Genomic DNA, 56,270 nt, shown 5'->3' with positions numbered 1-56,270 from the left:
TTGTTGACCAGGCGATCATGATCCAGCCGCAGGCTGGAGCCGCCACAGTTGATGGCCATGACTTCCGCACCATCTTCCAGAATCAGCGGCATCGCCACCGCGCTGATATCCCGCTGCCAATCCTGTTCGGAGAGGCAGAAGCCGTACTCGGCATAGTCGCGCAGGCTCTGTTCGATGCCCGCCTGCAGGCGGGGCCAGTCGCTGCCATGAAACGCGGCCAGCTCTTGCATCACCTGATGGCGACGCTCGCCAGACAGCCCGCAAAGCCACGCGCGCCCGATGGCCGACGTGGCGATGGGCAGCCGGGAGCCCACGTCCAGGCGAATGATCAGCGGGCCGTGGCCATGGCAGGTTTCCAGATACACCATGTCGCTGCGGTCGGCGCTGCCCAGGCTGACGTTACAGTCGGTGGCATCGGCAAACTGCTGCAGATGGGGGCGGGCGACTTCGCGTATCCCCATGTTGGCTAGAAAGCGATAGCCCAGTGCCAGCACCCCTGGCCCCAGGCGGTACTTTTCCAGATGGCGGTTATGCTGCAAGTAGCCAAGCTGGGTCAGCGTGTAGGTCAGCCGTGACACCGTGGGGCGGGGAATGCGGGTGCGATTGGAGAGCTCCGCATTGCCCAGGTACTCCTCGCCCGTTCCAAAGGCGCGGAGCAGTTCCAGCCCACGCGCCAGCGCGGTGACGAAGTTGCGGTCTTTTTCGGAGGGTTGCGGCTCATCAGCAGCGGCGTCGGTGGGTTCCATCAAGCGTCTCGGCTAATCGTTCATTGAGTGGCAAGTATCGCATACCTGCGCTGGGGCGATGCATAGCGTGATGACAAATGCCATCAACGCTTGGCCTGCGTCAGCGCTCCAGGCGCTCGATGATGGTGGCAATGCCCTGACCTACGCCGATGCACATGGTCACCAGCGCATAGCGCCCGCCGGTGGCTTCCAGCTGGCGCAGGGCCGTGAGGGCCAGGCGCGCGCCCGAGGCACCCAGCGGATGGCCGATGGCAATGGCGCCGCCGTTGGCGTTCAGGCGTGGGTCGTCGGCGGAAAGCCCGAGCTGCTGAACGCAGCCCAGCACCTGCACCGCAAAGGCCTCATTGATTTCGATGACGTCCATCTGCGCCAGCTCAAGGCCAGCCCGGGCCAGCGCTTTTTGCGACGCGGGCACTGGCCCCAGGCCCATCACCCGAGGGGCAACGCCCGCCACGGCGCTGGCCACGATACGGGCGCGGGGGGCAATCCCGGCACGCTCGCCCGCGGCCAAGGTGCCGACGATCAGCGCCGCCGCGCCATCGTTCAAACCGGAAGCGTTGCCTGCGGTCACGACGCCGTTGTCGAACAGCGCACCCAGCCTGGCCAGTTTCTCTTCGGTGCTTTCCGGCCTGGGGTGCTCGTCCTTGTCCACTCGCAGTGGCGGCTGTTTGCGCCCCTGAGGCACTTCGACGCCGAACATCTCGCCGTCATAAAAACCGTTGGCCAGTGCCTGGGCGTAGCGGGCCTGGGAGCGGGCGGCAAAGGCGTCGCTGGCGTCGCGGCCAATGTTCAGGTCGTGGGCGATGTTATCTGCGGTTTCCGGCATGCTGTGGCTGCCGTACTCTTTGGCAATCCACGGGTTGGGGAAGCGCGAGCCAATCACGGTATCGAACATGGGCTGATTGCGCGCGTAGGGGGAGTCGGCCTTGCCCAGCACGTAGGGCGCACGCGACATGGACTCGACCCCGCCCGCCAGGAACAGCTCGCCTTCGCCCAGACGCGCCGCCCGGGCGGCGTCCATCATGGCGGCGAGGCCGCTGCCGCACAGCCGGTTGACCGTCTGCCCCGCGACGTCGATGGGCAGGCCCGCCAGCAGCGCCCCGTGGCGTGCCACGTTGCGAGAGTCTTCGCCCGCCTGGTTGGTGCAGCCCGCCAGCACTTCTTCGTAGCTTTCTGGGGCAAATGGGTTGCGCGCCACCAGCGCTTTTAATGTCAATCCCAGTAACTCATCCGGGCGAATGGCCGCCAGGCTGCCGCCATGGCGGCCAAAAGGGGTGCGTAATCCGTCGTAGATATAGGCGTCTTGCATGGTTGTTCTCCTTGTTTGGGTGAGCCGTATCGGCAACTGGGGGTGTCAGCCCGTTGGCCCGTTCGTCAGGGACATGCCCAGCGCAGCGCGGCGGCGCAGCCACGGGCTAGGGCGGTAGCGGGGGTCGCCGGTGGCGTCCAGCAGGTTGTGCAAAATGGTCAGGATGCGCGAGGCGCCGTAGTGGTCGCCCATGCGTAGCGGGCCGAACGGGTAGCCCAGGCCGAGCTCTACCGCCCGGTCGATGGTGGCAGGCGCTGCGACCCCTTGCTGAGCGATATCTGCCCCGACATTGACGATGCAGGCCACCACCCGCTGCAGCACGAAGCCATTGCTGTCCTGGAGTGTGCTGACCGGCGTGCCATCGGCATTGAGCAGGCTGGCTGCGGCCTCGATGAAGCTTTCGCGGGTCAAGGGCGACGCCATCAGGCTGCGGCGCTTTGCAAGCCCTGCCAGCATGTCCACCGCCACGCACTGCTCGGCGTTCAGGCCCTGGCGCAGGGCGCACTGGGTGGTGTCTTCACCCAGCGGCGTCAACAGGCACAGCGCCTCCGGGGAAGGCTGCTGCCCGCTCTCCAGCGGCCAGCCTGCAGCTTCGACCAGCTCGGCAAGCTGAGCGGCGCTGTCCGGGTCCTCTCGGCTGACCCACACCGGGCAACCAGGCGTCGCCTGGCGGGGGCGCTCTTCTGGCATCTGCTGCTGGCCCTCCACGTAGCGGTAGAAGCCTTCGCCGGTCTTGCGCCCCAGCAGCCCCGCCGAAAGCCGCTGGCGGGTCAGGGGTGAGGGCCGAAAGCGCGGCTCTTCATAATATTGGTGGTACACCGACTCCATCACCGCATGGGAAACGTCGAGACCGGTCAGGTCCAGCAGCGTGAACGGCCCCATGCGAAAGCCGCCCTGGTCGACCATGATGCGATCAATGGTGGCAGGGTCGGCCACGCTCTCGCTCAGAATACGCAGCGCTTCGGTGCCAAAGGCGCGCCCGGCGTGATTGACCAGAAAACCGGGGGTGTCGGTGGCCTGGGCGGTGAAGTGGCCCATGGCAGACCCCAGGGCATCGACCCGCTGGGTAACGCTGTGATCCGTTCTCAGCCCCGGAATCACCTCGACGATTTTCATCAGCGGCACTGGATTGAAGAAGTGAAAGCCAATCACCCGTTCCGGGTGCTGGCAGGCGGCCGCAATCGCGGTCACCGACAGCGAAGAAGTGTTGGTGGCCAGCACGGCATCCTGGCGAACGATGCTCTCCAAATCGCCAAACAATTCCTGTTTGGCGTCCAGCTTCTCGATAATGGCTTCGACGACGATGTCGCAAGGGGCCAGGGCGGTGAGGTCGCGGGCCTCGACCAGTCGCTCGCCATACTGCTCGGCTTGAACCTGGGTCATTCGCTGCTTGTCGGCGCTACGCTGCCATAATCCTTGAATAAAGGCTTTCGCTTCCGCCACCGCGCCTTCCTTGACATCAAATAGCATGACCTTCAGACCCGCCTGCGCGGCGAGCTGGGCAATGCCTCTCCCCATGGCCCCCGTGCCGACAATGCCGAGGGTGGTGAACGAATGGGCGATTGGGTCATTGTACATGGGTCAACATCCTCGCTGTGAGCGTTTTTGTTCTGCATTGCAAAATAGCGTTTCGTTTATTGACTGCCATCCTAGGCTATGCAAAAGTGCCTGACAAGAGAGTGAGCGCTGGTTTCGCCATGCAAAACAATTAGGCGAGGCAGTGTGCAGGGCAGAGGTGTCGACCACCTATCAAGCGCATTGGCAGGCATCACTGCCCCGAAAACGCCAACCATAAAAATATCGTTGCCCCAGGAGCCGTCATGATCCGTGATCCCGAACTGCTGAATCAGTTGGTTGATACCATTGCCCGTTTCGTCCGGGAGCGTTTGATTCCCAATGAGGCCCGGCTGGCCGAAGAGGATGCAGTGCCCGCCGAGATCCTAGCCGAGATGAAGGAGATGGGGCTGTTCGGACTGTCGATCCCCGAAGAGTACGGCGGCCTCGGGCTCACCATGGAAGAGGAAGCTCTGGTAGCCATGGAGATCGGCAAGACCTCCCCGGCGTTTCGTTCGGTGTTTGGTACCAACAACGGCATCGGCGCCCAGGGGATCTTGATCGATGGCACCGATGCCCAGAAAGCCAAGTACGTGCCGCGGCTGGCCACCGGCGAGATTCTCAGCTCGTTCTGCCTTACCGAGCCCGACTCTGGGTCGGATGCTGCCAGCCTGCGCACCACCGCCGTGCGCGATGGCGACCACTACCTCTTGAACGGCACCAAGCGCTATATCACCAACGGCCCGGAAGCCGACCTGTTCACCGTGATGGCGCGTACCGACCCGGACAACAAGGGCGCGGGCGGTATTTCAGCGTTTATCGTTGAGGGCGATACGCCAGGCCTGATTCGTGGCCCGGCAGATAACAAGATGGGCCAGAAGGGCGCGCATACCTGCGATATCATTTTCGACAACTGCCGGGTGCCCGCTGAGAACATCATTGGCGGTCAAGAGGGCCAGGGCTTCAAGACTGCCATGAAGGTGCTCGACCGTGGGCGGCTGCATATCTCTGCGGTGTGCGTGGGCGTGGCCGAACGGCTGGTGGAAGAGTCGCTGCGCTACACCATGGAGCGCAAGCAGTTTGGCGCGCCGCTGGCAGAGCACCAGCTGGTGCAGGCGATGCTGGCGGATAGCAAGACCGAGGCCTATGCGGGCAAAACCATGGTGATGGACGCCGCCAGACGCAAGGACGATGGCGAAAACGTCTCCACCCTGGCCTCCTGCTGCAAACTGTTCTGTGCCGAAATGGTCGGCCGCGTGGCCGACCGGGCCGTACAGGTTCATGGCGGAGCAGGTTACATGTCGGAATACGCCGTAGAGCGCTTTTATCGCGATGTGCGTCTGTTCCGCATTTACGAAGGTACGACGCAGATTCAGCAGCTGGTGATCGCGCGCAACATGGTGCGGGAGGCGTCCTGATGGCTCTGTCGGTCCCTTACCAAGCGCCAGACGAGACGATTTTTGGCCGCTTAGCGAGCGAGCTGTTGGCGGAGCTACCCGAGCGTTTGAGCACCCGCGTGCTGGAAAACGCTCAGCGCCTGGCGGATCACCCCGCGCTGGTGGATGGCAGCGTCCGCTGGAGCTACGCCGAGCTGGGCCAGGAGGTTCGGGCCGCCTGCGAGTGGCTGGGTGCCTTGGGCGTGCGCCCCGGCGACCGGATCATGACGGTCAGTGAAAACTGTCGGGCACTGGTGGTGTTGCTGTTGGCCGCCAGTGAACTGGACGTCTGGGTAGCCATCGTCAACTCGCGTTTGTCGGCGCAAGAGGTAGACGCGATTCGCGGGAATTGCCAGCCTCGACGTATCTTCTATACCTGCGAAGCCTCTGCCGAAGCGGTTCAGCACGCCCAGCGCCACGCAGCCGACCGTTACCAGCACCCTCAACTGGGTAGCCTGGCCATTTCGCCACTGTGCGATAGTGAGCCCGAGCCCGTAGAAGCCAGCGGTGCCGAACAGGTGGCGGCGATGATCTACACCTCGGGCACCACCGGCACGCCGAAAGGCGTGATGCTCACCCATCGTGGCATTCTGTATATCGCCTCGATTTCCGGCGGTATGCGCCATCTCAACGAAGGGCAGCGGGTGTATGGCGTGCTGCCCATGTCCCATGTGTTTGGCCTCTCGTCGGTGTGCATGGGCTCGCTGTACAACGGGGCTTGCCTGTATACCGTACCGCGCTTCGAGGCGCCGCACCTGCTGGCCACTTTGAAAGAGGAGCGCATTACCGTACTGCAGGGGGTGCCCGCCATGTACGCTCGGGCTCTGGAGTACCTGAAGCGCGAGCAGCGGGCGTTGGAAGCGCCGGCGCTCATTTATATCTCGGCAGGCGGTTCACCTCTGGACAGCGATACCAAGACCCGGGTCGAGGCCGCGTTTGGCCTGACCCTGCACAATGGTTATGGCCTCACCGAAGCCAGCCCGACCATCAGCCAGACGCGTATCGACGACCGCCACCAGAGCAGCACCGTGGGCCGGGTGCTGCCGCTGCTGGAGTATCGGCTGGAGCCCTTGGGCAGTCACGGCACCACCGAGAACGCAGGAGAAGAAGTGGGCGAGCTCTGGGTGCGTGGCCCCAACGTCATGAAAGGCTATTTCCGCCAGCCGGAGGCGACCCGCGCCACCCTGACGGAAGATGGCTGGCTCAATACCGGTGACATCGCCAGGCTGGATCACGACGATCGGCTCTATATCGTCGGCCGCAGCAAAGAGCTGATCATTCGTTCGGGCTTCAATATCTACCCGCCGGACGTGGAGGCGGTGATCAACGAGCATCCGGCAGTCACCTTGACCGCTGTGGTGGGGCGGCAGGTGGCGGGCAATGAGGAAGTGGTGGCGTTCGTGCAGTGCGAGCCGGGTATCGAGGTCGATATGGCCGAACTCAAAGCTTTCATTGCCGAACGGCTGGCGCCCTACAAGCGGCCGACTCAAATTGTCTTGATGGAGTCACTGCCTTCCACCGCCAGCGGGAAAATTTTGAAAGGGCGGCTGCGGGATCTGGCCCAGCAGGAGAGCGCCTCATGAGCGAAACAGACAGCCCAAGCACCTCGACCACGCCCCAGGCGCTGATGGGCTATCACGAATTGCTGGGGATGCACGTAGTCGAGTGGCAAGAGGGGCGCGCGGTGGTGGAGCTCACCATCGAGCCCAAGCACCTGAACCGCAGCGGCAACGTCCACGGCGGCGTGCTGGCCTCGATGCTGGATAGTGTGCTGAGCCTGGCGGGCCTGCACTGCGATGTGCCGGGCAACATTCGTCGTGGCATGACGCTGTCGCTGACCACCACCTTCGTGGGGCCCGCCCGGCAGGGCGTATTGCGCGCTACGGGCACTCTGCGCGGGGGCGGCCAAAAGATCTACATGACCAGCGGTGACATCGTCGATGACCAGGGCCGCCTCGTGGCCATGGGCGAGGGGTCGTTTCGCCGCCGCAGCGGCAGCGAGTCGGCTCACGGCATGCCGGACCCACAGGCGGAGGAGCCAAACGAGTGAGCCCAGCCCGTGTGCGGGTCTCCTGTCTGCTGCTGGTAACGCTGGCCACCCTGACCCATCTGTCAGGGGGCAGCGTGCTGTGGCAGGCCGTGGGCATTGTCGCGCTGCTGCTCTACCTGGCGACCCTGCGAGGCCAGTTGACGCGCATGGCCAAGGGGCTGCTGTGTGCAGCGGGCCTTCTGACTTTGCTGGCACTGTGGCGCTCGCCAACCCCTGGCCAACTGCTGTTCGAGGCAAGTGGGCGCTTTGCGTTCTTTGCCACTTTCGTGGTGGCGCTCAGTATGCTCAGGTTGCCCGCCTATCGCTCCCGTCTGGTGCGCCGCTGTGGCCAGAGCATGCTGCTGCAGCCCCCGGGCCGCCGCTACCCGATTCTCTCGCTGGGGTCGGCGCTGTTTGGGATCATTCTGAACATTGGCGTGCTCAACCTGTTTGCCGCCATGATCGAAAAGAGCAATACCCTGAGCGCAGCCCAAGGCCGTACCTGGGTGCAGCAGGCGCGCCAGCGTCGCATGATGCTGGCGCTATTGCGCGGCTTTTCGCTGGCCCCGCTGATTTCGCCCATGGGCATCGGGGTGGCCGTGGTGCTTTCCAGTCTTCCCCAGGTCACCTGGCTGCAGCTAGCCCCTTACATTCTGGGGGCGGCTGGGCTGATTTTCATGACGGGCTGGGCGGTGGATTACCTGACGGGTCCGCATCCGCCCGCCAACAAATCCTCCGTTTCCCCCTCGCTGCGCCCTCTGGCCCAGTTCAGTGTGCTGCTGATCGGCATCGTGGCACTGGTGTTTTCGCTGGCCTGGCTGCTCGACGTGCGCCTGCCGATTGCCGCACTGCTGGGAGCCCCCAGCGGGGCGCTGCTATGGCTTGCCTGGCAGCGGCGCCGGCTGGGTTACGCCGGGCTGCCTGCAGCGCTAACGGCGGTTCATCGCCAGCTCCCCTGGCTGCTGTCGCCCAGCGCCAACGAGATCGTGGTACTGGGGGCGGCGGGCTACCTGGGGCATCTGTGCGTGGGCCTGGTGGATACCCAACAGCTTGGGCCGCTGCTGGCGGTGCTCGGCCCGCTGGGCACCTTCAACGCAGTCTTGGCGATGCTGATGGTCGTGGGGCTGGCGCAAATAGGCGTCAATCCTATCGTCACCGTGACGCTGCTGGTGGGCCTGCTGCCCACTCTGGACATCCCTGGGCTGACACCAGCGCTGATCGGGGCGTCGTTGATGGTGGGTTGGGCACTGGCGCTGATGTCATCGCCCATGACGGCGTCGATGCTGATTCTGTCGCGCTTTACCGGCGTGCCCGCGACCCGTATTGGCTACCGCTGGAATGGGCGTTTTTTGGTGGCGTCGATTCCGCTGCTGGCGCTCTGGTTTGGCTGGCCGCCGTTTTAGCAGGCGGTCGTTGTCTGAAACGCTTGACCTTTGGCAGGCGTTTTTTTATTGTTTCTTTTATAAAGTGAAATATTATTTTACTATGCGGAATTAAGGCTAAAAAGCTGAAGAGCTTAAAAGCTGATGATTCAATCGTGGGAGCATGCCTTATGAAAATCCTCGTCGCGGTAAAACGCGTCATCGACTACAACGTCAAGATCCGCGTCAAGGCGGATCACTCCGATGTGGATCTGACCAACGTCAAGATGGCCATGAACCCCTTCTGCGAAATCGCCGTGGAAGAGGCCGTGCGTTTGAAAGAGAAGGGAGCAGCCAGCGAAGTGGTCGCCGTGACGGTAGGCCCCAAGGCTGCTCAGGAGCAGCTGCGCACCGCGCTGGCGCTGGGCGCCGATCGCGCCATCCACATCGAGACCGACGAGCGCGTCGAATCGCTGGCGGTGGCCAAACTGCTGGCCAAGGTGGTGGATGAAGAGCAGCCTGGTCTGGTGATTCTTGGCAAGCAGGCCATCGACACCGACAACAACCAGACCGGTCAGATGCTGGCGGCGCTGACCAATCTGCCCCAGGGCACTTTCGCCTCGGAAGTCGCCATCGATGGCGACAAGGTGAACGTGACCCGTGAAATCGACGGCGGCCTGCAAACCGTCGCCCTCACGCTGCCCGCTATCGTCACCACCGACCTGCGCCTCAACGAGCCGCGCTATGCCAAGCTGCCGGACATCATGAAGGCCAAGAAAAAGCCGCTGGACGTCAAGACCCCCGCCGACTATGGGGTCGAGGTCGCGTCGAACGTCACGCTGCTCAAGGTCGAGTCACCCGCCGAGCGCAAGGGCGGTATCAAGGTCGCCTCGGTGGACGAGCTGATCGACAAACTGAAAAACGAAGCCAAGGTACTTTGATAACGTGCTTTGATAACGCGCTTTGAAAGGAACTGATCTCATGAGCATTCTGGTACTTGCCGACTTGCATGACGGCCAACTGGCCAGCGCCACCGCCCACGTCGTGGCAGCCGCCCAGGCGATCGGTGGCGATATCGACGTACTGGTCGCCGGTGAAGGCGTCCAGGCCGCCGCCGAAGCCGCCGCGACACTCGACGGCGTGAGCAAGGTGCGCGTGGCAGACAACGCCGTCTACGCCCATCAGCTTGCCGAGCCCATGGGCGCGCTGCTGGTTGCCCTGGCCGACGACTACACCCACGTGCTGACCAGCGCCTCCACCACCGGCAAGAACGTGCTGCCCCGGCTGGCCGCGCTGAAAGACGTCAGCCAACTGTCGGAAGTGATTGGCGTCGAGAGCGCCGACACCTTCCTGCGCCCGATCTACGCCGGTAACGCCATCGCCACGGTGAAAAGCGACGACCCGCTGAAAGTCATCACCGTGCGCACCACCGCCTTCGATGCGGTAGGCAGCGGCGGTAGCGCCAGCGTGGACGCCGTGGACGTGGTCGTCGACAACGCCCAGTCCCGCTTCGTGAAGCAGGAGCTGGCCCAGAGCGACCGCCCGGAACTCGGCGGTGCCAAGGTCGTCATCTCCGGCGGCCGCGGCATGGGCAACGGCGAAAACTTCAAACTGCTGGACGGCATTGCCGACAAGCTGGGCGCCGCCATTGGCGCGTCTCGTGCGGCGGTGGATGCAGGCTTCGTGCCCAACGACATGCAGGTAGGCCAGACCGGCAAGATCGTCGCCCCCGAGCTGTACATTGCCGTGGGCATCAGCGGCGCGATTCAGCACCTGGCGGGGATGAAAGACTCCAAGGTGATCGTGGCGATCAACAAAGACGAAGAGGCCCCGATCTTCCAGGTAGCCGACTACGGCCTGGTGGGGGATCTGTTCGAGATCCTGCCGGAGCTGGAGAGCAAGCTGTAAGCGCTTCTGACATCCTGTCATTGGTCGGAACAACCCTACGCGGGGGCGCTGTGAACCCTTCCATGGGCGCTACTTTTGCCATCCATGGCAAAAGACCCCCGCTACGGGTTGTTCCGACCATTTCATTGCAGTGCGTTATCTTCCTGAAAGGCTCTGTGGGGCCTTTTGCAGTATTGGTTCACAATAATAACTGGCGAGTTTTCCATGCTAACCCAACTGACTGCCTCAATGACGCTGCCGGTTATCGGCTCTCCCATGTTCATCGTTTCCGGCCCTGAGCTGGTGATTGCCCAGTGTCAGGCGGGGATTATTGGCGCGTTTCCGGCGCTGAACGCCAGGCCTGCGGAAGTGCTTCGGGAGTGGCTGCAGCAGATTACCTCGACGCTGGACGCCTATGACGCTCAGCACCCGCAAGAGCCCGCCGCACCGTTTGCGGTGAATCAGATCGTACACCCCACCAATGACCGCCTGGACCACGATGTAGCGCTGTGCGCGGAGTTCAAGGTGCCGCTGATCATCACCAGCCTGCATGCGCCCAACCGGGTAGTCGAGCAGGTACACGCCTACGGCGGCCTGGTGTTTCACGATGTGACGACGATCAGGCACGCCCAAAAAGCCATCGATGCCGGAGTGGATGGGCTGATTCTGGTGTGCCATGGCGCAGGCGGCCATGCGGGGCGGCTCAACCCCTTTGCCTTCGTGGCCGAGGTTCGGCAGTTCTACGATGGGCCTCTGGTGCTGGCGGGGACGATTACCAAAGGCGAGCAGATCGCCGCCGCGCAGGCGCTGGGCGTGGACATGGTGTACATGGGCACGCGCTTCATTGCTACCCAGGAAGCCAATGCCCAGCCTGCTTATAAGCAGATGGTGCTGGAGGCTGCTGCCGGGGATATCGTCTACACCAACCTGTTTACCGGCGTGCACGGCAACTATCTTCGCCAGAGCATCGAGCTGGCCGGGCTGGACCCGAATGCGCTGCCCGAGGGCGACAAGAGCGCCATGCGCTATGGGTCAGGTGGCAGCAGCAAAGCCAAGGCATGGCGGGATATTTGGGGCGCAGGGCAGGGGGTGGGCGGTATCACGACGCTCAACAGCGTGGCCGATGAAGTGGCCACCCTGCGTGTGGATTACCAACAAGCACGGGATCAGTTGCGACGGCGCTGACGAAAGGCGGCCACGCGCGCTTGAAAATCCTCCGTGGTTTTACAGGCATCCTGCAGCGAGCCTTCCAGCGTCAAGGTGTCGTCGAGCGACAGGTTGGCTGCCTGTCGCAAGGCGCGTTTCGTGGCTCCCAGTGCCTGGGGAGATTGCGCCACCAGCGCCTGCGCCAGCCCTCGGGCCTCCGCTAGCACCTGATCATCCTCCACCACTCGATTGGCCAGACCAAGCGCCACGCAGCGCTCGGCGTCGATGGGGGTGGCCAGCGCCGCCATTTCAAAGGCCTGGGCATGACCCAGCTTGCGCACCAAATGCCAGCATGCGCCGCCATCAGGAATCAGGCCAATAGTGATAAAAGCCAGCTTCAGGTACGCCGAGCGGCCCATGACCACCATGTCGCTGGCCAGCACATAGGAGACGCCAATCCCTGCAGCGGCACCGCTGACCGCTGCGATCACCGGTTTCTCCATGGTCATCATGGTGCGCAGGGCAGGAAGAAAGAGCGTCGCCAGCCGCTCGCTGGCGGGCTGTGTGGTGGCTTTCTCGAACTCTGCCAGGTCGGCACCGGCGCAGAAGGCGCTGCCTTCGCCGCTGAGAATCACGCAGCGCACCTGTAAGTCCGCCGCCGCCCTGGCAAGGGCTTCGTTGAGTGCCAGGGCCGTGGGCTCGTTGAGGGCATTGCGCACCGCTGGGCGCGCAATGGCGATGTGGGCAATACCGTCTGCCGTTGGGTGGACCCGCACGAGCGGCGTGGCTTGCTGACTCATATTCGGCTCCTCAGGCAGCGTCCAGCTGTTCGCTCAGCGTTTCAAGGTGGAAGTCGCTATCGCCCAGGTAGTGATCGAACATGACCAGGTGCTTGGCGTAGTGGGCCACGTAGCACTCTTCGGTCATGCCCATGCCGCCGTGCAGCTGAATGGCCTGTTCGGCGATGAAACGCGCTGATTCACCGCAGTACGCCTTGGCCGCGGCCAGCTTGGCATCCCGTTCCTGGGCGGGCAGCGAGAGGCTGGTGGCGGCAAGAATCGCCATGGAGCGCGACTGCTCCAGGTGCAGGTGCATGTCCACCATGCGGTGCTGCAGCGCCTGAAACGTGGCCAGCGGCAGGCCAAACTGCTTGCGCTCTTTCAGGTACGCCAGCGTCTGGTCGCAGGCGGTTTCCATGGCACCGATGGCGCCGGCGCACAGCGCTGCCCGGCCCAAGGCCAATACCTCTGCCAGTGCCTCACCGGCGTCTTCGCTCAGGCAGTGCTCCAGCGGCAGGGCCACGTCGTCCAGCATCAGGTCACCGGCGGGCTGGTCATCCATGGTGCGATAGGTGCGCTGCGAAACGCCCTGGGCATCGGCAGGCACGATGAACACGCCTAACTGGCCATTGGGCAGTTGGGCGGTGACCAGCGTGGCGGCGGCATTGGCCAGGTTCATGACCACGTCCTTGTGGCCGTTGAGCAGCCACTGGCCGTTGTGCTGGCGCGCGTGGGTCGATATATCGAACGCGTCATAGCGGGCGGCGTGCTCTTGCCAGGCCAGGGCAAGCTGGTGCTCGCCTTCCAGCAGCGGTGCCAGCCAGCGTGCCTGCTGTGCCGGACTGCCACATAGCGCCAGCAGTTGCCCGGGCATGATCAGCCCAAACAGGTAGGCTTCCGGGACCAGGCCGCGCCCCAGTGCCTGCATGATGATCATCAGGTCGGTGCCGTCGCCGCCCAGCCCTCCCACGTCTTCGCTGAACGGCATATGCAGCAGCCCCAGTTCGGCAAAGGTGCGCCACAGGGGGCTGGCGGCGTGTGACGGCGCTTCCAGCAGGGCGCGGCGTTGTTCAGGGGATACCTGGTCGGCCACCAGGCGTGTCAGTGTCTCTTCGAGCATGCGCTGCTCGTCGGTGAGTGCGAAATCCATGGTGACCCCTTACATGCCTAGAATGGTTTTAGCGACGATGCTCTTTTGAATCTCGTTGGCCCCGCCATAAATCGACAGCTTTCGCCGATTGAAATACTGAGCGCTGGCAGCAGCGCTCTGGGCGGCGGCGTCTTCCAACGTGTCGTCACCGTGGAGAAACTCGGGAAAGAACGGCAGCGCGGCAGGCCCCAGCGCACGGCGGGTCAGTTCGCTGAGCTCCTGACGCAGCTCCGAGCCGCGTACTTTCAGCAGGGAGCTTTCTGCCCCGGGAACACCGCCCTCCCGGGAGGCGGCAATCACCCGCAGGTTGGTGACTTCCAGCGCCATTAGCTCCAGCTCGGCTTTGATCACCCGTTGGCGAAAGCTGGGCAGCGCCAGCAGCGGCTTGCCGCGATGCTGCATACGTGAGGCCAGCGACTTCAAATGGCGCAGCGCCTGCTTGGCGTGGCCCAGCCCGGCAATGCCGGTGCGCTCATGGGTGAGCAGGAACTTGGCGCAGGTCCACCCCTGGCCCTCGTCGCCCACGCGGTTCTCCACCGGTACGCGCACGTTATCGAGGAACACCTCGTTGACTTCATGGGCACCGTCTAGGGTGATGATCGGGCGCACGGTAATGCCGGGGGTCTGCATATCGATCAATAAAAAGCTGATGCCTGCCTGCTTTTTGGCCTGGGGGTCGGTGCGTACCAGGCAGAACATCATGTTGGCGTGCTGACCCAGGGTGGTCCAGGTTTTCTGGCCGTTGACCACATAGTGGTCACCGTCACGCACCGCACGGGTCGACAATCCGGCCAGGTCCGAGCCAGCGCCCGGCTCGGAGTAGCCCTGGCACCACCAATCCTGATTGTCGAGAATGCGCGGCAGGTAGTGTTGCTGCTGCGCGACACTGCCGAACTTCATGATCACCGGCGCCACCATGTTGACGCCAAAGGGGACGACCGTGGGAGCGTGGGCGGCGGCGCACTCTTCATCGAAGATATGCCGCTGCACCGGCCCCCAGCCCGGGCCACCGTGTTCGACTGGCCAGTTGGCGGCGAGCCACCCCCGTTCACTGAGAATGTTCTGCCAGCGCAGGTGGTCGTCGGCGCGCAAATGGCGCCCCAGGCGTACCCGCTCACGGATGTCCTCGGGCAGTGAGTCGCTGAGAAATTGGCGGACTTCCTCGCGGAACGCCTGCTCTTCGGGGCTAAACGTCAGGTTCATGAGTGTGCATTCCTGGCAGTGGTCGATGAGGTGTCGGAGGCGGGCTGGGCCAGCGTGGCCTGGCGGTGAGCCCCGCCTGAATGCCGGGGGTAGCCCAGGGCTTCCACCGAAAGCAGATCGATATCGCTTTCCCGGTAGCAGGCTCCCTGCTGGGACAGGTCCAGGCTGGCATGCTCCAGCGCCGTTTGGATGCCTTGGGCAGGCGCTTGTGCGGCGGCGTCATGCAGGGTACTCAGCACGCCAGGGGAGCGCGTCACGACCACATTGGCCCGCAATGCCTTGAGGGTTAACGCTGCCCGCTGCTGGTCCAGCGCGCTGGCGTGGTGATTGACCAGTTCATGGAAGGCGCCATGCTCAGCCAGCACCAGGCTCAAGGAGGTCGAGGGCAGGTCTGTGTCAATGTGTTCGTCGATGGCTGCGCTGATGGGGGCAGGAAGTGGCCGCAGCGCTAGCGTGACGGCCTGGCCGGGGCAGGTGCTGGTATCCGCGCCGGGCGCCAGCAGGCACAGTTCGGTGTTGGCCTCTGCTGTGGGTGTCAGCGTTATCCCCGCCCGCTGGGCGGCCTGCTGCAGCGTGTCGAACAGCGGGTGTTCACCGATCAGGGCTAGCTGGGTGAAGGGGGCCGCGTTCTCTACGCCGGGTACCAGGTGAGGGCTTCGGGCGGCAAAAAATAGGTGGATCAGCCCTGCCCGTTGATGGGAGTCCATACAGGCCAGAAACAGTGCCCGCTCCTGGCGCAGGCCCTCTTCCAGCGATGCCGCCTGGGTGCAGGCATCGATGGCTTCGACGATGCGAAACGGCGAAAACAGCTCCGGGACGCTGCTTTCAAGCTGCGCCCGCATGGTAGCCATGGCTTGAGGGTCGGCGTCGGGTGCGGGGAGCTGCCCGGTAATACGCGTTGCCTGTTCTCCCGCCAGCACTGCTCGTGCAGCGGCAAGCCCGGCTTCCAGCGGCGTTGCGGCGTCGCTGATGGCATCGAGGATTCCGATGGCATGGGCTTCCGTGGCCTCCACGAAGCGCCCGCTGGTGATGATGTCCAGCGCATTTGCCACGCCAGCCAGCCGAGGTAGGCGTTGGGTGCCGCCTGCGCCGGGCAGCAGGCCGAGCTTCACTTCTGGCAGGCCAACACGAGTGCTTGCCAGCGCCACACGATAGTGACAGCCCAGCGCGACTTCCAGGCCACCCCCCAGCGCCGTGCCGTGCAGCGATGCCACCAACGGTTTGGGACATGCTTCCAGTTGGCTAATCACGTCTGGCAGAAGCGGCGCCTGGGGCGGTTTGCCAAATTCGCGGATATCTGCCCCGGCGATGAACGTGCGGCCCTCGGCCATGACCACCAGCGCCTGGGCCTGCTGGTCGGCGATGCCTTCTTGCAGCGCGTCGAGCAAACCGCGCCGCACAGCCTGGCTCAAAGCGTTGACCGGTGGGTTGGCGATACTGATGACGCCCACCTCGCCATGCCGCTGGTAGTGAACACTCATGATGGCTCCCGTGTTTCGCTATATGAAACTAAGCATTGTTATTTGGAATATACATCGATCATGGCGAAAGACGCCGCTGGAGTCAATAATTCAAAACGTAGTTTTGCATTGCGGAATTTATGGCTTTGAATAAAAGGCCGCACAGTGGCGGCCTGAGGTAAAAGATGCGGCGAAATATGAAGCGCGGCGTGAGTCAGGCTTGTTGAGGTAGGCCTGGCGATGAGGTGCGCATGGGACACCCGCCACGTCAGCGTAAAGTGGCCCACCGCAGCTCGCCGTCTTTTCAGACAGAGCCTAGAACACTGGATTCAACCCAGCCTCTTCCAGCGCGGTGCGACGCACCTGCATCCAGCCGTCGATGAACGCCGTTTCGTCTTCGGGGGCATCGGCTTGATACGCTTCCCAGGTCTCCATCAGCAGCTGTTGCCGCGCTACCAGGGCGTTCTGATGGGCCTCCATGGCATCGTTCCACACGCCGGTCTGTTGGTAGTAAGCCACCACGGCATCGTGGAAGGGCACCACCCAGGTCAGGTTCTGGTTTTCCAGCGCATAGCCGCTGGCGCCGGGGGCGTTGTCCTTGTAGTCGTCAAAGGACTCCACCAGCGTGGTGATCAGCCCGGTAACGGTTTCCGGTGCCAGGTCGGCGTTACTCACCATGATCGGGTAGGGGTAGCTGGCGCTGGCCAGCGGCTGCTCGGCATCGATACCCGCGCCAGAGGTCACGTCGTGGGGCTGAAAGTAAGGGGCTACCTCCAGCATGCGTGCCCAGCCTGCGTCATCGTCCGTGGGTAGCGCTGGCCACTGCAAGCCGCGTGGGCTGGCCGCCAAGCGCTGGGCCGCCGGAGTGACTGTGGTGGTAATCGCCGCATCGGCACGGCCGCTAATGATGCCGTCGAAGGCGGCGTTGTAACCGGGGAAATCGACACGCTGCACGTCATCCCAGGTCAGCCCGGCAAACGCCAGATAGGCTTCGGCGGCCTTGTTCAGGGCATCGTCGCCACGCAGGTAGGCTAGCCGCTTGCCCTTGAGGTCGGCGATGGAGTCGATCTCCACATCGCCAGCTACCGCCATGCCCAGCCCGAAGCTGGCCATGGCGGTGGAAATGACGCGAATGGGCTGGGGCCCCCAGTCCGGTCCGGCAAACATCATGACGCCTTCCGAGCCGTAGTAGCTGGCAATGCCGCAGGCACACAGATCCACGCGGCCGGTTTTGAGCGGCGTCATGCGCATGGTGTCGTTTTCACCGGGAATGACCCGGGACTGAGTGCCATGCTCCTCCTGAAGCAGCTGGCTGATCGCCATGATCTGGGCGTGGCCGCTGGTGCCCGTGCCATACGCCGTCCAGTTCAAGGTGCTGGGCATGGCGCTGGCGCTGCCCGCTGCCAGCAGGCCAGCGGTGACGCTACTGAGGGCGAGGGTAAGCGTTGTTCTTGTGTTCATGATGTCTCCTCGTGGTGGGTATCAAGCGTTGGCCGTCAGCGAACGCTGGTGGTGGCGCTGGCTAAGTCGCGCAAGGGCAACCCCTGGCAATAGTGCTGCCGCGGCCAGGCCAATCAACTCCCACTGGCTCAGCGGAACCATACCGCCCCCGGGGAGCGCCAGCAGCAGGCCCGCTACCAGTACCAGACCACGAATGACCGCCTCTTGCAGCATGCCGTACCCCAGCCGCCCGACGCCCATCAGATAGCCCTGCATGGCCGATGCGAACAGGACGATGCCGATGATGGCCTGAATGAACACGGCGACGATCACCAGTGGCTCGCCCTGCATGATCAGCGCCGGATTGAGGACGAACAGGAAGGGAATGAAGTAGATCACGCTGCCCAGGCGCATGGCCTGCAGGCCGGTCTCCATGGGGCGGGCGCCCGCCACCGTGGCAGCGGCAAAAGCTCCCAGCGCCACGGGAGGCGTGATGAAGCTCAGCATGCCCCAGTAGAGAATGAACATGTGCACTGCCATGGGGTCCAGGCCGCCGCCTTGAATCAGCGCCGGGGCCAGCGCCACGGCCAGGAAGATGTAGGCTGCGGTCACGGTCATGCCAATGCCCAGCACGAAGCTGGTGACCGCCCCCATGATCAGCAGCAGCGGTACGCTGCCCCCGGCGATGTTGATGAAGTCGTTGGCAATGGTGCCTGAAAGGCCGGTCATGGAGAGCGCGCCCACCAGCATGCCGACCCCTGCCAGAATGGCGATGAGTTCGGCAAACAGCTTGGCGGCCGAAGAGAGCGTGTCGGCAACATCTTTCCATCCCCAGCGGTTCTGGCGGGAAAGCTGGTTGAGTACCAGCAGCAGGGCGGTTGCGTAGAACGGTGCCACCGCTTCGCGCTGCATGACCAGCAGCATCCACACCAGCAGGCCAAAGACGAAGATGAAGTACCAGCCCTCCTTGAGGGTTTGCCAGACCGATGGCAGCTCTACCGCAGGCAGCCCCTTGACATCATGGCGGGCAGCGTAAGCGTCGATCTGGATGAACAGCCCCAGAAAATAGAGAATCGAGGGAATGACGGCGGCCAGCGCAATGGTGGAGTAGGGCACGTCCAGGAACATGGCCATGACGAAGGCGGTGGCGCCCATGACCGGTGGCATCAGCACGCCTCCGGTGGATGCACAGGCTTCGACGCCGCCAGCGAACGAACGGCTCATGCCGATGCGGCGCATGGCGGGGATCGACAGCACCCCGGTAGTCAGCACGTTGCTGATCACGCTGCCGCTCATGGAGCCCATCAGGCCGCTGGAGAAAATCGATACCTTGGCAGGGCCGCCGCGCACATGGCCCAGCAGTGCAAAGGCCAGGTTGATGAAAAACTTGCCGCCGCCGCTTTTTTGCAGCACGACGCCAAACACCAGAAAACCGATGACCAGCCCGGCAAAGGCCTGCAGTGGCACCCCCATGATGCTCTCGGTGCTCATGGTATGGTACATGGCCGTTTCAGACAGGCTGGAAGGAAACGCTTGAATCGGGCCCGGTACGATATCCGCCACCAAGGGGTAAAGAGAGAATAGCCCGGCAATGATGGCAATCGGCAGGCCGCCCGCCCGGCGGGCAGCTTCGATGATGAGAACCCAGTAGGCGTAGCTGGCGTAAATGGCAGTGTCCGGGGCTGAAAATGCCCAGCCGCGCTCGAGAATGGACACCGCGTTATAGACGAAGTAGCCGCCAATCACCAAGGTGATGGCGCTGAGCAGGTAGTCGTACCAGGGGATGGTCTGGTCCTGCTGTCGGCTGAGCATGGGCCATAGCAGAAAGACCAGCGGCAGCAGCAGTGCCACTACTGCGTAATAGAACTGGGTTTCGAGCCCGGTCACGAAGGTGAGCCAGCCCCAGTTGAACAGGTAATCCAGCGTCATCATCATCAGCAGCACGGTGACGGCTGCGGGAACCCAGCGAAGCGCAGGTGGCAGCTCGCGGATTTGGCTGATCTTTTCTTTGACCTGCGGGGCATTAACAGGCGCGGTATCGGTGGTCATAGGGCGTTCCATCAATCAGCTGGGGCGGCGAGCGCCGCCCCGAGGCGAGTTACTCGAAAATCGGCTCGAATCCGGCGTCGGTCAATGCCGAGGCGCGGGCCGCCATCCACTCGGTAGTGAACGCGTCCGAGTCGCTGGGTGCGTCTGCCATGAACGCCTCCCAGGCTTGCAGCAGGACATTTTGCCGCTCGACCAGCTGATCCTGGTGAGCCTGCATGTCATCGGTCCATACGTCGATTTCCTTGTAGTACTCCACCACCGCATCGTGGAACGGCACTACCCACTGTAGATCCTGGTACTCCAGCGCGTAGCCCACGGCTCCCGGCGCGTTGTCCTTGTAATCGTCGTAATGGTCATTCATGGCTCGAATCAGACCATAGGCGACCTTGTCATCCAGGTCCTGATTGGCCACGACGATGGGATAAGGGTAGCTGGCGCTGGGGACCGGGTTGTCCGCGCTGATGCCGCCCGCGCCTGCGGTGACTTCATGGGGCTGAAAATAGGGGGCAACTGCCGCCATGCGCTCCCAGCCTGCTTCATCGTTTGGATCGAGCACCGGCCAGCTGATGCCTCTGGGGCTACTGGCCAGCTGCTGCGCAGGGGGCGTCACGGTCGTCGTGAAGGAGGCATCCACATCACCGGCGATGATGCCGTCGAAGGAGCGGGCGTAACCCGGATAGTCGACGCGCTCCACGTCGTCCCAGGTAAGCCCACCGAAGGCCAGATACGCCTCGGTGCCTTTGTTCAGCGCATCGTCACCACGAATGTAGGCAATGCGCTTGCCAGCCAGGTCCGCCGGGGTTTCAACGCCCAGGTCGCCTGCCACGGCCAATGACAGGCCGAATGACGCCGTGGATGTGGTGATCACGCGCAGCGGCTGTGGGCCCCAGTCGCGATCAGCGAACATCATGACCCCTTCGGCGCCGTAGTAGCTGGCGATACCGCAGGCGCACAGGTCGACACGTCCTTGTTTCAGGGGCGTCATGCGGGAAACGTCGTTGTCGCCGGGCAGTATGCGCACCGAAGAGCCGTAATGGTTCTGCAGCATGTTGCCGATGGCAACGGCCTGGGCGTAGCCGCTGGAGTTGGTGCCGTAGGCCGTCCACGCCATGGTGCGCGGCAGTTCTACTTCGCTGGCGTGGCTGACGGCCGCACCCAGTAGAGAAAGCGGCAGGGCGGCGATGAGCAGGCGGTGAGCAAATGGATGCATTTTCATGCTCCTTTATTGTGGTTGTGATGGTCGCTATCGGGTTGTTACGCTTTGCTACAATGTGTTTTGCTATGCGGTATTTGATTCTGCTAAGTGGTCAGGTGATAGTAGGTAAGCCAGCAGAGGCTGTCAACGCCGTTTGATGAAGTACCCAAAAATGCCGATTGCTAAATGCAAAAAGCCGAGCAATGGCTCGGCTTTTCGATTTATTTTCAATGGCTTGAATGACTGGGCTATGGGGAGAACTCACGCCAGGCAGCATAGGTGCTCAAAAACACGCGGCCAGACAGTTCTTCGAGGAAGTCGCTCTTCTTCAGTTGATCCATGACCGGCCCCTTGACCTCGGCAAGGTGCAGCTTCACTTCGGAATCCTTCAGCCGTGCGTTGATGGCATCCAGGCTTTCCAAGGCCGAGGCGTCGATCAAATTGACGGCCGAACAGATCAGTACCACGTGTTCCAGCTCGGGTCGGCTGGCCACCAGGTTGTAGACGGTATCTTCGAGGTAGCGGGCGTTGGCGAAGTAGAGGCTCTCATCGATGCGCAGCAGCGCTGCATGCGGGGCGGTTTCGACATCATGGCGCTCGGTATTGCGAAAATGTTCGGTGTCGGGCACCCGACCTACCAACGCGCTGTGGGGGCGGCTGGTGCGATAGAGAAAAAGTGCGATGGAGAGCGTGACGCCGCCAATGATGCCGGCCTCGATGCCTTCGACCAGAGTCAGCAGAATCGTGACCGCCATGGCGGCAAAGTCACTGCGGGAGTAGCGCCAGGTCTGGCGCAGCATGGGAATGTCCACCAGCGTCAGGATGGAGACCGTGATGGTGGCCGCCAGGGTGGCGATGGGCAGGTAGTAGAGCCAGCCAGTGAACGCCAGCGTCACCAACCCAATGCCCAGGGCGGCAAAGGCCCCTGCGGCCGGGGTCTGTGCCCCGGCATCGTAGTTGATCACGGTGCGCGAGAGCCCGCCGGTGACCGGCATGCCACTGGTGAAACCTGCCGCCAGATTGGCGGCGCCCAGGCCGATCAACTCCTGATTGGGTGAGATACGCTGGCGGCGTTTGGCGGCCAGCATCTGGCCCATGGAGACCGACTCCACAAACCCCACCAGACTGATCAATAGAGCAGGAATCAATAGCGCCCGCCAGAGCGAGGCGTCGCCCCAGGGCAGGCTGAACGCGGGCAAACCGCTGGGAATCGTACCCACCACCGCCACACCCTGATAGGCCAGCTGCCAGTGCCAGGTGACCAGCGTCGTGATCAGCACGGCAAATACCGGGCCTGCCTTGGTCAGCAGGTCTGCCAGGGATACAGGCACGCCTACCCAGATCAACGAGCGTTTGCCGTAGCGGCGCAGCGCCACCAGAAACAGCAGCGTCCCCACGCCAATGGTCGCTGTGTAGGGGTTGATGTCAGGCAGGTTGGGTAGCAGCGTCATGAGCCGTTCGACGAGCGTAAAGCCGCTGCTGGCAATTCCCAGCAGGCCGCCCAGCTGGCTGACCGCAATCAGAATGCCGGAAGCCGTCAGGAAACCAGAGATGACCGGATGGCTCAGGAAGTTGCTGAAAAAACCCATTTTCAGGCTGCCCATGATCAGCAGGATCATGCCCGAGAGCAGCGACAGCACCAGTGCGGCTTGCAGGTATTCGGCGCTACCGGGGGCGGCCACCGACGAAAGTGCCGCTCCCGTCATCAGCGCAATGATGGCCACGGGCCCCACCGCCAGGGTTCGGCTGGTGCCCAGCAGGGTGTAGAGCAGTTGGGGAAGAAGACTGGCGTAAAGTCCTACCACGGCAGGCAGCCCGGCCAGCAGAGCGTATGCCAGCGACTGGGGAATGACCATGACCGTCACGATCAGGCCCGCCATGAGGTCGGCCCCCAGCAGGCGCCGATGATAGTGGGGTAGCCAGGCAAGAATGGGCAAATAGCGCTTCAACATGGTTTCTCGCAGCGTTGGCCATATCAGGAAAAACGGGACCTGCAAAACGGAACATAGTTTAGCCTGTTTAGTTATAAAAATGTCATGCCCACTTGCCTCAAGGCCAAATATTACCTTTTGCTATCCCCCCAAAGTGCTACTTATTTCAAATGCGTAACTGGTTAAGCTGACTGAGTGGTAAACGCGGTCTGTATTGCGCCATGACTCGACGATCTCAACAATAAAAGAGTACTCACTATGCGACTGCTTCGCTGGCTGTTACCGCTGCTATTGATCAGTGCTGCCGTCGGGATGACCTGGCGAGGAGGCTTCTGGGCGTATGCTGGGCTCGCCAGTGCCCTTGTCGCGGGGGGCGCGCTGGTGGCCGCCGCCCTGTACGACGTGTACCGTGCCGATCACCAACGTTTGGTATCGGTGCCCCGCAGTATCAGGCCGATTCAGGACTATGGTGCGCTACGCGGCATGGCGTATCGCCTGATGCATCGCGCCAGCAGTACTGCCATTGCCTCGGCGGAGGTGTCCCACTACGCAGACCTGATGGCCCAACGTCTCGCCAAACAAGAAAACATGGCCAGTGAGGCCTCTTCCAGCATGAGCGCCATCAACGCTGCCATCATGCAAGTCAGCGCTAGCGCGACACAGGTAGCGACCCTGGCCGAAAGCGCCCAGCGGGCGAGTCATGACAATCATGATGCGCTGGCCGATATCATTCAGGACATGACCGATGTGGCCGAGCGCTCCGGCCTGGCGTTGGATATGCTCACCGAACTGAACGACAAGATCGAAAGGGTGCGCAGCGTGACTTCCATGATCGAGGGGGTGGCCGAACAGACCCACTTGTTGTCGCTGAACGCATCCATCGAAGCTGCCAGGGCCGGCGAGCATGGCCGAGGCTTTGCGGTGGTGGCGGGAGAGGTGCGCGACCTGGCGTTGAAAACGTCCACGGCCACCCAAAGTATCGATGGGCTGGTCAAGGATATGCACCAAAGCGGCCAGAGTGTCGTGAGCACCATGGGCGGGTTGATGACCCGGGTGCGAGACCGGGCTGAGGAGATGCAGCAGGTAGGGAGCAGCCTGGCCACCATTACCCAGGAGTTCGACCAGGTGCAGCAGGAAATCACCAGCGTGGCGGGTGCCATGGACAGTACGCGGGCCCACAGCCAGACCGTGGCGGACAGCCTCGACCAGCTGGAGCACGATGTAGATGAAGGGAACCGCCATATGCACGCCCTTGCCCAGCAAGCTCACGCCTTGATGGAGGCTGCCGAAAGCGTGGATGCAGAGCTGGCCCAGCAACATCTTGAAGGGCGCCATCAGCAGGTATTCAAGGTGGCTCGACAAACCGCCGACAAGATTGGCAAGCTGTTCGAAAAGGCCTTGAGCCGAGGCGAGCTATCGGAGGCCGCGCTGTTCCATCCAAATTATGCGGTGATCCCCGGGACCCAGCCGCCGCTTTATCATACCGGCTTCGATGCCTTCACCGACCAGCAACTGCCCGCCCTGCAGGAGCCGCTGTTGGCAGGTCACGGCCTGAGCTACGCCATTGCCTGTGACCGCAATGGCTATGTGCCCACCCATAACGCGGCGGTGAGCCGTGAACCCACTGGCGACCCGCAACACGACCTGAAATATTGCCGCAGCAAGCGCATTTTCGATGACCCCACCGGTCGCCGCTGTGGTGCCCATGAGCAGCCGCTGCTGCTGCAAACCTACAAACGCGACACGGGCGAGATCATGCACGACCTGTCGGTTCCCATTCATGTGCACGGTAAACACTGGGGTGGCTTCCGCGTGGGGTATCAGCCCGAACAAGCCGCACAGGCTCAAGCCCCAGAGCAGGTGCCTACCACGCTGGCCTCAAGCGGCCGCCTGGCGCGGACGTGATTGCCAGGACGACCATGAATAGAGCGCCAGGCCTGTCCAGATCATCAGAAACGTGACGAGCTGAATCAGGCCCAGCGGCTCTCCAAACACGGTCAGTGCAATCAAAAACTGAATGCTGGGGTTGATGTACATCAAGAACCCCAGGGTGGCTAGCCGCAAGCGGCGTGCGGCCCCGGCAAACGCCATCAGCGGCAGGGCCGTGAGGATACCGCTGACTACCAGTAACGCCGACATGGGCGCGTCGTGCAGGAAGTGTGACGTGCCTTGCCAGCTTATCCAGCTCAGCGCCAACAGGGCCAGCGGGAAGAGCAGCAGTGTTTCCACGAACAGGCCAGACAGCCCATCCAATGGCACCTGCTTGCGAAAGAGCCCATAGCTGCCGAAACTCAGCGCCAGCAGCAGGCTGATCCACGGCAACTCCCCCAGCATGACGAATTGCACGGCAATCGCCAGGCTGGCGAGACCAAGCGCCACCAGCTGTAGTCGGGCCATGACTTCTCTGAGCACCAGCATGCCCAACGCAACGTTGACCAGCGGGGTGAGAAAGTAGCCCAGGCTGGCTTGCAGCACCTGCTTGCTCTCTACGGCATAGATGTAGATGCCCCAGTTGAAGGCAATCAGCAGCGCGCAGGCGAGCACCCTGCCCAGGCGTCTGGGCTCGACCAGCGCGGCCACCACCGGAGGCCAGCGGCGCAGGACGCTGATCAGCCCGACCAGGAACAGGCATGACCACAAAATGCGGTGGATCAGAATTTCAAAGGCGGGTATTCCATCGAACAACGCAAAGAACAGCGGAAAACAACCCCACATGGTATAGGCGGTCAAACCGAACATGACGCCCTTGACCGCTTCAGGGTCTCTGGGTGCAGATGGAAGCATAGCAGCCTCATTAACTAAAAATGCTAATCTAGCACACAATCGGCCAAGACATTGATGCAAAGGAGGCATGGCATGAGCCAACTGAAAACCAGCCTGGTGCAGTGCGATTTGCGCTGGGAAGACCCCCACGCCAACCACACGCATTTGGCCAAACTGCTGGGCGACCTGGATAGCCGGGACACGGACTTGATCGTGCTGCCCGAAATGTTCGCCACCGGCTTTACCATGAACTCTCGCGAGATGGCCCAGCCCATGGCCGAGAGCCAGAGCGTGGCCTGGCTGCAAGCGCAAGCGCAGGCTCGAGGTTGCGTGATGACCGGCAGCGTGGCCGTCGTGGAGGATGGCCAGTACTACAACCGCATGGTATGGGCAACGCCCGACGGCGAACTGCGCTACTACGACAAGCGTCACCTGTTCCGCATGGCGGGAGAGCATGAGCGATACGGCATGGGGTCGGCACGGCAGATCGTCGAACTCAAGGGATTCAAGCTGCAGCTCAGCGTTTGCTACGACCTGCGGTTTCCCGTGTGGATGCGCCAGCAGCCAGCAGAAGGCGAGCATTTCGAGTATGATGCCGTGCTGTGCGTGGCTAACTGGCCCGCCCCTCGTCGCCATCCGTGGCGCACGCTGCTGCAAGCACGCGCGGTGGAAAACCTCGCCTATGTGATAGGCGTCAATCGTGTGGGCGAAGACGCCAAGGGGCTGGCCTATAGCGGCGACTCCATGCTGGTCGATTTCAAGGGTGAACCGCTCATCGACCATCCTGCCCATACCGCGTTCATCGATACCGGAACGCTCGACAAGACGGAACTGGATGCCTTTCGTGACAAATTTCCTGCCTGGCAAGATGCCGATCGCTTTTCGCTACTGCCAGGAGTGGGCCAATAATGCGCCTTGATCGTTTTTTGAGTGAAACCTCTGCGCTGACCCGCAGCCTCGCCAAGCGCGCCTTGAAAAATGGCGAAGTGACGCTGAATGGCGAGCCCATCAAGCAAGCCGCCACCCATATCGACACGGCCCAGGATGAGGTGCGTCTGAATGGCGAGCGTCTCGAGCTGGTGGGGCTGCGCTATATCATGCTGCACAAGCCCAAGGACGTGGAGTGCACTGCACGCCGGGGGCTGTATCCGCGGCTCATCGATATCATCGATGAGCCCAAGGTAGAACGCCTTCAGCCGGTAGGGCGCCTGGATGTGGACACCACCGGACTGCTGCTATTGACCGATGACGGGCAGTGGTCCCACCGAGTGACATCGCCGCGCCACCGCTGTGCCAAGGTGTATCTCGCCGAACTGGCCGAGCCCATGGAAGGTGAGGCGGCTCAGCAGGCGGTCGAGCGCGTGGCCGAAGGCCTGCTGCTCGAAGGTGAAGAGACTCCCACCCAGCCAGCCACGCTGCGTTTCATTACCCCGCAGCAGGCAGAGCTGACCATTACCGAAGGCCGCTACCATCAGGTAAAGCGGATGTTTGCTGCCTTGGGCAACCACGTCGAGGCGCTCCATCGGCACTCGATCGGCAGCCTCGCGCTGCCCGATGATTTGGCACCAGGCGAGTGGCGAGCGCTGACCCAGGAAGAGATCGACAGCTTCTAAACGGGCCATATTTATACCGTTATCTTGTCTGGCCTGAAAAAAAAATCCCACCTTTGGATGTTTTCAGGCGCTGGCGGAGAGGCTCGGGTCGAGCCTCTCCGCCAGAAATTTTTTTGCCAGAAATGTCCTTGGTGATCAGATTCTCAGCCAGCTCAAGAAAGGTGGGCCGCACTCAAAAGCGCTTGGGTATACGGGTGGCGAGGGTTGGCCAGCACGTCAAGACAATCCCCCTGTTCGACCACCTCGCCATCTTTCAACACCATGATGCGGTGTGCCATGGCGCGGACGACGGCCAGGTCGTGGCTGATGAACAGATAGCTGAGCTGCCGCCTGGCCTGCAGTTCCCGCAGTAGCGTGACCAGCTGCTTTTGCACGGTGCGGTCCAGGGCAGAGGTGGGCTCGTCGAGGACCAGCAGCTCGGGCTCCAGGATGATGGCCCGGGCCACGGCAATACGCTGGCGTTGGCCGCCTGAAAACTCGTGGGGGTAGCGGTCGGCACAGCTTTCGGGCAGGCCGACTTCCTTCAGGGTCTGGCGGACGCGCTCGCGGACCTCGCTGTCGCTCAGGCGCGGAAAGTGAAAGCGCAACCCTTCGCTGACGATGTCGAACACGGGCATGCGCGGTGAAAGCGCGCCGTAGGGGTCCTGAAACACCATCTGCAGCCGATGGCGCTGGCGACGCAGAGCGTCTCCCGTCAGCTCGCTCAGCCGCGCATCGCCCAGGCTGACATCTCCCTCGCTGGGCACCAGCCGCATGATGGCCGAGGCCAGCGTGGTCTTGCCCGACCCGGACTCGCCCACGATGCCCAGGGTTTCACCGGGCGCTATGTGCAGATCGGTGGTTTTCAGCGCTTCGAAAGCCGGGGGCTGGCGCTGGAACAGCCGCGTCTTGGGTCGTTTGAAGCTGACGCGCAGCTGGCGGGCGCTCAGCAGGGCAGCACTGCTGAGCGGCGCTGCAGGTCGGCCCTCCGGCTCGGCGGCGATGAGTGCTCGGGTGTAGTCGCTTTGCGGGTTGGCGAAGACCTGTGCGACGGGCCCGGTTTCTTCTACCTTGCCGCGATACATCACGCAGACACGATCGGCATGGCGTCGCACCAGGTTGAGGTCGTGGCTGATCAGCAGTAGCCCCATGCCGTGGTGATCGCGTAGCTCCTTGAGCAATGCCAGAATTTCCTGCTGTACCGTGACGTCCAGCGCCGTGGTGGGTTCGTCGGCAATCAACAGTGCGGGGTTGTTGGCGATGGCCATAGCGATCATGACGCGCTGGCGCTGGCCTCCCGAGAGCTGGTGAGGCCAGGCGTCCAGCAGCTCGTCGGGGCGGGGCAGTTTGACCTGCTCCAGCAGCGTACGCGCCCGCTGCCTGGCCGCTTGTCCGCTCAACCCTTGATGCAAGCGCAGGGTTTCCCCTATCTGCTTGCCAATGCGATGCAGCGGGTTGAGCGATGTCATCGGCTCCTGAAAAATGAACCCGACGCGGTTGCCCCGCAGCGTGTTCCAGTCGCGCTCACGCAGCTGGCTCACGTCACGGCCTTCCAGCAGGCGCTGGCCAACGACCTGGGCATTGCTGGGCAGCAAGCCAATGGCGCCCAGCGCGGAGACCGACTTGCCCGAGCCGGACTCTCCGACGATGGCCAGGGTTTCCCCCGCATTCAGCGACAGCGACAGTTTGTCGACCACCACCTGGCCATCGAACGCCACGCTGAAGTCATTCAGGTGCAGCAGAGGGGCAGAGCTAAGTTCAGACATGGGCGGCTTCCCGGGCAGCATTGGCGCCTTGCTTGACGTGGCGAGGGTCGAAGGCATCCCGCAGGCCCTCACCGATGAATACCAGCAGTGACAGCATGATGGCCAGCGTCATGAAGGCCGTGATGCCGAGCCAGGGCGCATGCAGGTTGTTCTTGCCCTGTGCCGCCAGTTCACCCAGCGAGGGGGCGCCTGGGGGCAAGCCGAAGCCCAGAAAGTCGAGTGCCGTCAAGGTGCCGATGGCGCCGGTAAAGATGAACGGAATGAATGTAAGCGTTGCCACCATGGCATTGGGCAGGACATGGCGCCACATGATGAGTCGGGAAGGAAGCCCCATGGCCTTGGCAGCCCGCACGTACTCCAGGTTACGGGCGCGCAGGAATTCGGCGCGCACGATATCCACCAGACCTAGCCAGGAAAACAGCAGCATGATGCCCAGTAGCCACCAGAAACCCGGCTGCACGAAGCTGGCCAGAATGATCAGCAGGAACAGCACCGGCAGCCCGGACCATATTTCCGTGAAACGCTGGCCGATGAGATCCACCTTGCCGCCGAAATAGCCCTGCAGGCCACCGGCAATGACTCCGATGACCAGCGAGCCTGCGGTCAACACCAGCGCGAAAGCAACCGAGAGACGAAAGCCGTAAATCACCCGGGCCATGACATCGCGCCCTTGATCATCGGTGCCCAGCCAGTGGCGCCCATCGGGTGGGGCCGGGGAAGGACGGCTCATCTGCATGTCGAGGGTTTGATACGAAAAGGGGATGATGGGCCAGAGCGCCCAGCCATGGTCGCTGATCTGCTGTTGGATGAACGGATCGAGATAGTCGGTTCGGGTGGGCAAAAAGCCGCCGAACTCGGTTTCCGGATAGTCGACCAGCAAGGGAACGTACCACTGCCCTTCGAACTGCATCACGATGGGTTTGTCGTTGGCGATCAGCTCCGCGAACAGGCTGATGATGAACAGTACGCCAAACAGCCACAGCGAGATGCGTGCCCGCCGGTTGGCCTTGAACGCCGCCCAGCGCCGCCGGGTAATCGGGGAAAGGCGGGAGGAGATGGCGTGCATATCAGGACTCCCTGGAGGCGAAATCGATACGTGGGTCGACCCACACGTAGGTCAGGTCGGAAATCAGCTTGAGCACCAGCCCGATGACGGTATACAGGAACAGGGTGCCGAAGATGACCGGGTAGTCGCGTTGCATGACCGCCTCGAAACCCAGTAGCCCCAGGCCATCCAGCGAGAAAATCACTTCGATGAGTAGCGCACCGGTAAAGAAAATGCCGATCATCGCCGACGGTAGTCCGGCAATGATGATCAGCATGGCATTACGAAACACGTGACCATACAGGATACGCTGCTCGTCGGCGCCCTTGGCGCGCGCCGTCAACACATACTGCTTGTGGATTTCATCCAGGAAGCTGTTCTTGGTCAGCATGGTGAGCGTGGCGAAACTGCCGATGGCAGCGGCCAGTACCGGTAGCGTGATATGCCAGAAATAGTCCTTGATTTTGCCCCAGGTGGAGAGGTCGGCAAAATCGGGGGAAGTGAGGCCTCTCAGCGGGAACCAGTCCAGATACGAGCCCCCCGCAAACAGCACGATCAGCAGGATGGCGAACAGAAAGCCGGGGATGGCGTAGCCGACGATGACGAGCCCTGAGCTCCACACGTCGAATCGAGACCCGTGTCGCAGCGCCTTGCGAATGCCCAGCGGAATCGAAATAAGGTAGACCAGCAGGGTGGTCCACAGGCCCAGCGAGATGGAAACCGGCAAGCGCTCGATCATCAGCTCGATCACCGGGCGGTCGCGAAAGAAGCTGGTGCCAAAATCGAAGGTCAGATAGTCCAGCATCATGCCGATAAAGCGCTCATGGGCGGGTTTGTCGAACCCGAACTGCTGCTCCAGCTGTTCGATGAAGCGTGGGTCGATACCGCGCGCGCCACGGGAGTCATCGCTTACCTGGATATCGGCACCGCCCATGTCCAGGCGCGTGCTGGCCATGGCGTCGGCTCCTTCGAAACGGGCCAGCATCTGGTCGATAGGCCCTCCCGGCGCTGCCTGAACGATCACGAAGTTCAGCAGCATGATGCCGAGCAGTGTCGGAATCATCAGTAGCAATCGACGAAGTGTGTAGCGTGCCAAGGTGCACCCCATGAAATGAGAGTTGAGCGGTTGTCTTGTTCTGCGTTCAGCGGCGGTTGCGACGCTCCAGCGCAGCTTCGCGCTCACTGTCGACCCACCAGGCATCCAGGTCCATGGCGTAGGCGGGTGCCGGGTCGGGATAACCAAACTTGTCCCACACGGCAATCCGGGTTTCCCCCGAGTGGTAGTGCGGAATCACATAGAACCCCCAGCGCAGCACACGATCCAGCGCGTGGGTGATGGTGTCGAGGGTTTCTCGATCCTCGGCGCGAATCAGCTGTTCCACCAGCGAGTCCACGGCCGGATGCGCCAGAGCCATACGGTTACGACTCTGCGGTGACTCGGCGGCCGCGCTGGTCCAGTAGTCGCGCTGCTCGTTGCCGGGGTTGTTGGATTGGGGGAAGTGGCTGATGACCATGTCGTAATCGTAGCTGCGCACGCGGTTCAGGTACTGGTTGATATCGACGATGCGCATGGAGGTCTGGATACCCAGGCGCGCCATGTTACGCAGCATGGGCTGTACCACGCGCTCCATGCCGGAGTCGTACATCAATACTTCCAGACTTAGCGGACGGCCCGTCTGCTCGTTGACCAACACGCCATCCTCCACCACATACCCTGCGTCTTCCAGCAGCGTCAGCGCACGCCTGAGTCGCTCGCGTAGCTCGACAGGCTGCTCGATGGGCAGCGGGTCGGTAAACAGCCGCTCGGATTGATGCGATGCCAGCAGCTCGTCACGGAAGGGCTCCAGCAGCGCCAGCTCTTCTTCGGTAGGCAGGCCGACGGCTTCCATCTCGGAGTTTTGAAAGAAGCTCTCGGTACGATAATACGTGCCATAAAAAATATTGGTGTTCAGCCACGGAAAATCGAAGGTGAGGCTTAACGCTTCACGTACCCGTGGGTCTTGAAACTTCTCGCGACGCAGGTTGAACACGAAGGCCTGCATCATCGAGGGATTGACATCGGGAACGGTAAGACGTTTGACCTGCCCCTGACGATAGGCAGGGAAGTCGTAGCCAATCGCCCAGGTGGCAGCACGGGCATCGATGCGAAAATCGGTCAAGCCTGCCTTGAAAGCTTCCCAGGAAATATCACGATCCCGGTAATACTCATAGGCAATGCGGTCGATGTTGTAGCGCCCGACATTGACGGGAAGGTCCTTGCCCCAGTAATTGTCATCGCGCTGGTAGACGATGCGACGGCCAGGGTCGACCTCGCTGATGCGGTAGGGACCAGACCCCGGATGGGCCGCCAGGGTGGGGGCGGTAAAGTCGCGGGGTTCCCAGTAATGGCGCGGCAAGATCGGCAGCTGCGCGACGATCAAAGGCAGTTCTCGGGACTGGGTGTCATTGAACTCGAAACGCACCTGATGCTCATTGATGGCCGTGACTCGTTCGACCCCCGCGTAGTAGCTGGCGTAGAAAGGGTTGCCTTGTTCGCGCAGCAGGTCAAAGGTGAACACCACATCGTAAGCGGTGACCGGCTCACCATCTTGAAAGCGTGCCTGCTCGTGCAGGTCGAACTCGATCCACTCGCGCTCAGGGTCCAGGCGCACGCCACGGGCCAGCAGGCCATACAGGCTGAACGGCTCGTTGGGGTTGCTGGCCATCAGCGTGTCGTAAATTTGTGAAATGCCGGTGGCCGGAGTACCGCGAATGATAAAAGGGTTGGTGGAGTCGAAACTGCCACCCACGGCGGTATGGGTGATGGAGCCGCCCTTGGGAGCCTGCGGGTTTACGTGGGGGAAGTAGGCAAAGTCTTCGGGCAGCTCAGGGCTATCGTAAAGCGATAGCCCGTGCACCGTGGGGACGGGAACACCACTCTCACCTAGCGGTGAAGCCCATAGAGTGGCACTCAGCAGTAGGCCACTGACCAGTAGGACTGCTTTTGACAACAACTCACCGCGTGGCATTGGTAACGTCCTGTAGTGGCAAAACCGGAGGTGATCACGGGGGGCTGGTCGCGCTAGCCATCCGATAACGAGAGCAACTGACCGGGCTGCAGGGCTTCTGGGCGATCCAGCCCATTCCACCTGATTAAATCTTGCTGATCAAGATTATAGCGCGCGGCAATTGTGGAAAGATTGTCACCGCGTTCAACGCGGTGTACGGAAGGGGAGTTTGCCGCCGCGTAGCTGCCGCTTGTCTGCGATAGCTGCGCCAGCACCTGGGTGTCCACTTCTTCGGGTACCAACAGTGTTTGAGCGCTGTTGGGGTCGATGCTGCCATTCAGCAGGCCCGGGTTCAGCTCGGCCAGGGCCGACTGGCTGACATCCAGCAAGCGAGAGGCTTGTGCCAGGCTGACGGGCTGCTCCAGCTGTACTTTGGCGAAGGCCGGTTCCGCGTGAATGTCAGGCAAACTGACGCCGTAACGTTCAGGATTGTCGATGATGGTGGCAATGGCTTTCAATTTGGGAACGTACTGCATGGTCTCGTTGGGCAGCGCCAAATCCCAGTAGTGGCCCGCCATGCCCTGATTCTGAGCCTGCTGGCGAGCACGATTGACTGTGCCAGCGCCGGCATTGTAAGCCGCCAAGGAGAGCATGATGTCGCCTTCGTACCACTCGTCGGCCTGCATTTCCAGGTAGTTAAGCGCTGCATCCGTGGAGGTCACCACGTCCAGGCGGCCATCGTACTGACCGTTGCGAACCAGGCCCAGTGCATCACCGGTGCCGGGCATGAACTGCCATAATCCGGCGGCACCCATATGGCTGCGGGCGCTGGGGTCGAAAGAGCTTTCGACAAAGGGGATCAGGGCAATTTCACCGGGCAGGCCTCGCTCGGATACCTGTTGGGCAATCCAGGCAAGCCAGGGCGTGGCACGCTCGGTGATCGAGGCGATATTCTGGGGGCTGGCGCTGTAGAATTGAATCCACTCGTCTACCCGTGCCTGGGCATCGGCGGGCAGGTGCTTCTCCTGCCACTGAAAACTCGAGCGCAGGATGCTCCAGGCGTCCTGGGGTTGCAGTTCGAGAGCTTCCCAGAAGTGGTGCTGAAACGCAGTGGGTCGGGCCGTCAAGGCATCCTCGGCATCACCTAGCGCAGAGGAGTCGGTATTGCTGGTGTGGGAGCCCCATTGGGGATCCGTGGCAGAGGCTTGAGTATTCGCAGCGGCGGCCAAAAAAAGGCCCATAATAACCGTACTGCCGGCGCTCAATAGCAAGCGCTGGCGAAGCGTTCGATAAGTCATAGTGTGTTCGTTTCTATTCGATAGCGTTCTTAAAAACGGTTCTTCCACTCACGCAGAGTGGTGAACGTAGCGAGTTCGTCGTCATTTGCCCCTTGCATGCCTGCGGCTTGGCGCACACTCTCGGTACCGACACGCAGGTAGGGGTTGATCGTCAGCTCGCGTCCTATCGTGCTGGGTAAGGTGGGCCTGCCTAGCGCCCGGGCCTTTTCGCACTCCTGTTGTGCGCGTGTTACAGCATCGTTTTCAGGATCCGCAGCACGTGCAAAGCTCAGATTTGCCTGAGTATATTCATGCGCTGCAAAGACCAGTGTTTCCTGGGGGAGTTCCGCAAAACGACGCAATGAAGTCAGCATCTGCTCTGGTGTGCCTTCGAAAAGGCGGCCACAGCCGGCATGAAACAACGTGTCGCCACAGAAAAGAAGGGCTGGGATACCTGGCGTAAAGTAGCTGATATGATCGAGCGTATGGCCTGGGGTTTCCATCACTTCGAAGGCGCGGCCCAGTACTCTTACCTGGTCGCCCTCGCCGACGCGCTGGTCGATACCCTGAATATCCGGGTTGTGCGGGCCAATCACCATGGGCGAGTAGCGCGCTTTCAGTGCCGCCAGTCCGCCGGTGTGGTCATGATGGTGATGGGTGATCAGGATCGTATCGAGGGTCAGGGATTCCCGCTCGAGGAAATCGATCACGGGGGGCGCTTCACCGGGGTCCACCACGCAGACGCCTTGACTGTTATCCTGTCTTATCAGCCAAATATAGTTGTCGCTTAAGGCGGGTATCGGTGTCACGCTCATCATGGGCGAGATCCCTCGGAGTTTGTCAGACCTGCTTGAAAAATTTGCCGTGCGCTGCGTAGCGTGGCAGCGCGCCCCTCAAAAGCCCAATACTGTGGAGGCAAGTGCCGTTCATGTCAAATTCGCCCAATGCACCGCGCCTTGCCCACTCGCTTGCAGAGGCGCGAGCCTACTGGCAGACAGACGCTGGGCGCGCTTTGTGGGATGCGCAGCGTGCTTGCCTTGGGCCCGTGGTGGAAGGCAGAAAAGGTGGGCATAGCCTGGAGATGGGCATGGCCCCGCCATTGATGACCATGTCCGGCATTGCTCATCAAGTGGTCTGGGCGCCCAGCAGAGAGGCCGCTCAGAGTGAATCCACCCTGATTTGCCCCCCGGAACAGCTGGCACTCCCGGACCGCTGTCTGGACGTCATGGTGATTCATCATTGGCTCGAATATTTGCCGGATGCGCACCACACGCTCCAGGAAGCCGCGCGGGTCACGGCAGACAACGGCGTGCTGGTGCTGTTTGGCTTCAATCCAGTGGGCCTCAACGGGCTCAGTCGCCGATGGCGCAAGGCCGAGTATCCTTGGCAAGGCCAGTGGCGCACGGTGAACCGCTTGCGGGACTGGCTCGCGTTTGTCGATTTCGAGGTGGAGCGCGTAGACTACTGCTGTTTTCGTGGCCCCATGAGCACCACTTGTCGCGAACGCTGGGAGCGGCTTGGCCGACGCCACAACATGCCGCTGGGTGAGAGTTACATGATTCAGGCGCAGCGTCGGCAGCGTCATGCTCCCATTCAACGCGTCAAGTTCGGTTTGCGTACGCCGGTTTCATCATCGATCGGTGCCACACGCACCAGCGCAGCCGCCCGGCTACCCGCTGGAAAACGTTGTATAGAAAAGGATAGTGAGCGTGAATAACCAAGCAGCCAATGGGCTGCCCCGTGTCACGGTGTATACCGATGGGGCGTGTCGTGGCAATCCTGGCCCCGGCGGATGGGGAGTGCTGCTGGTCAGCGGTACCCATGAGAAGACCTTGAAAGGCTTCGAAGCGAACACCACCAATAATCGTATGGAATTGATGGCGGCCATCATGGCGCTGCGCACGCTCAACAAGCCCTGTGATGTGGCGTTGTGGACCGATTCGCAGTACGTTCGCCAAGGCATTACCCAGTGGATTCACAACTGGATGAAACGTGGTTGGAAAACCGCCTCCAAGCAGCCGGTGAAAAATGCCGAGCTCTGGAAATCCCTGCACGAAGAGACCCAGCGCCATCGTGTCGAATGGCATTGGGTCAAAGGGCATAGTGGCCACCCCGGTAACGAGCGCGCCGACGCCTTGGCCAACGAGGCCATCGATGAGCACCAGAGGAGCAAGACCCCATGCGCCAAGTGATTCTGGATACCGAAACGACTGGTATCGACCCCAAGGATGGCCATCGTCTGGTAGAGATTGGCGCCGTCGAAATGATCAATCGGCGGTTTACCGGGCGCACGTATCACCAATACATCAACCCTGAGCGTCATATCGATGCCGAGGTGGTGGCCGTCCACGGCATCGATGATGCCAAAGTAGCCAACGAGCCGGTATTTGCTCAGATTGCCGACGCGTTCTGGGCCTTCATCGATGGGGCCGAGCTGGTCATTCACAACGCGCCGTTCGACGTGGGCTTCATCGACCACGAGCTGAACATGCTCAACAAGCGGCGCAAGTCGCCGATACTGGGGCCGGTCAGGGAGCACTGCCGTATCCTGGATACGCTGGTCATGGCCCGCGAAATGCACCCTGGCCAACGCAACAATCTGGACGCGCTCTGCAAACGGTACGACATCGATAATGGCCACCGAGTGCTTCACGGGGCCTTGCTGGATGCGGAAATTCTGGCCGATGTCTACTTGGCGATGACCGGTGGGCAAACGGCGTTGACCCTGGATGCCGAGAGTGGCAATGACCAGCGCGAAGAGCGCCAGGCCAACGAAGGGCTGTCGGTTCAGCGGCTGTCGTTGGCGCCAGGCCAGCTACGAGTGATTCGCCCCAGCGCAGAAGAGCAGGCCGCTCATCAGGCAAAGTGTCAGGCGCATCAACTGCGTTGGCTGTCGGCAAGCGGCGAGAGTGGTACGGCCGATGCTTAGACGTGAAATCCCGCACCATGCGCGTGAAGGCCGAGTGATTCGCGTCGCGCGCAGTCACATTGCGCCGGCACCGCTGGTGGGTGAGCTATCCCCGCTTCAGCCCCATCAACCCTGGGACGAGCACATGCAGCCCTTGTGCTACTGGCATGATGAGCCCGTGGCCTTGCAGCTGGAGAGTGAGCCTGGGGATGCCTGGATAGAAGGGCGCCAGTGGTTGGCAGAGCTGCCAGCTTCCTGGTTTAGCCTGCTGGCCACGGCATTGCAGGTAGGCGCCTGGCTGGAAAACCACCGTTTTTGTAGCCGCTGCGGTGAGCGGGCGTCCAAGCTGGAAGCCGAGTTCGCCATGCACTGCTATGCGTGCGGGCATCGCAACTACCCGCGAATTTCACCCTGTATCATCACGCTGGTGACCCGGGGTGAAGCCATGCTGCTGGCGCGCAGCCCGCGTTTTCCGCCCGGCCGCTACTCTACCCTGGCGGGGTTCATCGAGCCGGGGGAGTCGGCAGAAGAGGCCGTGCATCGGGAAGTGTTCGAAGAGGTAGGCGTGCACGTGGATCAACTGCGCTATCACCACAGTCAGGCCTGGCCTTTCCCGCATTCGCTGATGCTGGGCTATTTCGCCGAGGCCACGACCCAGCGAATCACCATCGATGGGGTCGAAATCAGCGATGCCGCCTGGTTTTCGCCGCGGCAGCTGCCTGCGCTGCCGCCGCCGTACTCTATTTCAAGGGATTTGATCGAGACGCATCTGGCCCGTTGGCGCTGATGGCTTACTTGGCCGGGAACAGGCTGGTCAGCTTGGTGGCCAGCGTGACGTTGCCGGTCGCCTTGAGTTTGCCGGTCATGAAGGCGGTCATACCGTTGATGTCGCCACTCATGATGCCCTTGAGGGTATCGGTGCTCAGGCTCAAGCTCACAGACGGGTCGTCGTGCTCGCCTTCATGCACCCCCAAGCTACCGTCCTGTACCGAGAGATAGTGGCTGCCAGCATCGGAAAAATGAAACTGGAAGACTTCGTTCATGCCTTTGGCTGCGTCGGGATTAAAACGAGATTGCAGTTTTTCAAGCGTATTGGATGACATAAGGTATGCTCACGTAACGAGTTGGTGCGGATTGACGTTATCTCACGAGAGTATTTCAAACAGTTGTTTTAATCAAGCCTCGTTGACACTTCCTCACAATCTGCGGATAAAGCCCGTACACTAATACTTTCCAGCGTTTAAAAATACCTGAGGAGACGAATCATGGCGGAATGGTTGGTGGAAATGGGCACCTTCCTGCTGCAAACCACGCTGGTATTGGCAGCAGCGGCAGCGTTGCTGATGCTGGTGATGCGTAGCAAGGAGTCCCTGTCATCGGGACTGAAGTTGCAGGTGGAATCACTGAACGATCAGCGTCGAGCCCGTGGCCGACGGCTGCGAGTCAGTACCACCGAGCAGGGCGCCCGCAAGAAACTGATCAAGGCCTTTCGTCAGGAAGAGAAAGCGCGGCAAAAGGCGGCCAAGCAGGGTAAGAATGCCTCTGATTCTGTTCAAAAAGTGTGGGTGCTGGATTTCCATGGCGATATCAAGGCCTCCCAGGCTGAAACCTTTGCCCAGGAAGTGTCGGCGGTGATCGAGGTGGCCACCGCCAGTGATGAGGTCGTGGTGCGCCTGGAGTCGGCGGGCGGATTGGTGCACGCCTATGGCCTGGCGTCGGCCCAATTGGACAGACTGCGAGAAGCAGGGCTGACCACCACGGTGTGTATCGATAAGGTCGCGGCCAGCGGTGGCTACATGATGGCGTGTACCGCTCACCACATCAAAGCGGCCCCGTTTGCGGTCATTGGCTCCATCGGCGTCGTGGCCCAGGTGCCCAATATTCACCGTTTGCTCAAACGCAACGATATCGATGTGGAGTTGCTCACTGCCGGCAAGTACAAGCGTACTTTGACGATATTGGGAGAAAACACCCAGGAAGGGCGTGAGAAGTTCATTGATGACTTGGAGAATACCCATCGCCTGTTCAAATCTTTTGTTGCCAGCCACCGTCCCGAGATGGACATCGAGCAGCTGGCCACGGGAGAAATCTGGTACGGCAGCGAAGCGCTGGAAAACAAACTGGTGGACAGCGTAGGCACCAGCGAAGCCTACCTGGTCGAGCGCATGGCCGATGCGCAGGTATACCGGGTGAAGCTGGAGCCGCCGAAAACCATGGGGCGCAGGTTTGGCCTTGCAGTGTCGGCGGGTATCGAAAATGCGCTGGTGAAAGCGTTGGGGGTGATCGAATCAGCCGGTTGGCTGCGTCGTTGACCTGAAAAAATCAGGCCGCATAGTGTTGGGCCAGGGTGCTGATGATCGCCCTGGCACTGTCACTGTTGAGCGAGTAATAGATGGTTTGTGATTCGCGGCGTGTCTCGACCAGTTTGTCGCGCCGTAGAATGGCCAAATGCTGGGAGAGCGCGGACTGGCTCAACGCCAGCTGTTGATTGATCTGCGTGACAGACAGTTCCGTTTCTGCCAGCAAGCAAAGGATTTGCAAACGTTTTTCATTGGCCAGGGCCTTGAGCAATTGAGTGCCTGCCTCAATGGCGAGTCCATTGTGTTCCAGAAGGCGTGCAGCGGCGCTAGTAGAAGCAGACATGAAACTCTCCTTGCCTACACTGTGGTGACAGCGTTGTTATTGATTATGTAGCCATCGTCGCGTCGCGAGGATTGGGTTGTTGAATGATCATTAATTTAGCGCTTTTTGTCCAAAACCACGTTTAACGTTCTATCAATGATAAGTGTTGATTTTTTGTCGACAATTTGTGTTTTTTGCTTTTGCTTTGGTCGAATTTAAGCCGATAGTATGAGGGTGAAAGCATGCTTTGCTTTGTAGAGTGTCAACAATCAAGCTCACAACAATGACAAGGCCACCATGAATCGTTATCACTCCGTTTACCGCCAGTCGGTCGAACAGCCAGAAGCGTTCTGGGCCGAGCAGGCTCGCAAGCTGCCCTGGTTCACCCCTCCCAGCACTATCCTCAGTTACGACGAGCAGCAGCACGCCCGCTGGTTCAGCGATGGTGTGCTCAATATCTGTCACGCCGCCATCGACGTACACGTAGAGCAGGGCCGCGGCGAACAGGCGGCCATTTTCTGGGACTCGCCGGTCACCCGCTGCAAACAGACGCTCACTTACCGTCAGCTGCGTGACCGAGTCGCCAAGGTAGCCGGTGGCTTGGCACAGCTGGGCGTCACCCAAGGTGACCGGGTGATCATCTACATGCCCATGGTGCCCGAGGCGCTGATTGCCATGTACGCCTGTGCCCGCCTAGGCGCGGTGCACTCCGTGGTCTTTGGCGGCTTTGCCCCCCACGAGCTGGCAGTACGCATCGAAGATGCCGAGCCCAAGGTGGTGATTGCAGCTTCTTGCGGGGTCGAGGTCGATAAGGTACTGCCTTACAAGCCCATCGTGGAGCGTGCCATCGAGCTGAGCAGCTTCAAACCACAGGCGTGCGTGGTGTTCCAACGCGATGCCCACCGGGCCGAGCTGCAGCCGGAGGATCACGATTGGGCGACGCTCGAAGCCAGTGCCCAGGCCGCCGACTGTGTGCCCGTCAAGGCGACCGACCCGCTGTATATCCTGTACACCTCAGGTACCACGGGTAAGCCCAAGGGCGTGGTGCGCGATACGGGTGGTTACGCCGTGGCGCTGCACTACTCCATGGAGGCCATTTACGACCTGGCGCCGGGCGACGTGATGTTCACGGCTTCGGATGTGGGGTGGGTCGTCGGGCACTCCTATATCGTCTATGCGCCGCTGCTGCGTGGCTGCACCACGGTGGTGTACGAAGGCAAGCCCGTGCGCACGCCGGATGCCGGGGCATTCTGGCGGCTGATCGAGGAGTACCGCGTCAAGAGCTTCTTTACGGCGCCTACGGCGTTCCGGGCCATCAAGAAAGAGGACCCGGACGCCAAGCGACTCTCGCAATACGATATCAGCAGCCTGAAACATCTGTATGTGGCGGGGGAGCGGCTCGATCCCCCCACGTTCCATTGGCTGGATGACCTGCTGGATGTGCCGGTGATCGATCACTGGTGGCAAACCGAAACCGGCTGGCCGATTGCCGCCAACTTGCCCGGCATCGAAGCCGTGCCCACCAAGGCCGGTTCGGCCACGTATCCTGTGCCCGGCTTCGACGTACGCATTCTGGATCGCGACGGTGAGCAGGCCGAGTCCATGCAGCAGGGGAGCGTGGTGATCAAGCAGCCGTTGCCACCAGGTTGCCTGATCGGCGTATGGCGGGACCCGCAGCGTTTCCACAGCGCCTATATGGCGGCTTTCCCAGGTTTTTACCTCACCGGGGATGGCGGCTATTTCGATGAGGAGGGCTACCTGTTCATCATGGGGCGCACCGATGACGTGATCAATGTGGCGGGGCATCGCCTCTCCACCGGTGAAATGGAGGAAGTGGTGGGTGCCCACCCGGCGGTGGCCGAATGCGCGGTCATTGGCATTCATGACGAGTTGAAAGGGCAGCTCCCGATAGGACTGGTCATCCCCAAGGATGGCTTCCAGGGCGACGAAGCGACGCTGGAAGCCGAGCTGATCGAGCGAGTGCGTGAACATATCGGCCCGATTGCCTGCTTCAAGCAGGTGCTGGTGGTCAATCGGCTACCGAAAACCCGTTCGGGCAAGATATTGCGCAAGCTGCTGCGCAATATCGCCGATGGCAAGTCCTACGGTATTCCATCGACCATCGATGACCCCACCAGTCTCGATGACGTTCATGAAGCCATGTGCCAGCGTCAGATCGGTGCCGCTGAGCAAGCGAAGCCGCAGCAGGACTGAAACCAGGTTGGCCGCCCGGAGAGCCTGGGCGGCTTTCATTACCAGCGAGAAGGCGTATAATGCGCGCCCCAGTAGCGTCATTACGCTGTTCACGAGGGTTCCCTAACCCCTCTTGCCACCAAAAAAGGTCTCGCTCCATGTTTGCGCTCACCGATCTTCAGCATCGCCGTTGCCTGACGGTAATGGTCCTTTTCCATATTGCCATCATTGCCGCCAGCAACTATCTGGTGCAGCTTCCCTTTACGCTGTTCGGCTTTCACACCACCTGGGGAGCCTTCAGCTTTCCGTTCATCTTTCTGGCTACCGACCTGACCGTGCGCCTGTTTGGTAAAGGGCCTGCACGCACTATCGTATTACGGGTCATGTTTCCCGCGCTGCTGGTATCCTATGTGGTGTCGGTGGTGTTTCCCCGTGGCAGTTTCGCGGGCCTGGAAGCGCTGGGCGAGTGGAACCTGTTCGTGGCGCGGATTGCCCTGGCCAGCTTCCTGGCCTACGTGCTGGGCCAATTGCTGGATGTGCAGGTCTTTGACCGGTTGCGCCAATGGGCCTGGTGGGTAGCGCCGGTCTGCTCCACTATCCTGGGTAACCTGGCGGATACCTTTGCCTTTTTTGCGACCGCCTTTTACAACAGCCCCGATCCGTTCATGGCCGCCCACTGGGTGGAAATTGCCACGGTGGACTACGTCATCAAACTGGCGATCAGCCTGCTGTTCTTCCTGCCGCTGTACGGCCTATTGCTGGCGTGGCTGACGCGCAGGCTGGTGGTATGGACCGGCCAGACAGATGCCGAACCACGCACCGCTTAATCATCAAGGAGCCCCCATGACCGAACAGGCCACTGTCGACCTGCACGTGATCGATCTGCCCGCCGAGGTGGAAGCGCCTCAGCAAGCGCCGCTGATCGTCATTCATGGATTGTTGGGAAGTGCCGACAACTGGCGCTCGCATCTCAAGGTGTGGCAGCGCAAGCGCCGGGTGGTGGCGGTGGATCTGCGCAATCATGGCCGCTCGCCCCATGCCGAAGGCATGCACTACACCGCCATGAGCGATGACGTGCTGGCAGTGATGGACAAGCTCTCCATCGAGGATGCGCATATTCTTGGCCACTCCATGGGCGGAAAAGTGGCCATGACGCTGGCTCGGCAAGCCCCCGAGCGCTGCCTGTCGCTGATGGTGGCCGATATCGCTCCGGTGGCCTACCAGCATGGTCATGACGATGTGTTCGCGGCGCTGAATCGCGTCAGAGACGCCAAGCCTGCCAATCGCCGTGAAGCCGATGCGCTATTGGCGGAGCATGTCAGCGAGCGCCCCACGCGACTGTTCCTGGCCACCAACCTGGTACGAGACGAGCAGGGGGGGATGAGCATTCGCGTGGGTCTGGACGAAATTCAGCGTGGCTATGAGCACATCATCGGTGAGCCGGAAGGAGAGACTGCCTACGAGGGGCCAACGCTGGTGCTGCGTGGGGCCAACTCTCACTACGTGACGGATGAGATGCTGCCCAAACTACGCGAAGTGCTGCCACGGGCCCGCCTGGTGACGTTGAAGAATGCTGGGCATTGGCTGCATGCCGACCAGCCTGAAGCGTTTCAGCAGGGGGTCGACGCTTTTATTGCGGCGCACTCCTGACGCTGGCCCGCTCAATCCAACCACCAATCCAGCCACTCAACCCAGCGGCTCGATCGACAGCCCGTGCTGTTCGGCGTCGCGGATGAAGCGGTTGAGAATGCGGTAGGTATCCATATCGAACTGCCCGGCAGGTGTTTTCAACGCCAGCGCCGCCTGCCGCGATGGGGCGCTGCCCAGATAGCACCAGTGATCGATCAAGTGATAGGCCGCCGGACCCGTGGGGCGGCTCTGTTCGCGCAGAATGATACGGCCAGGCCACGGCCAGGCGCTGATCTGCAGGCCCGCCAGCGCTTGCTGGGCACGCAGCGTGTGTGCCTCTCGTGTTTCCTCGCCGCAACACGCCCCCCGGCATCGCCCCAGCTGGTGGGCAAAGCAGCGTCCCTTGCCCTTGTCCAGCCCCAATACCTGCGGGCAGAGCTGATGCGCTTCGGCCAAGTGGCGCAGTGCCTCCTTGGCTTCCTTGGCGCTGCGGAACAGGCCAAACAGCTTGCCCGGCTGCGGTTGCCCCAGCAGCTTGCCATTGGCCAGCGTGGGCTGCGCCGCATCGTCCGGCCAGTACCAGGTGTGTAGCTTGCCCTGGCGGCGTAGCTGTCGGTTCATGATGGGCATCAACTGCTTTACCAGCTGCGCTTCTCGCAGTTGGGCGCTCAGGTCGCCTGCCGTTTCCTCCCATTCCACGTGCTGGATCTGCTGGGCCAGGCGCATTTCCTTGTCATCCTGATGATCACGCTGGAAGTGGCCGAGCACCCGCAATCGCAGATTGACGCTCTTTCCCACATAGAGTGGCAGGCGGTTGTGCCCATAAAACAGGTAGACGCCCGGTGCTTCCGGCAGCCCCGCCAGCTGCTCGCTGGGAAGGTGTGCGGGCAGGCTGCGGTGACGCTGCTCGTCAGCCAACGCCGCCTGCCAGGTGGGCGTATCGAACCGCTGTTGCCAGGTTTGCCAAAGGCCCCACAGGGCTTGCACATCCTCTTCTGCTCGGTGGGCGTTGGTTCTGGGAACGTCGTAATGGGCCAGCAATGCCGTCAGATTGTGCTTGGGCAGCTGCGGTGCCAGTCGCCTGGCAAGGCGCAGGGTGCAGATCACCTTGGGTCGGTAAGCAATTTCGGCGCGTTTGAACTCGTTGCGCAGGAAGCCTGCATCGAAGCGAGCGTTGTGCGCCACCAGCGTGTCACGCCCCAACCACCCGTTGAGCTCCTCGGCAATGCAAGCAAAGGTGGGCGCCTCCCTGAGCATTGCATCGTCGATTCCTGTCAGTCGGCTGATATGGGCCGGTACTCCCGTTGTGGGCTGAATCAGGCTGATCCAGCGCTCCACGACGTGACCGCCGTTGATTTTCAAGGCGGCAATTTCCGTGATGCGGTCACGGGTAGCGCGTGTGCCGGTGGTTTCTATGTCGATGAAAATCAGTGGCGTATCGTTCATGCGGCTCCCGCCTGGGCGCGCTTATGGCTCGGCCAGGGTATGCGGATTGAGTGCCAGCCGGGAGGCAGGCAGCGTGGCGTCTATCGTGCCGGAGGCCAGCAGGTAACGTTCGAAGGCGCTGTAACGACGCTCATCTAGGGCGGCTGGGCTCAGCGCCAGGCGGCGCACGATATTTGCCCAGGCGCCTTGGTTGACCGGGTTGTCGAGCACTGGCTGAGTGTTGATCACCAGTTGCCAGGCCTCGTCGGGGTGGTCGACGATCCAGTTGCTGGCTTCTTCCAGGGCCGTCACCAGGCGCGACCAGGTGGCTGCCCGCCGCGCGACAGAATCGCTGTTGGCCAGCAGAATCAGGCCGTCATGGCGGGGAATGTCGAGCGCTTGATAACGCACCGTGTGGGTGACGATACCGTCTGAGGCCAGCTCGTCCGGCAGGGTCAGATAAAAGCCGTCGGCAATGGCGTCGACGCGCCCCTCGCGCAGGGCGCCGGCCGCATCGAAGTGGACGTTTTCGGCGGGCGAAAATTCATCGATTTGCCGCAGGGACAGGGGCACCAGCGGTTCCGCCAGCAGGTCGCGCCCTTCGCGGGTCGAGAAGCCATAGTGGACTCTGCCCAATCCCTGGAGGGGGTCGGGCGAAGTGGCGGTGCCTGCCACGACCACGGCATTCAACGGGGTTTCGACCAGCGTGGCAATCCGCACGATGGGGGCACCATCATGCACATTCAGGTGTAGCAGCGGCTGGCGCGACAGCGCCAGATCCACTTCTCCAGCCGCCAACAGTTTGATGGCGATGGTCGGGTCTGCAGGCGTCTGTAGTTCCACCTCCAGGCCTTGCAGCGCAAACAGACCGCGCTCTTTGGCAACGATCAGGGGAGCATGCTGGGGGCTCAGGTACCAATCCAGCATCAGGTTCAGACGCTTCATGGGCGGTGGGTCCAGAGGCGGCGGTGGCACCAGCGCCATACTGGGAGCATCGTCTTCACTGGACGCTTGTTCCGGGGCAGATGTCTCAGGCTCGTCGCTTGCGACGGTAGCCGCTTCTACTTCGGGTGGGGGAGCGCTGTGCCACAACCCTTCAGGCAGCACCAGGTCGCTCTCCAACTGCAAGGGTGTGCCGGGTGTTTCCGTATCATTTGCGTAAGTGGCTGAAATTGAAAATAATAAAAAAAACGCTAAGACTAGGGTAAGGATGGAACGGGCACGCAAGAATGCGTTCAACATAACCTGAACTCCAGAAGGTACGACGGCGGAGTTTAGCTGTCAGGAGAAGTCTCTGGCTAGCCCTGGGGCAATCTGGCCAACTTGCTCAGTAAAATCAGCCTGGGCATGCAATAATAGAACGGCATTGATGTAGAGACGGAGACTCATGGACACAATTTATACCTTCTTTCTGGTAGGCGGTACCCTCATGGCGCTCAGCATCCTGGCGAGCCGCTTGTCTTCCATGATGGGTGTGCCGCTGCTGCTGATCTTCCTGGGGTTGGGTATGCTTGCCGGGGAGGAGGGCTTATTGGGTCTCGAGTTCGATGACTACTCCATGGCCTTCACCATCGGCCACCTAGCGCTGGCCATGATTCTGCTGGATGGTGGGTTGCGTACCCGTCTCAAGACGTTTCGCGTGGGGTTTCGTCCAGCCCTATCGCTGGCAACGCTTGGGGTGTTCATCACCAGCGCCATCGTTGGCGTGATTGCCATGTGGGTCTTCGATCTCACCTTGATCCAGGGGCTGCTGGTGGGGGCCATCGTCGGCTCCACCGATGCGGCGGCCGTGTTCTCGATGCTCAGTGGCCGTGGGGTGAACCTGAACGAGCGGGTTGGGGCAACGCTGGAGATCGAGTCAGGCACCAACGACCCGATGGCGATTTTCCTGACGCTGATGCTGGTCGAGATGCTGGTGGGGGATATTGGTGGCATCAGCGAGACGCTGCTGTTTTTCGTTTCTCAGTTCGGCATCGGCCTGCTGGTGGGCGTGGCGGGCGGCTGGGGCAGCGCCAAGTTGTTGCGCTGGCTGGACCTGGCGCCTGGCCTCTACTCCATGCTGGCGCTTGCCCTGGGGTTCAGTGTCTTTGGCCTTACCAGCGTGCTGGGCGGCAGTGGCTTCCTGGCCATTTACCTGGCTGGGTTGATGATCGGCAATCAGCCGGGCAGGCACCTCAACTTCATTCTGCCGGTGCACGACGGGCTGGCCTGGTTAAGCCAGATCGGCCTGTTCCTGGTGCTGGGCCTGCTGGTCGCGCCCAGCCAGCTCTGGGAAGTAGCGCTTCCGGCCAGCCTGGTGGCATTGGCCTTGATCTTTATTGCCCGCCCGCTGGCGGTGCTGATCACCATCAAGCCGTTTTTCAAGTTCCGCTGGCGCGAGACCTTCTTTATTGCCTGGGTTGGCTTGCGGGGTGCCGTGCCTATCGTGCTGGCCATTTTCCCGGTCATTGGCGGCGTCGAAAATGCTTCTCTCTACTTCAACGTGGCCTTCGCGGTGGTGCTGATGTCGTTGCTGATTCAAGGCGGTTCGCTCAATCTGGTGGCCCGCTGGTTGAAGGTGCAGGTGCCTGTGGGCACCACGCCCAATCGGCGCGGCCCGTTGGGCATCCTGCCGGAAAACGATTTTGAAATGTTCGTCTACACGGTGGAAAACCAGGACCTGGACGATGTGCCTATCCGGCTGCTGCGGTTTCCCTCCGGCGCCTTGATCTCGTCGCTGTTTCGCAACCACGTCATGCTCCACCCCAAAGGCAGCACCCGATTGAAGCTGGGGGATGTGATCTGCGTGATTGGTCGCAGTGAAGACCTGGTGGCTCTGAATCGCTTGTTCAATGGCGATGCCAAGCTCAAGCAGGAGCGGGCGTTCTTCGGTACCTTTACCCTGGACGGCACCGCTCAGATGCAAGACATCGCCCAGGCCTACGGCCTGACCCTGAGCCCCGGCGAGCAGGAGATGACCCTGGCCGAGTTCGTCTCCCTGCGGGTAGGCGGCCACCCGGTGGTGGGGGACGACGTGGACTGGCACGGCATTCACTGGGTGGTCAGCGAGATGGAAGGCGGCGACATTACCCGAGTAGGCTTAAGACTCTACTAATTGATTCAAAAGGCGTTGACTTCCAAGGGAAAGCTGTTATTATACGCACCCATAAGCCGGAGGGATGGCAGAGCGGTTGAATGCACCGGTCTTGAAAACCGGCATAGGTTAATAGCCTATCCAGGGTTCGAATCCCTGTCCCTCCGCCACTTATTTGAAAAAGCTCCTGATTCGTCAGGGGCTTTTTTTATGCGTGTGATTTGGCCGAGAATGTATTTATCTCCATCTGTATTCGTTGCCAGCGCTACTTAAAGGGGACGCTATCGTCAGGGTGCCTGCCTGCCTGCTTGATACCATGGATATGTATCAGGTGGGCCTTGTCGATTAACCAGTACCTGTCGACGCGGGGTTTATCTTGCTGCTGATGAGCAACATGCCTATAATAGACTTCAACAACACCCCCCAAGCCTATCCTGCAGCGCGCTGCGGTGATGCTCAAACCGGGGGGTTACTATTTTGGGGCTTCCAAAATGTACTATGACAAGCCTCCTATCCCTATTGAGCAGCAAGTGTCGCTACTCCGCAAGCGGGGCATGAATGTGCCAGATACCGCTCGTGCCGAGCATTACCTCACGCATATTGGCTATTACCGCTTAAGCGCTTACTGGTTGCCTTTTGAAGAGCCTAATGCGCTCGCTGACGTTGGGCGTACCCACCGTTTCGTTGCAGGTACCTCGTTTGATGATGTGCTCCAGCATTATATATTTGACCGTGAGTTACGTCTGATTTGTCTTGAAGCCTTGGAGCGGGTGGAAGTCTCCCTGCGCTCGTTATGGGTGAATGCATTTGCTCTTCAAAAAGGACCGCATGCGTATTTGGATGCTCAGTACTTTCATTGTCCTTACAAACACGCCAAGCAGGTGGCCAGAGCAGCCAACGATCTACAAGACAATGAAGAGGCGTTTGTAAAGCACTATCGCCAGAAGTATCGTGGGGCTGGATTGCCCCCTATTTGGATCATGGCGGAAACACTGACATTTGGAGCGCTATCGCAGTGGGTTGAACTCACCATGCCTACAGAAATTAAAAAGGTAGTGATTCAGCAGCTTGATCTACCGACCATCGAAATAGCCCAAGGCATTTTTCATAACCTCAGTCAGCTGCGTAATGTGTGTGCCCATCATGCACGCTTATGGAACCGTCGCTTCTCGAAAAAATATCCCCACATCCGTAGGATGCCGCTTCTCTTGCATCCAGAAACACCCGGTGAACAGGCCCGTTACATCTATAACCATTTCGTGATGCTTGGCCACCTGATGGTGGTAATCAATCCTGGAACATCCTGGCCGCGGCGGTTGTATAGCCTTCTGGAAAAGCAGACCGAAGCCACCCACGTAGCGATGCACCTTCCCGATCACTGGCGGACAGCACTGGCTGCCACTGGCCCGAAGGGCAGTTTCAAGTGATCAATCCGCCCTCGAAGGCTATTTCCAAAGCGCCACTAGATAGCTTATGTTGTTAACTCAACCAACAGGATGGTGACTCTATGAAACGGATATTAGCGGTAGCGATGACGATGGCCATGGCGGGCGTTGCTTTTGCAGAACCGATCATCGACGCTTCCAACCCGCGATACTTTGACCGATCCCTCGATGAAATTCGTGCTTCACTGGATGACAGCGAGGCTGAACGCTTCGACGAGGCCGTGAATACGCTGCTGATGCGCCGTTCCCAGCAGGGGCTGACCATCGTTCAGCTCAGTGAACTGCGTGATGACGAGCTGGAAGCCCTCGCGACCGAGGCCCGGCGCAGTTTGCACGGGTTGAGTGGGCCGCAAGTGCTGGCCCTGGCAGGGAACTTGCCCGAGAAAGACAAGGAAGGCCATGAGCTGGAAGAGCCCATTGCTCAAGAAATGCTGAGCCGGTTCGTGGTGGAAAGTGCCGAGTATCGGTTAAACGATGAAGGGGGGGCTGGCAGCACGCCGGTGATCGAACTTCGAGTTACCAACAACACGGGCGAACCGGTGGCACAGGCCCATTTTCGAGGCGTACTGCAAAGCCCGGGGCGGTCGACGCCTTGGGTGGATGAAACCTTCTTCTATACCATTTCCGGGGGCATCGAGCCCGGTGAAACGCTGGAGTGGAGCCTGGCCCCGGATAGCACCGGAGCATGGGGTAATCCGTCGATCAGCGACGATGCGCAGCTGAGTATCGAGGTTCTGCGCCTGGATGGCCCCACCGGTGACATGCTGTGGGAAAGGCCTTGAGAAAGCGCCTGACATGACGCATCAAAACCCGCCAAGGCGGGTGTTGATCGAGGTATCACTTGCGCAGGAGCGCACCATGGATAAAGTGTTTGCCTGGGACCATCGCCGAGAGCGGGTGGTTTATCGAATACCGGGGCATCGTCATGACGATGGGCGAGAGGATAGCGACCTGTCGCCCGTGTGGCTGGCTGCTCAGCCCGACGATTTGCCGGAAGGCGTGGCCGTGGAAGACCTGCGCAAGGTCGACGTGGATGAGTAGCCTTATGGCTGCTCGTCGTGTGTTTGCTCGTTGAGAGTATTTGCCACATCGTCGGCTTCGGGCTTGGTGGCGCCCCGGTGGCGAACCAGCTCGCCATCGCGTTCGTTTTCATTCCTCGTGTCGACCACCCACCACTCGGGCTGGTCGTCGATTTCGGCACTTTCCTTTACTGCACGGTAGACGGCAAAACGTTCCATAATCCTCTCCTTGGTCATGATGGGTACGTTAACCCTAGCGCATATCGGCAGCGGTTGCCGAAAGTTTGTTAAGCTTATCGGCTACTTGAGCGTGTAACAGGAGCCCTGCCTGTGTTTCAGCCGTCCCGCTGGCTGGTCAATGGCCATCTTCAAACTGTGTATAGCCCGCTGTTACGTCGCCGTGCGGCCCTGTCGCGCCACCGTGAACGCCTGACCCTGCAGGATGGGGATTTCATCGACCTGGATTGGTATGGGCCTGAAGGGCCACAGGTGCCTTGTGCTTTGTTGCTGCATGGTCTGACGGGCAGTGCTTCTTCTCACTATATCGTTGGCCAGCAGCTGGCCTTGGCGGCCATGGGCTGGCAAAGCGTTGCGGTGAACTGGCGTGGCTGCTCAGGTGAGCCGAATCACCGAGCCCGAGGGTATCACTCCGGGGCCAGCGAGGATCTGGCCGATATCGTAGCCCAACTGGTGGCACGGGCGCCGCAGAAACCACTGGCCGCCGTCGGTTACTCCTTGGGTGGCAATGTGTTGCTGAAGTACCTGGGAGAAACCGGCGAGCAGTGCCCTTTACAGGCCGCCGTGGCGGTGTCGGTTCCCTTTCGGCTCGACCACTGTGCCGACCGTATCAGCCAGGGGGCGTCCAGGGTGTATCAAGCGCGCTTTCTGCGTGACCTGCGCCGCTACGTGGAGAACAAGCGTCACGCGTTCGAAGCCCAGGGCCGCGAGGAAGAGTTGGCACGTTTGAGCGCTTTGCAAAGTCTGGAGGGAATGCGCACCTTCTGGGACTTCGATGGTCGCGTGACGGCGCCTTTGCATGGGTTTGCCAGTGCGGCCGAGTATTATCGGCGTTGTAGCAGTGCTTACTTCATTGGCAGCATCGCAAGACCCACGCTGGTGATTCATTCGTCGGATGACCCTTTCGTTTATCCTCATAGCGTGCCGCCGAGCGGTGAGTGGGCGTCTTGCGTCACGCTGGAGCTGCATGCACAGGGGGGCCATGTGGGATTTATCGAAGGCACGCCATGGCGGCCACGCTATTATCTCGAACACCGCGTGCCACACTGGCTCGCTGCACAAATAGCCGTACACGGCGCCGTGTCCTGATCACTTGAATAGGCAAGTCGAGGTTATTCATGTCTGCATTTCTGAAGCGGTTGAATGAGGTCGGGTCACCCCGCATTGGCCTGGGCTGCATGAACCTGTCCCATGGGTATGGCCAACGCGTATCGGACGCCGAGGCCATCCGTGCCTTGGAAGAAGCCTTCGAGATGGGATATCGCCATTTCGATACCGCCACGCTGTATGGCGGTACGGCCAACGAGCGGCTGCTGGGGAGCGCCCTGGCCAACAAACGTCACGCGCTGCTGCTGGCCAGTAAAGGCGGAATGGCCATGGACATGGAGCGCGGCCAGCGGGTGATCGACGGTCGCCCCGATACCTTGCGCAGACAGTGTGAAGAGAGCTTGGCGCGCCTGAAAACCGATCATGTCGATATCTACTATTTGCATCGCCTTGACCGTCAGGTTCCCATCGAAGAGAGCGTGGGCGCGCTGGGGCGCCTGGTAGAGGAGGGCAAGCTGGGCGCGGTGGGGCTATCGGAGATTTCAGCAGCGACGTTACGCAGGGCTCATGCCGAGTACCCCATTGCGGCCGTTCAGTCCGAGTATTCGCTGTGGACCCGCAACCCCGAAATTGCCCTCAAGCAGGCCTGTGAAGCGCTTGGAGTGACGTTGGTAGCCTTCAGCCCCCTGGGCAGAGGCTTCCTGACGGGCACGATGGATACGTATACGACGTTCCCTCAGGGCGACATGCGGGCCAACATGCCACGCTTCACGGGCGATAACCTGGTGCAGAATGTACAAGCACTGGCTGATTTCAAGGCGCTGGCCGCACGCCAAGGGTGGACGCCTGCCCAGTTGGCGCTGGCCTGGGTCTGTGCACAGGGGGAGAACGTCGTACCGATACCGGGCAGCTGTTCTACCCAGCACATGCGTGAGAACCTGGCGGCAGAGAACCTTCGCCTCGATGCGGATGTATTGGTCAGCCTCCGCCAGATGATGGGCCCAGAGACGGTAGCAGGCAGCCGTTACAGCGATGCACAGCAGGCGGATATCGATACCGAAGAGTTCTGACGCGCCTGGGGCATTTTATTTTTTTGGTGCCGTTGCATTCTTTCAGCATTTGGCTAACATCCAAATTATGCTAACAGGCTGTTAGCCCCCTAAGGAATACCGCCATGTTGAAAGGTCTGATTATCTGCTTCGCTGTACTGTTTGCCCAGTTGGCGGTACTGAACGTGATCGATGCGCGTCTCTACAACGCTCAGGATGCCCGCCAGTCTGCTTCTACCGTGGTGACACCGCATCGGGACGAAGAGGGCGATAGCGAATCGTCCGTGTAAGGGGCAGCGTTGCTCGTTGACCGTGGCTGGATGAAAAAACGACGGCAGCTTCCAAAGCTGCCGTCGTTTTTTTGGGTGCTGATCAAAGCATCTCTGCCAGCCACTGTTGAAACGTGGCCCAGGACTGCTGGTCGGCGCGTTCGTGATAGCGGTCGCTGCCGAATACACTGAAGGCGTGCGGCGCACCGGAGTAGATGCCAATCTCGTAGGTAACGCCTGCGGCTTCGAGCTCCGTCGCCAGGGTGGCGACATCCTCCAGGCTCACCGCATCATCGGCGCCACCGTGGGCGATATAGATGGGTGCCGTATCGGCTGCGTATGCCTGGCCTTCAGGAGTGTCCAGGCCGCCGTGAAAGCTGGTATAGGCCGCGATGTCATCCGCCTCGCCTGAACGGGCCATTTCCAGCGCGACGGCGCCGCCAAAGCAGTACCCCATGATCACGCTGCGTGAAGCGGCGCCTACCTCACGGGCATGGGCAAGGCCTGCCAGGGTCAATTGACGCATGCGCTCGCGGTCTTCATAGAGTGCTCGCGTGGCAGCCTGATTATCTTCGATGGCCTGGGGGCGATTGCCTTCACCGAACAGGTCGACGGCAAACGCATCGTAACCCTCCTCGGCCAGCATGTCGGCGCGCTGGCGCTCATAGTCATCCAGGCCGTCCCAGTCATGGACGATGATGACACTGCCTTTCGGGTTGTCACCGCCAGAGACGAAGTAACCGCTGAAGGACTCACCATCGACCTCATAGCGTGTGTCTTCGCCCTGCGGGGTAAAGCCATGGGCGGCCGTCGCCAAGGCGAAACAACCTACGGAAGAGATGATGACAGGGATCTTGTAGCGCATTGTCGTGTCCAATGTATGTCGGGAAATATCAGCATAGTCGAATCGCCGCTCGAGGCGACAACGCAAGACACTCGTTGCGTTTAAAGACAAAAACTTGCGTCTGGAACCTGAGGACGGCATTCTTGTCCGTTGTGAGTATGACCATATAGGGAGCACTGATAATGGCTTTTAACGATTCCAACCTGGCGAGAGCACAGACCACCACGGTCAGTGGTGCCAGTGCCAACAAGGTTCTGCGAAACACCTACGCGCTGCTGGCGATGACGCTACTGTTCTCTGCCGTCATGGCAGGGGTGTCCGTGGCCATGGGCATTCAGCAGCTGAACATTTTCGTGTTCTTCATCGGCGCCTACGGCCTGATGTTCCTGGTGCACAAGACTGCCAATTCAGCCGCAGGCCTGTTGGCAACCTTCGCGTTCACCGGTTTCATGGGCTTTACGCTGGGCCCCATCATCTCGGCCTATCTGACACTGCCCAACGGTGGCGCGCTGATCATGAACGCGCTGGCCATGACGGGGCTGACGTTCATCGGTCTGTCGGCCGTTGCGCTGACGACCAAGAAAGATTTCAGCTTCCTGGGCAACTTCCTGCTGGCTGGCGCGATCGTGCTGGTGCTGGCCATGGTAGCCGGGCTGATCTTCAACATTCCGGCGCTTTCTTTGATGGTGTCCGCGGGCTTTGTACTGTTCGCTTCGGCAGCAATCCTTTACCAAACCAGTGAGATCGTTCATCGTGCGGGCGAGACCAACTACATTCTGGCGACCGTCACTCTCTACGTATCGATCTACAACCTGTTCATCAGCCTGCTGTCCATTCTGGGCATCATGAGCAACGATTGATGTAGCAGGGATGCTCACTGAATGAGAGCATCATGCAAGTACCAACAGACCCTACCCAGTAGGGTCTGTTTTTTTGGCTTCGCTAAAACGAGAGGTGAGCCATGCAGTATGGCCTGTTAGTGATGGGCGCTCCGTATTCAAGTGCCGCTCCTCATTCAGCGCTGCGCTTTGCCCATCAGGTCATTGCGAGTGGGCATCGGGTTGCCGGTGTATTCTTCTACCGCGATGGGGTTCACAATGCGTCGTCGTTGATGACGCCGCCTCAGGATGAGCTCAACCTGCGCGAGGCGTGGATAGAACTTCACCAGACCAACGGCGTGATGCTCGATGTATGCGTGGCTGCGGCCTTGCGTCGGGGGTTGCTCGATGAGTCCGAGGCGAAACGCCATGGCAAGAGCGTGGCCAACCTGGAGGCTCCGTTCTCGCTGACCGGGCTTGGCCAGCTTTTAACGTTACAGCAGCAGTGTGATCGCTTGATCACCTTTGCCTAGGAGCCATTGATGAGCACTTCTCAACGTTTGGTGATCATTCGTCATGGGCCCCATGCGTCCAACGCCTTGCGTGAAGGGCTGGATGTGGCCCTGGTGGCGGCGGCATTTGGTGAAGAGGTAAGCCTGCTGTTCATGGGGCAGGGGGTGTTTGCGCTGCTCAAGGAGCAGGGCGCTGGCGCGCCGGGCCAAAAAGCGACGCTGCCTACGATGAACATGCTGGAAATGTACGACATCAACGACCTGTGGGTGCTCCAAGAAGCGCTGGACGAGCTGAGCTTAACGCCCGATCACCTGCGGGAAGGGGTCAAGTGCTTGCCAGCAGTGGAGCTGCCTGCGCTGCTGGCACGTCATGAACAGGTACTCACCTTTTAATGGGCGACATACGATGCTGCATATAGTCAACAAACCACCTGGGCACAGTGCCGCACACCAGATGCTGGCAGTCGTTTCCCCGGGTGACACGGTACTGCTCATCGAAGACGCCGTTCAGGCCGTGCTGCACGATGCCTGGCGGGGCTGGCGCATGGAAGGCGTGGAGATGCTGGCGCTGAATGACGATGTGATAGCCCGCGGTTTGAGTGGATATGTATCTGACAAGTCGTTGGCGGATATGCAGATGTTTGTCCGCTTGACCGAACAGCACCCGCAGATCTTGACGTGGTATTGATATGAGCAATGAACATTTATACCGTTATCTTGATTCGGCTAAAACAATCCAACTCGACCCTGAAGGCTATCTGGTAGAGCAAGGCCAGTGGTCAGAAGAAGTAGCAGAGTGGCTGGCGAACGACGAAGGCATGTCGTTGACGGCGGAACACTGGGAAATCATTCACGTGGTACGAGACTTCTACGCTCGTTACGAGATGGCACCTGCCATGCGACCGTTGGTCAAGGCCACCACGCAGGCGCTGGGGGCAGAAAAAGGGCGCTCGATCTATCTGATGACGCTCTTTCCTGGCAGCCCGCCGAAACGTATTGCGCGGATTGCCGGCTTGCCCAAGCCCACCAACTGCCTATGAGCATGCGCCTGCTGACCATGGCAGGCGCTATACCA

General features: G+C 61.0%; 54 protein-coding genes, 1 tRNA gene and 1 pseudogene (2 of these 56 cut by a window edge). 31 read left to right on the top strand and 25 right to left on the bottom strand.

Translation table 11 applies throughout. The features are described from left to right. From LG409_RS09245 to LG409_RS09235, 3 genes are all read right to left on the bottom strand, one after another. A protein-coding gene (locus tag LG409_RS09245; RefSeq protein ID WP_227408077.1) for an IclR family transcriptional regulator crosses the window boundary here: on the bottom strand, positions 1-746 show its 5' portion. Its footprint begins 76 nt before the window's first position; only the first 746 of its 822 coding nucleotides appear in the window; the start codon lies at positions 744-746; its stop codon lies beyond the left edge, outside the window. A 100-nt stretch (positions 747-846) separates the two neighbouring features. Further along, positions 847-2,055 carry a 3-oxoadipyl-CoA thiolase gene (locus LG409_RS09240; RefSeq protein WP_227408076.1) on the bottom strand — a complete coding sequence of 403 codons (1,209 nt, stop codon included), beginning with the start codon at positions 2,053-2,055 and terminating at the stop codon, positions 847-849. Positions 2,056-2,100: 45 nt separating this feature from the next. Beyond that, positions 2,101-3,633: a 3-hydroxyacyl-CoA dehydrogenase gene (locus LG409_RS09235; protein WP_227408075.1), complete on the bottom strand. Its 1,533-nt coding sequence runs from the start codon at positions 3,631-3,633 to the stop codon at positions 2,101-2,103. A 242-nt stretch (positions 3,634-3,875) separates the two neighbouring features. Here LG409_RS09235 and LG409_RS09230 point away from each other — a divergent pair, with 242 nt between their 5' ends. The 7 genes from LG409_RS09230 (at position 3,876) to LG409_RS09200 (ending at position 11,507) form a co-directional block, all read left to right on the top strand. Continuing rightward, complete coding sequence (locus tag LG409_RS09230) at positions 3,876-5,027, top strand: acyl-CoA dehydrogenase family protein (protein ID WP_039181760.1); 1,152 nt, start codon at positions 3,876-3,878, stop codon at positions 5,025-5,027. After that, positions 5,027-6,628, top strand: a complete 1,602-nt coding sequence (locus LG409_RS09225; protein ID WP_227408074.1) for a class I adenylate-forming enzyme family protein — start codon at positions 5,027-5,029, stop codon at positions 6,626-6,628. Before LG409_RS09230 ends, LG409_RS09225 begins: the two co-directional genes overlap by 1 nt. Continuing rightward, positions 6,625-7,095 (top strand): PaaI family thioesterase, encoded by a 471-nt coding sequence (locus LG409_RS09220; RefSeq protein ID WP_227408073.1) that lies wholly within the window; start codon positions 6,625-6,627, stop codon positions 7,093-7,095. The genes LG409_RS09225 and LG409_RS09220 overlap by 4 nt, the downstream gene beginning before the upstream one ends. Beyond that, complete coding sequence (locus LG409_RS09215) at positions 7,092-8,477, top strand: hypothetical protein (RefSeq protein ID WP_227408072.1); 1,386 nt, start codon at positions 7,092-7,094, stop codon at positions 8,475-8,477. Before LG409_RS09220 ends, LG409_RS09215 begins: the two co-directional genes overlap by 4 nt. Positions 8,478-8,626: 149 nt before the next feature. After that, a complete protein-coding gene (locus LG409_RS09210; RefSeq protein ID WP_227408071.1) occupies positions 8,627-9,376 on the top strand; it encodes an electron transfer flavoprotein subunit beta/FixA family protein in 750 nt (249 codons plus the stop codon). Positions 9,377-9,416: 40 nt separating this feature from the next. Further along, a complete protein-coding gene (locus tag LG409_RS09205) occupies positions 9,417-10,343 on the top strand; it encodes an electron transfer flavoprotein subunit alpha/FixB family protein (RefSeq protein ID WP_227408070.1) in 927 nt (308 codons plus the stop codon). A gap of 204 nt (positions 10,344-10,547) precedes the next feature. After that, positions 10,548-11,507 (top strand): NAD(P)H-dependent flavin oxidoreductase, encoded by a 960-nt coding sequence (locus LG409_RS09200; protein ID WP_227408069.1) that lies wholly within the window; start codon positions 10,548-10,550, stop codon positions 11,505-11,507. Here LG409_RS09200 and LG409_RS09195 read toward each other — a convergent pair. The 8 genes from LG409_RS09195 to LG409_RS09160 form a co-directional block, all read right to left on the bottom strand. After that, positions 11,489-12,268, bottom strand: a complete 780-nt coding sequence (locus tag LG409_RS09195; RefSeq protein WP_227408068.1) for an enoyl-CoA hydratase/isomerase family protein — start codon at positions 12,266-12,268, stop codon at positions 11,489-11,491. The genes LG409_RS09200 and LG409_RS09195 overlap by 19 nt on opposite strands. Positions 12,269-12,278: 10 nt before the next feature. Next, positions 12,279-13,397: an acyl-CoA dehydrogenase family protein gene (locus LG409_RS09190; protein WP_227408067.1), complete on the bottom strand. Its 1,119-nt coding sequence runs from the start codon at positions 13,395-13,397 to the stop codon at positions 12,279-12,281. Positions 13,398-13,406: 9 nt separating this feature from the next. Next, positions 13,407-14,600 carry an acyl-CoA dehydrogenase family protein gene (locus LG409_RS09185; RefSeq protein ID WP_227408066.1) on the bottom strand — a complete coding sequence of 398 codons (1,194 nt, stop codon included), beginning with the start codon at positions 14,598-14,600 and terminating at the stop codon, positions 13,407-13,409. Continuing rightward, positions 14,597-16,081, bottom strand: coding sequence for an enoyl-CoA hydratase/isomerase family protein (locus LG409_RS09180; RefSeq protein WP_227408065.1), 1,485 nt, complete (start codon positions 16,079-16,081; stop codon positions 14,597-14,599). The genes LG409_RS09185 and LG409_RS09180 overlap by 4 nt, the downstream gene beginning before the upstream one ends. 294 nt (positions 16,082-16,375) lie before the next feature. After that, entirely contained in the window at positions 16,376-17,521 is a 1,146-nt protein-coding gene (locus tag LG409_RS09175; protein WP_039181736.1) for a TAXI family TRAP transporter solute-binding subunit, read from the bottom strand. 21 nt (positions 17,522-17,542) lie between these two features. Continuing rightward, complete coding sequence (locus tag LG409_RS09170; RefSeq protein WP_227408064.1) at positions 17,543-19,549, bottom strand: TRAP transporter permease; 2,007 nt, start codon at positions 19,547-19,549, stop codon at positions 17,543-17,545. Between the two features lie 49 nt (positions 19,550-19,598). Further along, positions 19,599-20,759, bottom strand: coding sequence for a TAXI family TRAP transporter solute-binding subunit (locus LG409_RS09165; protein ID WP_144984801.1), 1,161 nt, complete (start codon positions 20,757-20,759; stop codon positions 19,599-19,601). A 233-nt stretch (positions 20,760-20,992) separates the two neighbouring features. Continuing rightward, the gene (locus tag LG409_RS09160) at positions 20,993-22,696 is read right to left on the bottom strand and encodes a SulP family inorganic anion transporter (RefSeq protein ID WP_096922955.1); all 1,704 of its coding nucleotides are present in this window, start codon (positions 22,694-22,696) and stop codon (positions 20,993-20,995) included. 237 nt (positions 22,697-22,933) lie between these two features. Here LG409_RS09160 and LG409_RS09155 point away from each other — a divergent pair, with 237 nt between their 5' ends. After that, positions 22,934-24,580, top strand: coding sequence for a methyl-accepting chemotaxis protein (locus LG409_RS09155; RefSeq protein WP_227408063.1), 1,647 nt, complete (start codon positions 22,934-22,936; stop codon positions 24,578-24,580). On the opposite strand, the gene rarD is transcribed toward LG409_RS09155, so the two are convergent. Continuing rightward, a complete protein-coding gene (rarD, locus tag LG409_RS09150) occupies positions 24,554-25,459 on the bottom strand; it encodes an EamA family transporter RarD (RefSeq protein ID WP_227408062.1) in 906 nt (301 codons plus the stop codon). The two genes, LG409_RS09155 and rarD, sit on opposite strands and share 27 nt — an antisense overlap. Positions 25,460-25,531: 72 nt before the next feature. Here rarD and LG409_RS09145 point away from each other — a divergent pair, with 72 nt between their 5' ends. Together LG409_RS09145 and LG409_RS09140 are read left to right on the top strand one after the other, a co-directional pair. Beyond that, the gene (locus LG409_RS09145) at positions 25,532-26,347 is read left to right on the top strand and encodes an amidohydrolase (RefSeq protein WP_039177846.1); all 816 of its coding nucleotides are present in this window, start codon (positions 25,532-25,534) and stop codon (positions 26,345-26,347) included. Further along, a complete protein-coding gene (locus LG409_RS09140; protein ID WP_227408061.1) occupies positions 26,347-27,051 on the top strand; it encodes a pseudouridine synthase in 705 nt (234 codons plus the stop codon). Before LG409_RS09145 ends, LG409_RS09140 begins: the two co-directional genes overlap by 1 nt. 152 nt (positions 27,052-27,203) lie before the next feature. Here LG409_RS09140 and LG409_RS09135 read toward each other — a convergent pair whose 3' ends face one another. The 6 genes from LG409_RS09135 to gloB are packed head-to-tail and all read right to left on the bottom strand — an operon-like array spanning position 27,204 to position 34,923. After that, entirely contained in the window at positions 27,204-28,796 is a 1,593-nt protein-coding gene (locus LG409_RS09135; protein ID WP_227408060.1) for an ABC transporter ATP-binding protein, read from the bottom strand. Then, on the bottom strand, positions 28,789-29,862 hold the full coding sequence (locus LG409_RS09130) for an ABC transporter permease (RefSeq protein ID WP_193461954.1): 1,074 nt from the start codon (positions 29,860-29,862) through the stop codon (positions 28,789-28,791). Before LG409_RS09130 ends, LG409_RS09135 begins: the two co-directional genes overlap by 8 nt. Before the next feature lies 1 nt (position 29,863). Further along, positions 29,864-30,937 (bottom strand): microcin C ABC transporter permease YejB, encoded by a 1,074-nt coding sequence (locus LG409_RS09125; protein ID WP_039178423.1) that lies wholly within the window; start codon positions 30,935-30,937, stop codon positions 29,864-29,866. A 46-nt stretch (positions 30,938-30,983) separates the two neighbouring features. Beyond that, complete coding sequence (locus tag LG409_RS09120) at positions 30,984-32,849, bottom strand: extracellular solute-binding protein (protein WP_227408059.1); 1,866 nt, start codon at positions 32,847-32,849, stop codon at positions 30,984-30,986. Between the two features lie 53 nt (positions 32,850-32,902). Next, complete coding sequence (locus LG409_RS09115; protein ID WP_039177854.1) at positions 32,903-34,126, bottom strand: transglycosylase SLT domain-containing protein; 1,224 nt, start codon at positions 34,124-34,126, stop codon at positions 32,903-32,905. Positions 34,127-34,155: 29 nt separating this feature from the next. Continuing rightward, positions 34,156-34,923 (bottom strand): hydroxyacylglutathione hydrolase, encoded by a 768-nt coding sequence (gloB, locus tag LG409_RS09110; RefSeq protein ID WP_227408058.1) that lies wholly within the window; start codon positions 34,921-34,923, stop codon positions 34,156-34,158. 110 nt (positions 34,924-35,033) lie between these two features. Here gloB and LG409_RS09105 point away from each other — a divergent pair, with 110 nt between their 5' ends. The 4 genes from LG409_RS09105 to nudC are packed head-to-tail and all read left to right on the top strand — an operon-like array spanning position 35,034 to position 37,800. Then, entirely contained in the window at positions 35,034-35,822 is a 789-nt protein-coding gene (locus LG409_RS09105) for a class I SAM-dependent methyltransferase (RefSeq protein ID WP_227408057.1), read from the top strand. Beyond that, entirely contained in the window at positions 35,815-36,297 is a 483-nt protein-coding gene (gene rnhA / locus LG409_RS09100; RefSeq protein ID WP_227408056.1) for a ribonuclease HI, read from the top strand. Before LG409_RS09105 ends, rnhA begins: the two co-directional genes overlap by 8 nt. Then, positions 36,285-37,034: a DNA polymerase III subunit epsilon gene (gene dnaQ, locus LG409_RS09095; protein ID WP_189463113.1), complete on the top strand. Its 750-nt coding sequence runs from the start codon at positions 36,285-36,287 to the stop codon at positions 37,032-37,034. The genes rnhA and dnaQ overlap by 13 nt, the downstream gene beginning before the upstream one ends. After that, complete coding sequence (gene nudC, locus LG409_RS09090) at positions 37,027-37,800, top strand: NAD(+) diphosphatase (protein WP_144984834.1); 774 nt, start codon at positions 37,027-37,029, stop codon at positions 37,798-37,800. Before dnaQ ends, nudC begins: the two co-directional genes overlap by 8 nt. Before the next feature lie 4 nt (positions 37,801-37,804). Here nudC and LG409_RS09085 read toward each other — a convergent pair whose 3' ends face one another. After that, the gene (locus LG409_RS09085) at positions 37,805-38,116 is read right to left on the bottom strand and encodes an SCP2 sterol-binding domain-containing protein (RefSeq protein ID WP_227408055.1); all 312 of its coding nucleotides are present in this window, start codon (positions 38,114-38,116) and stop codon (positions 37,805-37,807) included. Between the two features lie 162 nt (positions 38,117-38,278). On the opposite strand from LG409_RS09085, the gene sohB reads away from it, so the two are divergent. Continuing rightward, complete coding sequence (gene sohB / locus LG409_RS09080; protein ID WP_227408054.1) at positions 38,279-39,325, top strand: protease SohB; 1,047 nt, start codon at positions 38,279-38,281, stop codon at positions 39,323-39,325. 10 nt (positions 39,326-39,335) lie between these two features. On the opposite strand, the gene LG409_RS09075 is transcribed toward sohB, so the two are convergent. Then, complete coding sequence (locus LG409_RS09075) at positions 39,336-39,656, bottom strand: ArsR/SmtB family transcription factor (protein ID WP_039177873.1); 321 nt, start codon at positions 39,654-39,656, stop codon at positions 39,336-39,338. A 255-nt stretch (positions 39,657-39,911) separates the two neighbouring features. On the opposite strand from LG409_RS09075, the pseudogene LG409_RS09070 reads away from it, so the two are divergent. The 3 genes and pseudogenes from LG409_RS09070 to LG409_RS09060 all read left to right on the top strand — a co-directional run. Next, positions 39,912-41,849: pseudogene (locus LG409_RS09070) on the top strand (propionyl-CoA synthetase); the annotation flags it as partial. Positions 41,850-41,986: 137 nt separating this feature from the next. Beyond that, the gene (locus LG409_RS09065) at positions 41,987-42,655 is read left to right on the top strand and encodes a 7-cyano-7-deazaguanine/7-aminomethyl-7-deazaguanine transporter (protein WP_016913879.1); all 669 of its coding nucleotides are present in this window, start codon (positions 41,987-41,989) and stop codon (positions 42,653-42,655) included. 16 nt (positions 42,656-42,671) lie between these two features. Further along, complete coding sequence (locus tag LG409_RS09060; protein WP_227408052.1) at positions 42,672-43,478, top strand: alpha/beta fold hydrolase; 807 nt, start codon at positions 42,672-42,674, stop codon at positions 43,476-43,478. 36 nt (positions 43,479-43,514) lie between these two features. On the opposite strand, the gene LG409_RS09055 is transcribed toward LG409_RS09060, so the two are convergent. Together LG409_RS09055 and LG409_RS09050 are read right to left on the bottom strand one after the other, a co-directional pair. Continuing rightward, on the bottom strand, positions 43,515-44,903 hold the full coding sequence (locus LG409_RS09055; protein WP_227408051.1) for an exonuclease domain-containing protein: 1,389 nt from the start codon (positions 44,901-44,903) through the stop codon (positions 43,515-43,517). Between the two features lie 21 nt (positions 44,904-44,924). Beyond that, the gene (locus LG409_RS09050; protein WP_319799347.1) at positions 44,925-46,010 is read right to left on the bottom strand and encodes an ABC transporter substrate-binding protein; all 1,086 of its coding nucleotides are present in this window, start codon (positions 46,008-46,010) and stop codon (positions 44,925-44,927) included. Between the two features lie 259 nt (positions 46,011-46,269). Between LG409_RS09050 and LG409_RS09045 the strand changes: the two genes are divergently transcribed. The 5 genes from LG409_RS09045 (at position 46,270) to LG409_RS09025 (ending at position 50,441) form a co-directional block, all read left to right on the top strand. Then, the gene (locus LG409_RS09045; RefSeq protein ID WP_039177886.1) at positions 46,270-47,976 is read left to right on the top strand and encodes a potassium/proton antiporter; all 1,707 of its coding nucleotides are present in this window, start codon (positions 46,270-46,272) and stop codon (positions 47,974-47,976) included. Positions 47,977-48,034: 58 nt separating this feature from the next. Then, positions 48,035-48,125, top strand: a tRNA-Ser gene (locus tag LG409_RS09040). A gap of 321 nt (positions 48,126-48,446) precedes the next feature. Beyond that, positions 48,447-49,382 carry an Abi family protein gene (locus LG409_RS09035; RefSeq protein ID WP_157779981.1) on the top strand — a complete coding sequence of 312 codons (936 nt, stop codon included), beginning with the start codon at positions 48,447-48,449 and terminating at the stop codon, positions 49,380-49,382. An 80-nt stretch (positions 49,383-49,462) separates the two neighbouring features. Continuing rightward, on the top strand, positions 49,463-50,182 hold the full coding sequence (locus tag LG409_RS09030; protein WP_227408049.1) for a DUF6694 family lipoprotein: 720 nt from the start codon (positions 49,463-49,465) through the stop codon (positions 50,180-50,182). Positions 50,183-50,195: 13 nt separating this feature from the next. Further along, complete coding sequence (locus LG409_RS09025) at positions 50,196-50,441, top strand: hypothetical protein (protein ID WP_227408048.1); 246 nt, start codon at positions 50,196-50,198, stop codon at positions 50,439-50,441. A 2-nt stretch (positions 50,442-50,443) separates the two neighbouring features. Here the strand turns inward: LG409_RS09025 and LG409_RS09020 are convergent, their stop codons facing one another. Beyond that, complete coding sequence (locus LG409_RS09020) at positions 50,444-50,638, bottom strand: hypothetical protein (protein ID WP_227408047.1); 195 nt, start codon at positions 50,636-50,638, stop codon at positions 50,444-50,446. Between the two features lie 111 nt (positions 50,639-50,749). Here LG409_RS09020 and LG409_RS09015 point away from each other — a divergent pair, with 111 nt between their 5' ends. The 3 genes from LG409_RS09015 (at position 50,750) to LG409_RS09005 (ending at position 53,042) form a co-directional block, all read left to right on the top strand. Beyond that, the gene (locus LG409_RS09015) at positions 50,750-51,745 is read left to right on the top strand and encodes a hydrolase (protein ID WP_052196383.1); all 996 of its coding nucleotides are present in this window, start codon (positions 50,750-50,752) and stop codon (positions 51,743-51,745) included. A gap of 29 nt (positions 51,746-51,774) precedes the next feature. Then, complete coding sequence (locus tag LG409_RS09010) at positions 51,775-52,773, top strand: aldo/keto reductase (protein ID WP_227408046.1); 999 nt, start codon at positions 51,775-51,777, stop codon at positions 52,771-52,773. Between the two features lie 104 nt (positions 52,774-52,877). Then, positions 52,878-53,042: a hypothetical protein gene (locus LG409_RS09005; RefSeq protein ID WP_016913867.1), complete on the top strand. Its 165-nt coding sequence runs from the start codon at positions 52,878-52,880 to the stop codon at positions 53,040-53,042. A gap of 82 nt (positions 53,043-53,124) precedes the next feature. On the opposite strand, the gene LG409_RS09000 is transcribed toward LG409_RS09005, so the two are convergent. After that, positions 53,125-53,886, bottom strand: a complete 762-nt coding sequence (locus LG409_RS09000; RefSeq protein WP_227408045.1) for a dienelactone hydrolase family protein — start codon at positions 53,884-53,886, stop codon at positions 53,125-53,127. Positions 53,887-54,047: 161 nt separating this feature from the next. On the opposite strand from LG409_RS09000, the gene LG409_RS08995 reads away from it, so the two are divergent. The 5 genes from LG409_RS08995 (at position 54,048) to LG409_RS08975 (ending at position 56,235) form a co-directional block, all read left to right on the top strand. Continuing rightward, complete coding sequence (locus LG409_RS08995; protein WP_039177898.1) at positions 54,048-54,725, top strand: Bax inhibitor-1/YccA family protein; 678 nt, start codon at positions 54,048-54,050, stop codon at positions 54,723-54,725. Between the two features lie 101 nt (positions 54,726-54,826). Further along, positions 54,827-55,216: a sulfurtransferase complex subunit TusD gene (gene tusD / locus LG409_RS08990; protein ID WP_144982831.1), complete on the top strand. Its 390-nt coding sequence runs from the start codon at positions 54,827-54,829 to the stop codon at positions 55,214-55,216. 9 nt (positions 55,217-55,225) lie between these two features. After that, positions 55,226-55,588, top strand: a complete 363-nt coding sequence (gene tusC, locus LG409_RS08985; protein ID WP_144982828.1) for a sulfurtransferase complex subunit TusC — start codon at positions 55,226-55,228, stop codon at positions 55,586-55,588. Between the two features lie 13 nt (positions 55,589-55,601). After that, the gene (tusB, locus tag LG409_RS08980; protein WP_227408044.1) at positions 55,602-55,883 is read left to right on the top strand and encodes a sulfurtransferase complex subunit TusB; all 282 of its coding nucleotides are present in this window, start codon (positions 55,602-55,604) and stop codon (positions 55,881-55,883) included. Between the two features lies 1 nt (position 55,884). Beyond that, positions 55,885-56,235, top strand: coding sequence for a TusE/DsrC/DsvC family sulfur relay protein (locus LG409_RS08975; RefSeq protein ID WP_227408043.1), 351 nt, complete (start codon positions 55,885-55,887; stop codon positions 56,233-56,235). A gap of 27 nt (positions 56,236-56,262) precedes the next feature. On the opposite strand, the gene LG409_RS08970 is transcribed toward LG409_RS08975, so the two are convergent. Further along, positions 56,263-56,270, bottom strand: partial view of a helix-turn-helix domain-containing protein gene (locus tag LG409_RS08970; protein WP_039177909.1) — the final stretch only. It continues 625 nt past the right edge of the window; the window shows 8 of its 633 coding nt (coding positions 626-633); the start codon falls outside the window, past its right edge — the gene reads right to left on this strand; it ends in the stop codon at positions 56,263-56,265.

Origin of the sequence: Halomonas sp. NyZ770 (assembly GCF_020616575.1) — a bacterium.
GTDB lineage: Bacteria > Pseudomonadota > Gammaproteobacteria > Pseudomonadales > Halomonadaceae > Vreelandella > Vreelandella hamiltonii.
This window is presented reverse-complemented; position numbering and strand designations above follow the sequence as displayed.

Bases quoted from the DNA above. Each gene is read 5' to 3' on its own strand.
- LG409_RS09025 (WP_227408048.1), top strand. From the start codon at position 50,196: ATGACGCATCAAAACCCGCCAAGGCGGGTGTTGATCGAGGTATCACTT.
- LG409_RS09235 (WP_227408075.1), bottom strand. From the start codon at position 3,633: ATGTACAATGACCCAATCGCCCATTCGTTCACCACCCTCGGCATTGTC.
- LG409_RS09225 (WP_227408074.1), top strand. From the start codon at position 5,027: ATGGCTCTGTCGGTCCCTTACCAAGCGCCAGACGAGACGATTTTTGGC.
- LG409_RS09075 (WP_039177873.1), bottom strand. From the start codon at position 39,656: ATGTCTGCTTCTACTAGCGCCGCTGCACGCCTTCTGGAACACAATGGA.
- LG409_RS09115 (WP_039177854.1), bottom strand. From the start codon at position 34,126: ATGACTTATCGAACGCTTCGCCAGCGCTTGCTATTGAGCGCCGGCAGT.
- LG409_RS09135 (WP_227408060.1), bottom strand. From the start codon at position 28,796: ATGTCTGAACTTAGCTCTGCCCCTCTGCTGCACCTGAATGACTTCAGC.
- LG409_RS09035 (WP_157779981.1), top strand. From the start codon at position 48,447: ATGTACTATGACAAGCCTCCTATCCCTATTGAGCAGCAAGTGTCGCTA.
- LG409_RS09055 (WP_227408051.1), bottom strand. From the start codon at position 44,903: ATGAACGATACGCCACTGATTTTCATCGACATAGAAACCACCGGCACA.
- LG409_RS09000 (WP_227408045.1), bottom strand. From the start codon at position 53,886: ATGCGCTACAAGATCCCTGTCATCATCTCTTCCGTAGGTTGTTTCGCC.
- LG409_RS08995 (WP_039177898.1), top strand. From the start codon at position 54,048: ATGGCTTTTAACGATTCCAACCTGGCGAGAGCACAGACCACCACGGTC.
- LG409_RS09160 (WP_096922955.1), bottom strand. From the start codon at position 22,696: ATGTTGAAGCGCTATTTGCCCATTCTTGCCTGGCTACCCCACTATCAT.
- LG409_RS09155 (WP_227408063.1), top strand. From the start codon at position 22,934: ATGCGACTGCTTCGCTGGCTGTTACCGCTGCTATTGATCAGTGCTGCC.
- LG409_RS09190 (WP_227408067.1), bottom strand. From the start codon at position 13,397: ATGGATTTCGCACTCACCGACGAGCAGCGCATGCTCGAAGAGACACTG.
- LG409_RS09195 (WP_227408068.1), bottom strand. From the start codon at position 12,268: ATGAGTCAGCAAGCCACGCCGCTCGTGCGGGTCCACCCAACGGCAGAC.
- LG409_RS09020 (WP_227408047.1), bottom strand. From the start codon at position 50,638: ATGGAACGTTTTGCCGTCTACCGTGCAGTAAAGGAAAGTGCCGAAATC.
- LG409_RS09210 (WP_227408071.1), top strand. From the start codon at position 8,627: ATGAAAATCCTCGTCGCGGTAAAACGCGTCATCGACTACAACGTCAAG.
- LG409_RS08975 (WP_227408043.1), top strand. From the start codon at position 55,885: ATGAGCAATGAACATTTATACCGTTATCTTGATTCGGCTAAAACAATC.
- LG409_RS09185 (WP_227408066.1), bottom strand. From the start codon at position 14,600: ATGAACCTGACGTTTAGCCCCGAAGAGCAGGCGTTCCGCGAGGAAGTC.
- tusB (WP_227408044.1), top strand. From the start codon at position 55,602: ATGCTGCATATAGTCAACAAACCACCTGGGCACAGTGCCGCACACCAG.
- LG409_RS09105 (WP_227408057.1), top strand. From the start codon at position 35,034: ATGTCAAATTCGCCCAATGCACCGCGCCTTGCCCACTCGCTTGCAGAG.
- dnaQ (WP_189463113.1), top strand. From the start codon at position 36,285: ATGCGCCAAGTGATTCTGGATACCGAAACGACTGGTATCGACCCCAAG.
- LG409_RS09175 (WP_039181736.1), bottom strand. From the start codon at position 17,521: ATGAACACAAGAACAACGCTTACCCTCGCCCTCAGTAGCGTCACCGCT.
- tusD (WP_144982831.1), top strand. From the start codon at position 54,827: ATGCAGTATGGCCTGTTAGTGATGGGCGCTCCGTATTCAAGTGCCGCT.
- LG409_RS09230 (WP_039181760.1), top strand. From the start codon at position 3,876: ATGATCCGTGATCCCGAACTGCTGAATCAGTTGGTTGATACCATTGCC.
- LG409_RS09010 (WP_227408046.1), top strand. From the start codon at position 51,775: ATGTCTGCATTTCTGAAGCGGTTGAATGAGGTCGGGTCACCCCGCATT.
- gloB (WP_227408058.1), bottom strand. From the start codon at position 34,923: ATGATGAGCGTGACACCGATACCCGCCTTAAGCGACAACTATATTTGG.
- LG409_RS09200 (WP_227408069.1), top strand. From the start codon at position 10,548: ATGCTAACCCAACTGACTGCCTCAATGACGCTGCCGGTTATCGGCTCT.
- LG409_RS09170 (WP_227408064.1), bottom strand. From the start codon at position 19,549: ATGACCACCGATACCGCGCCTGTTAATGCCCCGCAGGTCAAAGAAAAG.
- rarD (WP_227408062.1), bottom strand. From the start codon at position 25,459: ATGCTTCCATCTGCACCCAGAGACCCTGAAGCGGTCAAGGGCGTCATG.
- LG409_RS09145 (WP_039177846.1), top strand. From the start codon at position 25,532: ATGAGCCAACTGAAAACCAGCCTGGTGCAGTGCGATTTGCGCTGGGAA.
- LG409_RS09240 (WP_227408076.1), bottom strand. From the start codon at position 2,055: ATGCAAGACGCCTATATCTACGACGGATTACGCACCCCTTTTGGCCGC.
- LG409_RS09065 (WP_016913879.1), top strand. From the start codon at position 41,987: ATGTTTGCGCTCACCGATCTTCAGCATCGCCGTTGCCTGACGGTAATG.
- LG409_RS09180 (WP_227408065.1), bottom strand. From the start codon at position 16,081: ATGAGTGTTCACTACCAGCGGCATGGCGAGGTGGGCGTCATCAGTATC.
- LG409_RS09030 (WP_227408049.1), top strand. From the start codon at position 49,463: ATGAAACGGATATTAGCGGTAGCGATGACGATGGCCATGGCGGGCGTT.
- LG409_RS09005 (WP_016913867.1), top strand. From the start codon at position 52,878: ATGTTGAAAGGTCTGATTATCTGCTTCGCTGTACTGTTTGCCCAGTTG.
- LG409_RS09130 (WP_193461954.1), bottom strand. From the start codon at position 29,862: ATGCACGCCATCTCCTCCCGCCTTTCCCCGATTACCCGGCGGCGCTGG.
- LG409_RS09205 (WP_227408070.1), top strand. From the start codon at position 9,417: ATGAGCATTCTGGTACTTGCCGACTTGCATGACGGCCAACTGGCCAGC.
- LG409_RS09140 (WP_227408061.1), top strand. From the start codon at position 26,347: ATGCGCCTTGATCGTTTTTTGAGTGAAACCTCTGCGCTGACCCGCAGC.
- LG409_RS09165 (WP_144984801.1), bottom strand. From the start codon at position 20,759: ATGCATCCATTTGCTCACCGCCTGCTCATCGCCGCCCTGCCGCTTTCT.
- tusC (WP_144982828.1), top strand. From the start codon at position 55,226: ATGAGCACTTCTCAACGTTTGGTGATCATTCGTCATGGGCCCCATGCG.
- LG409_RS09085 (WP_227408055.1), bottom strand. From the start codon at position 38,116: ATGTCATCCAATACGCTTGAAAAACTGCAATCTCGTTTTAATCCCGAC.
- LG409_RS09060 (WP_227408052.1), top strand. From the start codon at position 42,672: ATGACCGAACAGGCCACTGTCGACCTGCACGTGATCGATCTGCCCGCC.
- LG409_RS09120 (WP_227408059.1), bottom strand. From the start codon at position 32,849: ATGCCACGCGGTGAGTTGTTGTCAAAAGCAGTCCTACTGGTCAGTGGC.
- LG409_RS09220 (WP_227408073.1), top strand. From the start codon at position 6,625: ATGAGCGAAACAGACAGCCCAAGCACCTCGACCACGCCCCAGGCGCTG.
- sohB (WP_227408054.1), top strand. From the start codon at position 38,279: ATGGCGGAATGGTTGGTGGAAATGGGCACCTTCCTGCTGCAAACCACG.
- nudC (WP_144984834.1), top strand. From the start codon at position 37,027: ATGCTTAGACGTGAAATCCCGCACCATGCGCGTGAAGGCCGAGTGATT.
- LG409_RS09045 (WP_039177886.1), top strand. From the start codon at position 46,270: ATGGACACAATTTATACCTTCTTTCTGGTAGGCGGTACCCTCATGGCG.